Annotated in this window: 61 protein-coding genes (2 of these 61 only partly in view); 31 read left to right on the top strand and 30 right to left on the bottom strand. The window is 62.9% G+C overall.

The features are described 5' to 3' along the window. Positions 1–135 carry the 3' portion of a LysR family transcriptional regulator gene (locus tag KPG71_RS09060; RefSeq protein ID WP_216337767.1) on the top strand. The gene continues 708 nt to the left of window position 1, outside the view, so only the last 135 of its 843 coding nucleotides appear in the window; its start codon lies beyond the left edge, outside the window; the stop codon is at positions 133–135. 44 nt (positions 136–179) lie between these two features. On the opposite strand, the gene KPG71_RS09055 is transcribed toward KPG71_RS09060, so the two are convergent. After that, entirely contained in the window at positions 180–2,321 is a 2,142-nt protein-coding gene (locus KPG71_RS09055) for a transglycosylase domain-containing protein (protein WP_216337766.1), read from the bottom strand. A 254-nt stretch (positions 2,322–2,575) separates the two neighbouring features. Here KPG71_RS09055 and KPG71_RS09050 point away from each other — a divergent pair, with 254 nt between their 5' ends. Further along, positions 2,576–2,914 carry a P-II family nitrogen regulator gene (locus KPG71_RS09050; protein WP_216337765.1) on the top strand — a complete coding sequence of 113 codons (339 nt, stop codon included), beginning with the start codon at positions 2,576–2,578 and terminating at the stop codon, positions 2,912–2,914. Between the two features lie 26 nt (positions 2,915–2,940). Continuing rightward, positions 2,941–4,266 carry an ammonium transporter gene (locus KPG71_RS09045; RefSeq protein ID WP_253196180.1) on the top strand — a complete coding sequence of 442 codons (1,326 nt, stop codon included), beginning with the start codon at positions 2,941–2,943 and terminating at the stop codon, positions 4,264–4,266. Between the two features lie 90 nt (positions 4,267–4,356). On the opposite strand, the gene KPG71_RS09040 is transcribed toward KPG71_RS09045, so the two are convergent. Both KPG71_RS09040 and KPG71_RS09035 read right to left on the bottom strand, forming a co-directional pair. Then, positions 4,357–4,734: a rhodanese-like domain-containing protein gene (locus KPG71_RS09040; protein ID WP_216337763.1), complete on the bottom strand. Its 378-nt coding sequence runs from the start codon at positions 4,732–4,734 to the stop codon at positions 4,357–4,359. A 28-nt stretch (positions 4,735–4,762) separates the two neighbouring features. Then, complete coding sequence (locus tag KPG71_RS09035) at positions 4,763–5,662, bottom strand: MBL fold metallo-hydrolase (protein ID WP_216337762.1); 900 nt, start codon at positions 5,660–5,662, stop codon at positions 4,763–4,765. 147 nt (positions 5,663–5,809) lie between these two features. Between KPG71_RS09035 and mutL the strand changes: the two genes are divergently transcribed. Together mutL and KPG71_RS09025 are read left to right on the top strand one after the other, a co-directional pair. Beyond that, a complete protein-coding gene (mutL, locus tag KPG71_RS09030) occupies positions 5,810–7,660 on the top strand; it encodes a DNA mismatch repair endonuclease MutL (RefSeq protein ID WP_216337761.1) in 1,851 nt (616 codons plus the stop codon). Next, the gene (locus tag KPG71_RS09025) at positions 7,657–8,826 is read left to right on the top strand and encodes a DNA recombination protein RmuC (protein WP_216337760.1); all 1,170 of its coding nucleotides are present in this window, start codon (positions 7,657–7,659) and stop codon (positions 8,824–8,826) included. Before mutL ends, KPG71_RS09025 begins: the two co-directional genes overlap by 4 nt. A gap of 49 nt (positions 8,827–8,875) precedes the next feature. On the opposite strand, the gene KPG71_RS09020 is transcribed toward KPG71_RS09025, so the two are convergent. The 4 genes from KPG71_RS09020 to ilvD are packed head-to-tail and all read right to left on the bottom strand — an operon-like array spanning position 8,876 to position 12,534. Next, on the bottom strand, positions 8,876–9,253 hold the full coding sequence (locus KPG71_RS09020) for a hypothetical protein (protein ID WP_216337759.1): 378 nt from the start codon (positions 9,251–9,253) through the stop codon (positions 8,876–8,878). Between the two features lie 14 nt (positions 9,254–9,267). After that, entirely contained in the window at positions 9,268–10,041 is a 774-nt protein-coding gene (locus KPG71_RS09015; protein WP_216337758.1) for a DUF6478 family protein, read from the bottom strand. A 59-nt stretch (positions 10,042–10,100) separates the two neighbouring features. Beyond that, on the bottom strand, positions 10,101–10,796 hold the full coding sequence (locus KPG71_RS09010) for a hypothetical protein (protein WP_216337757.1): 696 nt from the start codon (positions 10,794–10,796) through the stop codon (positions 10,101–10,103). After that, a complete protein-coding gene (gene ilvD / locus KPG71_RS09005) occupies positions 10,777–12,534 on the bottom strand; it encodes a dihydroxy-acid dehydratase (protein ID WP_216337756.1) in 1,758 nt (585 codons plus the stop codon). Before ilvD ends, KPG71_RS09010 begins: the two co-directional genes overlap by 20 nt. Before the next feature lie 144 nt (positions 12,535–12,678). On the opposite strand from ilvD, the gene KPG71_RS09000 reads away from it, so the two are divergent. The 4 genes from KPG71_RS09000 to KPG71_RS08985 all read left to right on the top strand — a co-directional run bounded on the left by KPG71_RS09000 (position 12,679) and on the right by KPG71_RS08985 (position 16,697). After that, positions 12,679–13,566 carry a CPBP family intramembrane glutamic endopeptidase gene (locus KPG71_RS09000; RefSeq protein WP_216337755.1) on the top strand — a complete coding sequence of 296 codons (888 nt, stop codon included), beginning with the start codon at positions 12,679–12,681 and terminating at the stop codon, positions 13,564–13,566. A gap of 60 nt (positions 13,567–13,626) precedes the next feature. After that, a complete protein-coding gene (gene accD, locus KPG71_RS08995; RefSeq protein ID WP_216337754.1) occupies positions 13,627–14,571 on the top strand; it encodes an acetyl-CoA carboxylase, carboxyltransferase subunit beta in 945 nt (314 codons plus the stop codon). Beyond that, positions 14,568–15,842, top strand: a complete 1,275-nt coding sequence (locus tag KPG71_RS08990; RefSeq protein ID WP_216337753.1) for a folylpolyglutamate synthase/dihydrofolate synthase family protein — start codon at positions 14,568–14,570, stop codon at positions 15,840–15,842. The genes accD and KPG71_RS08990 overlap by 4 nt, the downstream gene beginning before the upstream one ends. A gap of 186 nt (positions 15,843–16,028) precedes the next feature. Beyond that, on the top strand, positions 16,029–16,697 hold the full coding sequence (locus KPG71_RS08985; protein WP_216337752.1) for a LysM peptidoglycan-binding domain-containing protein: 669 nt from the start codon (positions 16,029–16,031) through the stop codon (positions 16,695–16,697). A 133-nt stretch (positions 16,698–16,830) separates the two neighbouring features. Here the strand turns inward: KPG71_RS08985 and KPG71_RS08980 are convergent, their stop codons facing one another. From KPG71_RS08980 to KPG71_RS08960, 5 genes are all read right to left on the bottom strand, one after another. Then, positions 16,831–17,394, bottom strand: a complete 564-nt coding sequence (locus KPG71_RS08980) for a F0F1 ATP synthase subunit B (RefSeq protein ID WP_216337751.1) — start codon at positions 17,392–17,394, stop codon at positions 16,831–16,833. Between the two features lie 5 nt (positions 17,395–17,399). Then, positions 17,400–17,933, bottom strand: a complete 534-nt coding sequence (locus KPG71_RS08975) for a F0F1 ATP synthase subunit B' (protein WP_216337750.1) — start codon at positions 17,931–17,933, stop codon at positions 17,400–17,402. Positions 17,934–18,019: 86 nt separating this feature from the next. After that, positions 18,020–18,256, bottom strand: coding sequence for a F0F1 ATP synthase subunit C (locus tag KPG71_RS08970; RefSeq protein ID WP_038066250.1), 237 nt, complete (start codon positions 18,254–18,256; stop codon positions 18,020–18,022). Between the two features lie 57 nt (positions 18,257–18,313). Beyond that, the gene (locus KPG71_RS08965) at positions 18,314–19,093 is read right to left on the bottom strand and encodes a F0F1 ATP synthase subunit A (RefSeq protein WP_216337749.1); all 780 of its coding nucleotides are present in this window, start codon (positions 19,091–19,093) and stop codon (positions 18,314–18,316) included. Next, positions 19,074–19,448, bottom strand: a complete 375-nt coding sequence (locus KPG71_RS08960; RefSeq protein WP_073034486.1) for an AtpZ/AtpI family protein — start codon at positions 19,446–19,448, stop codon at positions 19,074–19,076. Before KPG71_RS08960 ends, KPG71_RS08965 begins: the two co-directional genes overlap by 20 nt. 230 nt (positions 19,449–19,678) lie before the next feature. Here KPG71_RS08960 and KPG71_RS08955 point away from each other — a divergent pair, with 230 nt between their 5' ends. After that, positions 19,679–20,020 carry a metalloregulator ArsR/SmtB family transcription factor gene (locus KPG71_RS08955; RefSeq protein WP_216337748.1) on the top strand — a complete coding sequence of 114 codons (342 nt, stop codon included), beginning with the start codon at positions 19,679–19,681 and terminating at the stop codon, positions 20,018–20,020. On the opposite strand, the gene KPG71_RS08950 is transcribed toward KPG71_RS08955, so the two are convergent. Beyond that, positions 20,017–20,898, bottom strand: a complete 882-nt coding sequence (locus KPG71_RS08950) for a LysR family transcriptional regulator (RefSeq protein ID WP_216337747.1) — start codon at positions 20,896–20,898, stop codon at positions 20,017–20,019. The genes KPG71_RS08955 and KPG71_RS08950 overlap by 4 nt on opposite strands. A 114-nt stretch (positions 20,899–21,012) precedes the next feature. Here KPG71_RS08950 and KPG71_RS08945 point away from each other — a divergent pair, with 114 nt between their 5' ends. The 10 genes from KPG71_RS08945 (at position 21,013) to rimM (ending at position 27,127) form a co-directional block, all read left to right on the top strand. After that, complete coding sequence (locus tag KPG71_RS08945) at positions 21,013–21,603, top strand: FMN-dependent NADH-azoreductase (protein WP_216337746.1); 591 nt, start codon at positions 21,013–21,015, stop codon at positions 21,601–21,603. A gap of 77 nt (positions 21,604–21,680) precedes the next feature. After that, entirely contained in the window at positions 21,681–22,187 is a 507-nt protein-coding gene (locus KPG71_RS08940) for a hypothetical protein (protein ID WP_216337745.1), read from the top strand. A gap of 208 nt (positions 22,188–22,395) precedes the next feature. Then, a complete protein-coding gene (gene ffh, locus KPG71_RS08935; RefSeq protein WP_216337744.1) occupies positions 22,396–23,901 on the top strand; it encodes a signal recognition particle protein in 1,506 nt (501 codons plus the stop codon). 4 nt (positions 23,902–23,905) lie between these two features. Next, positions 23,906–24,469 (top strand): GNAT family N-acetyltransferase, encoded by a 564-nt coding sequence (locus KPG71_RS08930; RefSeq protein ID WP_216337743.1) that lies wholly within the window; start codon positions 23,906–23,908, stop codon positions 24,467–24,469. Next, positions 24,466–25,071 carry a GNAT family N-acetyltransferase gene (locus KPG71_RS08925; RefSeq protein ID WP_216337742.1) on the top strand — a complete coding sequence of 202 codons (606 nt, stop codon included), beginning with the start codon at positions 24,466–24,468 and terminating at the stop codon, positions 25,069–25,071. The genes KPG71_RS08930 and KPG71_RS08925 overlap by 4 nt, the downstream gene beginning before the upstream one ends. Next, positions 25,064–25,363: a chorismate mutase gene (locus KPG71_RS08920; RefSeq protein WP_216337741.1), complete on the top strand. Its 300-nt coding sequence runs from the start codon at positions 25,064–25,066 to the stop codon at positions 25,361–25,363. Before KPG71_RS08925 ends, KPG71_RS08920 begins: the two co-directional genes overlap by 8 nt. 47 nt (positions 25,364–25,410) lie before the next feature. After that, positions 25,411–25,815, top strand: coding sequence for a 30S ribosomal protein S16 (gene rpsP, locus KPG71_RS08915; protein ID WP_216337740.1), 405 nt, complete (start codon positions 25,411–25,413; stop codon positions 25,813–25,815). Between the two features lie 19 nt (positions 25,816–25,834). Further along, complete coding sequence (bluB, locus tag KPG71_RS08910; protein WP_216337739.1) at positions 25,835–26,467, top strand: 5,6-dimethylbenzimidazole synthase; 633 nt, start codon at positions 25,835–25,837, stop codon at positions 26,465–26,467. A 7-nt stretch (positions 26,468–26,474) separates the two neighbouring features. Continuing rightward, positions 26,475–26,612, top strand: a complete 138-nt coding sequence (locus KPG71_RS08905; RefSeq protein ID WP_216337738.1) for a hypothetical protein — start codon at positions 26,475–26,477, stop codon at positions 26,610–26,612. Positions 26,613–26,614: 2 nt separating this feature from the next. Next, positions 26,615–27,127, top strand: a complete 513-nt coding sequence (rimM, locus tag KPG71_RS08900) for a ribosome maturation factor RimM (protein ID WP_216337737.1) — start codon at positions 26,615–26,617, stop codon at positions 27,125–27,127. Positions 27,128–27,178: 51 nt separating this feature from the next. Here rimM and dapD read toward each other — a convergent pair whose 3' ends face one another. Next, the gene (dapD, locus tag KPG71_RS08895) at positions 27,179–28,006 is read right to left on the bottom strand and encodes a 2,3,4,5-tetrahydropyridine-2,6-dicarboxylate N-succinyltransferase (protein ID WP_216337736.1); all 828 of its coding nucleotides are present in this window, start codon (positions 28,004–28,006) and stop codon (positions 27,179–27,181) included. 149 nt (positions 28,007–28,155) lie between these two features. On the opposite strand from dapD, the gene trmD reads away from it, so the two are divergent. The 4 genes from trmD (at position 28,156) to KPG71_RS08875 (ending at position 30,636) form a co-directional block, all read left to right on the top strand. Continuing rightward, positions 28,156–28,977: a tRNA (guanosine(37)-N1)-methyltransferase TrmD gene (gene trmD, locus KPG71_RS08890; protein ID WP_216337735.1), complete on the top strand. Its 822-nt coding sequence runs from the start codon at positions 28,156–28,158 to the stop codon at positions 28,975–28,977. A gap of 50 nt (positions 28,978–29,027) precedes the next feature. Beyond that, on the top strand, positions 29,028–29,414 hold the full coding sequence (rplS, locus tag KPG71_RS08885; RefSeq protein ID WP_073034475.1) for a 50S ribosomal protein L19: 387 nt from the start codon (positions 29,028–29,030) through the stop codon (positions 29,412–29,414). Between the two features lie 11 nt (positions 29,415–29,425). Then, a complete protein-coding gene (gene rpmE, locus KPG71_RS08880) occupies positions 29,426–29,647 on the top strand; it encodes a 50S ribosomal protein L31 (RefSeq protein WP_216337734.1) in 222 nt (73 codons plus the stop codon). Positions 29,648–29,826: 179 nt separating this feature from the next. Next, entirely contained in the window at positions 29,827–30,636 is an 810-nt protein-coding gene (locus tag KPG71_RS08875) for a division plane positioning ATPase MipZ (protein WP_216337733.1), read from the top strand. A 38-nt stretch (positions 30,637–30,674) separates the two neighbouring features. Here the strand turns inward: KPG71_RS08875 and KPG71_RS08870 are convergent, their stop codons facing one another. Both KPG71_RS08870 and KPG71_RS08865 read right to left on the bottom strand, forming a co-directional pair. After that, positions 30,675–31,085: a L,D-transpeptidase gene (locus KPG71_RS08870; RefSeq protein ID WP_216337732.1), complete on the bottom strand. Its 411-nt coding sequence runs from the start codon at positions 31,083–31,085 to the stop codon at positions 30,675–30,677. Beyond that, positions 31,085–31,510, bottom strand: a complete 426-nt coding sequence (locus KPG71_RS08865) for a tellurite resistance TerB family protein (RefSeq protein ID WP_216337731.1) — start codon at positions 31,508–31,510, stop codon at positions 31,085–31,087. Before KPG71_RS08865 ends, KPG71_RS08870 begins: the two co-directional genes overlap by 1 nt. Before the next feature lie 117 nt (positions 31,511–31,627). Between KPG71_RS08865 and KPG71_RS08860 the strand changes: the two genes are divergently transcribed. Beyond that, positions 31,628–33,202 (top strand): lysine--tRNA ligase, encoded by a 1,575-nt coding sequence (locus KPG71_RS08860; RefSeq protein ID WP_216337730.1) that lies wholly within the window; start codon positions 31,628–31,630, stop codon positions 33,200–33,202. 62 nt (positions 33,203–33,264) lie between these two features. Further along, a complete protein-coding gene (locus KPG71_RS08855) occupies positions 33,265–33,669 on the top strand; it encodes a cytochrome c (RefSeq protein WP_216337729.1) in 405 nt (134 codons plus the stop codon). Between the two features lie 7 nt (positions 33,670–33,676). Here the strand turns inward: KPG71_RS08855 and KPG71_RS08850 are convergent, their stop codons facing one another. The 3 genes from KPG71_RS08850 to parE form a co-directional block, all read right to left on the bottom strand. Further along, entirely contained in the window at positions 33,677–34,354 is a 678-nt protein-coding gene (locus KPG71_RS08850) for a hypothetical protein (RefSeq protein WP_216337728.1), read from the bottom strand. Positions 34,355–34,649: 295 nt separating this feature from the next. Continuing rightward, a complete protein-coding gene (locus KPG71_RS08845; protein WP_216337727.1) occupies positions 34,650–35,483 on the bottom strand; it encodes a hypothetical protein in 834 nt (277 codons plus the stop codon). Next, the gene (gene parE, locus KPG71_RS08840; protein WP_216337726.1) at positions 35,480–37,438 is read right to left on the bottom strand and encodes a DNA topoisomerase IV subunit B; all 1,959 of its coding nucleotides are present in this window, start codon (positions 37,436–37,438) and stop codon (positions 35,480–35,482) included. Before parE ends, KPG71_RS08845 begins: the two co-directional genes overlap by 4 nt. 245 nt (positions 37,439–37,683) lie before the next feature. On the opposite strand from parE, the gene KPG71_RS08835 reads away from it, so the two are divergent. Continuing rightward, entirely contained in the window at positions 37,684–38,409 is a 726-nt protein-coding gene (locus KPG71_RS08835; protein ID WP_216337725.1) for a redoxin domain-containing protein, read from the top strand. A gap of 72 nt (positions 38,410–38,481) precedes the next feature. On the opposite strand, the gene KPG71_RS08830 is transcribed toward KPG71_RS08835, so the two are convergent. Then, entirely contained in the window at positions 38,482–39,426 is a 945-nt protein-coding gene (locus KPG71_RS08830; protein ID WP_216337724.1) for a glucokinase, read from the bottom strand. Further along, positions 39,419–40,189, bottom strand: a complete 771-nt coding sequence (locus tag KPG71_RS08825) for an HpcH/HpaI aldolase/citrate lyase family protein (RefSeq protein WP_216337723.1) — start codon at positions 40,187–40,189, stop codon at positions 39,419–39,421. Before KPG71_RS08825 ends, KPG71_RS08830 begins: the two co-directional genes overlap by 8 nt. 112 nt (positions 40,190–40,301) lie before the next feature. Between KPG71_RS08825 and KPG71_RS08820 the strand changes: the two genes are divergently transcribed. Together KPG71_RS08820 and KPG71_RS08815 are read left to right on the top strand one after the other, a co-directional pair. Beyond that, a complete protein-coding gene (locus KPG71_RS08820) occupies positions 40,302–40,862 on the top strand; it encodes a DUF2585 family protein (RefSeq protein WP_216337722.1) in 561 nt (186 codons plus the stop codon). Between the two features lie 40 nt (positions 40,863–40,902). Continuing rightward, positions 40,903–41,808 (top strand): DMT family transporter, encoded by a 906-nt coding sequence (locus KPG71_RS08815; RefSeq protein WP_216337721.1) that lies wholly within the window; start codon positions 40,903–40,905, stop codon positions 41,806–41,808. 53 nt (positions 41,809–41,861) lie between these two features. On the opposite strand, the gene KPG71_RS08810 is transcribed toward KPG71_RS08815, so the two are convergent. The 8 genes from KPG71_RS08810 to KPG71_RS08775 all read right to left on the bottom strand — a co-directional run bounded on the left by KPG71_RS08810 (position 41,862) and on the right by KPG71_RS08775 (position 50,664). Then, entirely contained in the window at positions 41,862–43,082 is a 1,221-nt protein-coding gene (locus KPG71_RS08810; RefSeq protein WP_216337720.1) for a phenylacetate--CoA ligase family protein, read from the bottom strand. A 58-nt stretch (positions 43,083–43,140) separates the two neighbouring features. After that, positions 43,141–43,965, bottom strand: coding sequence for an ABC transporter ATP-binding protein (locus tag KPG71_RS08805; RefSeq protein ID WP_216337719.1), 825 nt, complete (start codon positions 43,963–43,965; stop codon positions 43,141–43,143). Between the two features lie 98 nt (positions 43,966–44,063). Continuing rightward, positions 44,064–45,347 carry an ABC transporter substrate-binding protein gene (locus KPG71_RS08800; protein ID WP_216337718.1) on the bottom strand — a complete coding sequence of 428 codons (1,284 nt, stop codon included), beginning with the start codon at positions 45,345–45,347 and terminating at the stop codon, positions 44,064–44,066. Between the two features lie 86 nt (positions 45,348–45,433). Then, positions 45,434–46,510, bottom strand: a complete 1,077-nt coding sequence (locus tag KPG71_RS08795) for a branched-chain amino acid ABC transporter permease (protein WP_216337717.1) — start codon at positions 46,508–46,510, stop codon at positions 45,434–45,436. Between the two features lies 1 nt (position 46,511). Further along, positions 46,512–46,766 carry a hypothetical protein gene (locus KPG71_RS08790; RefSeq protein ID WP_216337716.1) on the bottom strand — a complete coding sequence of 85 codons (255 nt, stop codon included), beginning with the start codon at positions 46,764–46,766 and terminating at the stop codon, positions 46,512–46,514. A gap of 2 nt (positions 46,767–46,768) precedes the next feature. After that, positions 46,769–47,755: a branched-chain amino acid ABC transporter permease gene (locus tag KPG71_RS08785; protein ID WP_216337715.1), complete on the bottom strand. Its 987-nt coding sequence runs from the start codon at positions 47,753–47,755 to the stop codon at positions 46,769–46,771. Between the two features lie 38 nt (positions 47,756–47,793). After that, positions 47,794–48,612 (bottom strand): ABC transporter ATP-binding protein, encoded by an 819-nt coding sequence (locus KPG71_RS08780; RefSeq protein ID WP_216337714.1) that lies wholly within the window; start codon positions 48,610–48,612, stop codon positions 47,794–47,796. A gap of 75 nt (positions 48,613–48,687) precedes the next feature. Then, positions 48,688–50,664 carry an AMP-binding protein gene (locus KPG71_RS08775; RefSeq protein WP_216337713.1) on the bottom strand — a complete coding sequence of 659 codons (1,977 nt, stop codon included), beginning with the start codon at positions 50,662–50,664 and terminating at the stop codon, positions 48,688–48,690. Positions 50,665–50,865: 201 nt separating this feature from the next. On the opposite strand from KPG71_RS08775, the gene KPG71_RS08770 reads away from it, so the two are divergent. Together KPG71_RS08770 and KPG71_RS08765 are read left to right on the top strand one after the other, a co-directional pair. After that, positions 50,866–52,770, top strand: coding sequence for a PAS-domain containing protein (locus tag KPG71_RS08770; protein WP_216337712.1), 1,905 nt, complete (start codon positions 50,866–50,868; stop codon positions 52,768–52,770). Next, on the top strand, positions 52,767–53,468 hold the full coding sequence (locus KPG71_RS08765; protein ID WP_216337711.1) for a response regulator transcription factor: 702 nt from the start codon (positions 52,767–52,769) through the stop codon (positions 53,466–53,468). Before KPG71_RS08770 ends, KPG71_RS08765 begins: the two co-directional genes overlap by 4 nt. A gap of 27 nt (positions 53,469–53,495) precedes the next feature. Here the strand turns inward: KPG71_RS08765 and fdhF are convergent, their stop codons facing one another. Continuing rightward, a protein-coding gene (gene fdhF / locus KPG71_RS08760; RefSeq protein WP_216337710.1) for a formate dehydrogenase subunit alpha crosses the window boundary here: on the bottom strand, positions 53,496–54,744 show its 3' end. The gene runs 1,532 nt beyond the window's last position; 1,249 of the gene's 2,781 nt are visible here — the last part of the coding sequence; its start codon lies off the right edge, out of view; it ends in the stop codon at positions 53,496–53,498.

Raw genomic sequence — 54,744 nt, 5'->3', positions numbered from 1 at the left:
CCGGAGGCCTTTCGCCCGCTTGAGGGGCTCAACACACGCCATCCGACATATCTGGTACTGCAGAAGGCACGCGACGCGAGCGGGCCTGTCTGCGAGGCGATGTGCGAGGCGATCCGGGACGCGTTCGCCTCGTGACCCGAGCGCTGTTCCCGGCTGATGGCCGATAAAGCGACGGCGTGTCAGTTCCCCATGCCGAGGATGCCGCGCAGGATGTTTTCGATCGGGTTGCCCTGATTGCGTTGCTGGCGCGGTTGATCGCGGCGCGGTGCGGGCGCGGGTTCGGGGCGCAGCATGGGCAGGGGGTGCGGTTCGATCCCTTCATGCACCCGCATCATGGTTTCATGCCAGATCTCGGCGGGCAATCCGCCCCCGGTGACGCCGGTCAGCGGCGTGTTGTCGTCATAGCCCATCCACACACCGGCCACGTAATCGGCGGTGAAGCCCAGGAACCACGCATCGCGCGCGGCCTGCGTGGTGCCGGTTTTACCGGCGGCATCGCGATCCGGCAGTTTGGCGCGGCTGCCGGTGCCGCCATGCACCACCTGATACATCATCCAGGTCAGTTCGCGGGCGGCCTTTTCCTGAATCACCCGCTCGCCGATACCGCCGCCGGTGCCCATCAGCGGCTGTTCATCGCCCAGAAGGCGCAGTTCCTTCAGCCCGTAGGGCGTGACCGAAGACCCGCCATTGAGGATACCCGCATAGGCGCCGGTCATCTCGATCAGGGTCGATTCCGACGCGCCGAGCGCCAGTGCCGGACCGGCGGCCAGATCGCTTTCGATGCCGAAATCGCCGGCCACCTTGCGCACCAGTTCGCGCCCCACGCTTTCCGATACCTTGACGGCGGGAACGTTGAGCGAATTCCTGAGCGCCTCGGTCAGGGTGACGCGGCCATAATGTTTGCGCGTGTAGTTTTCAGGGCACCAGCGGCCCGAGCCGGGCACGTCGAGACAGAACGGTTCGTCTACCACGGTGGAGTTGGGCGTATAGCCCAGTTCCAGCGCCGTGGCGTAGACGAAGGGCTTGAAGGCCGAGCCGGTCTGGCGCTTGGCCTGCGTGGCGCGGTTGAAGGCACCGCTTACCTTGGTTTTACGCCCGCCCACCATGGCGCGCACCGCCCCGTCGGCGGACATGACGACAATCGCCGCCTGCGCCTTGGAGCCTTCGCGGACCTTGTTCTCGAAGATGTATTTCAGCGCGTCCTCGGCGGCCTTCTGCATGCGCTGATCGAGCGTTGTCTTGATGATCACGTCTTCGGTGGTGTCGCGGGTGAAGAATTCGGGCCCCGAGGACATGACCCAATCGGCAAAATAGCCGCCCGCCTGTTTCTCGGCGGCTTCGGACAGTACGGCGGGGTTGGCCAGGGCGGTGGCGGCATCGGTCGGGGAAATATAGCCCTGTTCCTTCATCAGGCGCACCACGACGCTGGCGCGGTTCTGCGAGCGTTCGAGATTGGCGGTGGGGGCGAGCGTGGAGGGGGCGGTCAGCAGGCCGGCCAGCATCGCGCCTTCGGCCACGTTCAGCTTGCCCGCGCCCTTGCCGAAATAGCGTTGCGCGGCGGCCTCGGCCCCGTAGGCGCCGCCGCCCAGATAGGCGCGGTTGAGGTAGACCGACAGGATTTCGTCCTTGGAATACTTGGCTTCCATCGCCAGGGCGAACACGGCCTCCTTGGCCTTGCGCGCCAGCGAGGTGCGGCGGCAGTCGGCCACGTAGTCGGCCTCGGAGTCCCACTGGGTCTTGTCGTATGCCACGCCGAGGCACAGCAGTTTCGCCGTCTGTTGCGTGATGGTCGAGCCGCCATGCCCCTGCAACGGGCCGCGCCCTTCGCGCAGGTTGATGCGGATGGCGCTGGCGATCCCGATGGGATCGACGCCGGGGTGATAGTAGAATCGCTTGTCCTCGGTCGCGACGACGGCGTTTTTCAGGGCCGGGCTGATGGTCTCGGTGGTGACGACGCCGCCGAACTGATCGCCGCGCCAGGCGAACACGTCGCCGTTGCGATCCAGAAGCGTGACCGACCCGCGCGAGCGGCCGTCCAGAAGCTCGTCGACCGATGGCAGGGTGGCATAGGTATAGGCCACGGCCACAGCCACGATCAGGGCCATCACCGCGCCAACGCGCCAGCCAATTCCCCAAACCAGCCGGAGCCCCCAGCCGATCAACCGCATCGGCAGCGACAACAGGCCCCTGCGCGCGGGCGCCTTGCGCGCAGCCGGTTTGCGCCGGGCCGGTTTGCCGGTTTTCCGTGCAGGTTTCTTTTTCGGCGCGGAATAGCGCTTGTCCGCCACGAGGCGGGGTTTCTTGCGGCCTGAATTGCTCATGTTTGTCCTGCCCGGGACCCTTTGGTTTTCGCCAGTCTATAATGCCGCGTGGCAAAAGTTGACCCCTGCAATGCCTGTCTGCCCGCTTATTTGATTGATTATTTTTTATGCAATTACAAATTTACGCACATTTATTAATCATTGCATCCCTCAAATCCACCCCTTTCCGGGCCTGTCACCTTCCAGACTCGGCATCCAACGCCTTTGCTGCAGGTGCAAACCGCACAGGGTGACAGAAACCGAAAGGGACACCAGTGAAACTCATCATTGCGACAATCAAACCGTTCAAACTGGAGGAGGTCCGCGAAGCGCTGACCGAAATCGGTGTGCGCGGAATGATGGTGACGGAAATCAAGGGCTTCGGCTCGCAGTCGGGGCATACGGAAATCTATCGCGGCGCGGAATACGCCGTGAACTTCGTGCCCAAGATCAAACTCGAAATCGCGGTATCGACCTCGATGGCCGATCAGGTGGTCGACACGATCACCAACACCGCCCGCACCGGCAAGATCGGCGACGGCAAGATTTTCGTTCTCGACATCCAACAGGCCATGCGCGTGCGCACCGGCGAAACAAACGAAGACGCGCTTTGAGACGCGAGGGGGAAAGGATTATGGACATGAAACGCTTTATGAAAACCGGTCTGGCCGCCGGGGCGCTGATCGCCCTGCCGTCGCTGGCGCTGGCGCAGGACGCGGCAGAGGCCGCACCGGGGTTCGACGAGATCGGCCCCTACATCATGACGACCCTGCTGTTCTGCATGGCGGGTTTCCTCGTCTTCTTCATGGCGGCGGGCTTTGCGATGCTGGAAGGCGGGCTTGTGCGTTCCAAGAACGTCACCATGCAGATGACCAAGAACATCGCGCTCTATTCGATTGCGGCGATCATGTACTGGCTGGTCGGCTTCAACACCATGTATCCCGGTGATTTCAACGGTTTCTTCGCCATAGGCGGCCAGACCGTTCTTGATCCGGTGGGTGTTGCGGCGGCTGACGCGGCGCTTGATTACGCCTCGGTCGGGTCGGATTTCTTCTTCCAGTTGGTGTTCGTTGCGGCGACCGCCTCGATCGTGTCGGGTGCGCTGGCCGAGCGGATCAAACTGTGGCCGTTCCTGATCTTCGTGGTCGTGCTGACGGGCTTCATGTACCCGATCTCGGGCTCCTGGCAGTGGGGCGGTGGCTGGCTGTCCGAGGCCGGTTTCTCGGACTTCGCCGGGTCGACCGTCGTTCACTCGGTGGGTGGCTGGGCCGCTCTGGCTGGCGCCATCGTGCTGGGCCCGCGCCTTGGCAAGTATGGCAAGGACGGCAAGGTGCATCCGATTCCGGGTTCGAACCTGGCACTGGCCACGCTCGGCACGTTCATCCTGTGGCTGGGCTGGTTCGGCTTCAATGGCGGCTCACAGCTTGCGATGGGCACCGTGGGTGACGTTTCCGACGTGTCGCGCATCTTTGCAAACACCAATATGGCCGCAGCCTCCGGTTCCGTCGTGGCCCTGATCCTGACACAGGTCCTGTATAAAAAGCCCGACCTGACGATGGTTCTGAACGGCGCACTGGCCGGTCTGGTCTCGATCACCGCCGAACCGCTGGCACCCACCCTGTTCGGTGCGCTGTGGATCGGTGCCGTCGGTGGCGTGATCGTGGTCTTCACCGTGCCGATGCTGGACAAGTTCAAGATCGACGACGTTGTCGGCGCCATTCCGGTTCACCTGGTTGCCGGTATCTGGGGCACCATCGCCGTTGTCTTCTACAACAGCGACGCCAGCCTCGGCACGCAGCTTATGGGCATCATCGCCTATGGTGCGTTCACCTTCGTGGCCAGCCTGGTGCTGTGGTTCATCATCAAGGCCGTCATGGGCCTGCGGGTGGACGAAGAGACCGAAATCAACGGTCTGGACATGGCGGAACTGGGCATGGAAGCCTACCCCGAGTTCTCCAAGACCTGATCCTTGGACGCTCGGCACGAGCAGCCCAAAAAGAGAAAGCCCGGACATCGCGTCCGGGCTTTTTCATGTTCCGCAGGCGGACAAACGGGGTCAGTCGTTCACGCGCGCCGGTGCGCCGGTGGCCATGTTGGTGCCGATATAGGGCTTCTGGGCCTGCTTCCACGCGCCAAAGCCCCCCTCCATATGGGCGATCTTGTCGATCCCGGCCTCGATCGCCGCGCGCGCCACCTTTTCCGACCGCACGCCCGATCCGCAATGGAAGACGATCTGCTTGTCGCTCTGACCCGGCAGTTTATGCGCGTTGAAGAACGGCATCGGCAGCAATAGCGCGCCCTCGATATGCTCGAACATGTATTCCTGCGGTGTCCGCACATCGATCAGCACGATCTCGTTTTTTTCGCAGGCTGCGGCCACATCTTCGACGGTCCATGTCTGAAATTCGGCTGCGCCAATGGTTTCGGTTTTCATCGCGTTTCCTTTTGTCTTTTCGGGGTGTTCAGAATCGGTTTGCGGGGATCTTGAAATAGCTGTTCCCGTCATTCTCGGCCTCGGGCAGACGACCGCCGCGCAGATTCACCTGAAGCGCATACAGCATCCGGTCGGGCAGCCCGAGCGTGGCGTCGCGTGTATCGCGGATTTTCATGAACTCTTCGCGACTGACCCCGCCACCCATATGCGGGTTGTTGGCGCGGTGTTCGGCAACCGTGGCCTCCCAGGCGGGCTCGGTCCGGTCCCCGACGGGCGGGTAATCATGGCCGATGAACAGACGCGTTTCATCGGGCAGGGCAAGGATGGCTTGCAGGCTGTCGTAAAGGTCTGACGACGACCCGCCGGGGAAATCGGCGCGCGACGTGCCCACATCCACATGCATGAACGTGTCATGAACAAACGCGGCATCCTCGCCCACCACATAGGTGATCGACCCTAGCGTATGCCCGGGCGACAGCATCACCCGCACGTCCAGATTGCCCAGCCTGAAGGTTTCCCCGTCTTCGAACAGACGGTCGAAATCGCGGTCGGGATCGAAGGCGCCGGGGGTGTTGTAGATCTTCGTCCACAGCTTACCGATATCGCGCACCTTCGCCCCGATGGCGGCGGGCGCTCCAAGCTGTTCCTTGAGCCAGGCCGAGGCCATCATGTGATCGGCATGGGGGTGGGTGTCGAGAATCCATTCGACGCTCAGCCCTTGCTGGCGGACGAAATCGACGATCTCCTGCGCGCTTTCGGTCGAGGTCCGCCCCGAGGCCGGATCGAAATCCAGCACCACGTCGATCAGCGCGGCCTTTTTCGTGGCCTCATCGACCGCGACATACTGGATCGAGCCGGTGGCCGGGTCGTGAAACCCGGTGACGGTGGGTGAGGTCGGCCCGGTTGACGGGCTTGTGCGTGTAAACATTGCGTCCCCTTTCGAAATCCGTTTGCATTCAGATAATGGAATGTAAATTCATGCCAACCCTTACAGGCATAATTCTTTCAATGCAGCCCGTCTCATACGAAATCGTGATCTGGCAGAATCGGCTTGGCCCATGCTAGGTATTGGGGAATGAACACACCAAGCCCCAATATAAGCCAGACTAGGCCCGTTATCCGACAGCTTGACGATGCCGCGATCAATCGTATCGCGGCAGGCGAAGTTGTGGAGCGTCCGGCCTCGGCGGTCAAGGAACTGGTGGAAAACGCGCTGGATGCGGGCGCGCGGCGCATCGAGGTGGCCCATGCCGACGGGGGTAAGACCCTGATCCGGGTCAGCGACGATGGCTGCGGCATTGCACCCGGCGATCTGCCGCTGGCGCTGTCGCGTCATGCGACCTCGAAGATCGACGGCTCGGACCTGCTCAACATCCACACCTTCGGCTTCCGGGGCGAGGCCCTGCCCAGCCTTGGCGCGGTGGGGCGGCTGACGATCATTTCGCGTGCCGGGGGCGAAGAGGCCGCCGAGATCGGCGTCAGCGGCGGGCAGATGGGCAAGGTGAAACCCGCAGCGCTGAACGGCGGCACCACCGTCACCCTGCGCGATCTGTTTTACGCCACGCCCGCGCGGCTGAAATTCATGCGCACCGACCGCGCCGAGGCGCAGGCGATCAGCGATATCGTCAAGCGGCTGGCCATGGCCGAACCCTTCGTCGCCTTCACGCTGCGCGACGTGTCGGGCGGGGGCGAGGGGCGCGTGACCTTCCGCGCGGATGCCGAAACCGGCGATCTGTTCGATGCGCTGCACGGGCGGTTGGCGCGCATCCTGGGTGCGGAATTCGCCGATAACGCGCTGAAAATCGACGCCGAACGTGACGGGCTGCGCATGACGGGCTATGCCGCCCTGCCCACCTATTCGCGCGGCTCTGCCGTGGCGCAATACCTGTTCGTCAATGGCCGCCCGGTGCGCGACAAGATGATGATCGGCGCGTTGCGCGCCGCCTATATGGACGTTCTCAGCCGCGACAGGCATCCGGCGGCGGCCCTGTTCATCGACTGCGATCCGACGCTGGTCGATGTGAACGTGCATCCGGCGAAATCCGAGGTGCGTTTCCGCGATCCGGGCGTGGCGCGCGGGCTGATCGTGTCGGGGCTGCGTCATGCGCTGGCTGAGGCGGGGCACCGGGCCTCGACCACCGTGGCGGGGGCGACACTGGGCGCGATGCGGCCCGAACCGGCGGGACCGGCGCGGGTTTACCAGATGGACCGCCCTTCGGCGCAGGCGCGGGCGGCGGCCTATCGGGCGCAGGCGCCGGGCTTTGCCGAGATGGCGGGCGATTACAGCGCCCGTGTGGAGCCGGTTGTCGCACCGCAGCCGCAGCCCGAGGAAACCGCCCCGCAAGACCTGCCTTTGGGCGCGGCGCGGGCGCATCTGCACGAAAACTACATCGTGGCGCAAACCCGCGATGGCATGGTGATCGTCGATGCCCATGCCGCGCATGAACGGCTGGTTTACGAAAAGCTGAAACGGCAGATGGCGGAAAACGGCGTCGCATCGCAGGCGTTGCTGATCCCCGAAATCGTTGACCTGTCCGAAGCCGACGCCGCGCGCCTGCTGGACCTGGCCGACGATCTGGCCCGCCTTGGGCTGGTGATCGAACCCTTCGGCGGTGGGGCCGTGGCGGTACGCGAAACCCCGGCGATCCTGGGCCAGTGCGATGCCCGCGCGATGGTGCTGGACATCCTGGACGAACTTGCCGATCAGGGCGACAGCACCACCGTCAAGGCGCGGATCGAGGCGATCCTCAGCCGCGTGGCCTGTCATGGCTCGGTGCGCACCGGGCGGCGCTTGCAGGCCGACGAGATGAACGCGCTTCTGCGCGAGATGGAGGCGACCCCGCTTTCGGGCCAGTGCAATCATGGACGGCCCACCTATGTTGAACTCAAACTGGCCGACATCGAACGGCTGTTCGGACGCACATGATCCAGATCGGCGAGAATAGCTATGCCTTCGATGATCCCGTCGTGATTGCCGCGCTCGTGGGGGCGGGGCTTTTACTGCTGGTGCTGGTGCTGCTGATCATGGCGGTTCGCGCGGCGGGCCGGTCGGCCCGGCTGGCCGCGCCGCTGGCGCAGCAGGTCAGCCAGTTGGGCCAGAGCGTGCAAACCCTGAGCGACGGGCAACACCAGTTGGCGGGCGGGCTGAATCACGTGTCCGAGGCACAGGCGGCGGCGCAGGCCAACATGCTGCAACTGATGGAAAAACGGCTGGCGCAGGTGTCGGGCCAGATGACCGAAAACCTGCAAGGCTCGGCCCGGCGCACGGCGCAATCCCTGGGCGAATTACAGCAACGGCTGACCGCCATCGACAAGGCGCAGGAGAACATCACCAAGCTGTCGGGCGATGTGCTGTCCTTGCAGGATATCCTCAGCAACAAGCAGACGCGCGGGGCGTTCGGGGAAATCCAGCTGACCGATATCGTGTCCAAGGCGTTGCCCTCGGACAGCTACAGTTTGCAGGCGACCCTGTCGAACGGGCGGCGTGCCGATTGCCTGATCCACCTGCCCAACCCGCCGGGGCCGATCTGCATCGACAGCAAGTTCCCGCTGGAAGCCTACGAGGCGCTGCGCAATGCCGCGACCGACTGGGAACTGAACGAGGCGGCCAAGTTCCTGCGGACCTCCGTGCGCAAGCATATCAGGGATATCGGCGAGAAATATATTCTGGACGGGGAAACCGCCGATGGTGCGCTGATGTTCCTGCCGTCCGAGGCCGTCTATGCCGAGTTGCACGCCAATTTCCCCGAACTGGTGCGCGAGGGGTTCGAGAAACGGGTCTGGATCGTGTCGCCCACCACCTGCATGGCCACGCTGAACACGATGCGCGCGATCCTGAAAGATGCGCGGATGCGCGAACAGGCGGGGGCGATCCGGCGTGAACTGGGCCTGCTGTTTGCCGATGTGGATCGCCTGGGAACGCGTGTGGAGAACCTCGACCGGCATTTCAACCAAGCGGCCAAGGATATCAGCGATATCAAGATTTCCGCCGACAAGGCGGGCAAACGCGCTCGGCGGCTGGACAATTTCGATTTCGAGGAACTGGCGCCCGACAGCGACCCGGCCATCGTGAAGCTGCCCAAGGGAGGGTGACGGGCCGGGTCTGTCAGCTGCCTGCCCCGCCGTCCTTTCGAGCGTATTGCTACATCGTCTCCAGACAATGCCGGCGGAAGGCGCGTTTGAGCATGTCGAGCTCTTCGCGCAGGAGGGTCATTTCGGCCCGGATATCGTAGCTGAGCGCGTCGCCCGACAGCAAGGCGAAGCTGTTGAGCGCCTCGCCGGTCTTCCTGTCGCTGATCAGGAATGTCTGCACCCCGTCGGCGATCAGGTCCACCGGAATGGGCACGCGGATCACCCATCCGTCCTGGTCGGGTTTCTCCGTCACCTCGACGCCGGGGATGGATTGTTGCAGGTGGGTCACCTCGATCTCGGGCTGGTAATTGCCGTTGCTTTCGCAGGTCAGCAGGCCCTCCCACACCCCTTCGAACAGGCGGGTCTTGGTCAGTGTCAGGTCACTCATACTGTCGTGCTCCGTCAGAGGTCGGCGCGCGGGTGGCGGCAGAAGGTCACGTCGCGCAGGATCAACTGGCTCATTTCCGGGTTTTCAAAGATCAGGTCGATCCACGCCCGTTCGATCCGTTTTTCGTTGAGGTTGGAATAGGCGAGATCAAATTCGACCATGATGTCGTCTTCGTGCAGGGGCAGTTCACGCACGATCTGTTCGGTGTTCGGGCCGTGCTTGATGTTCAGGCGCACGAAGATTTCCAGCGGTTTTTCCATTTCGATGATCGTGTTCATGCGGATCAGGTGACGCCGTTGCAGCCCCTGCACCGCCTCATCGGGCAGGTTGAGCACCAGCGACAGGAACGAGCCGTCGAAACTGAATACGTCCATGCGCAGGCCGTATGGGGCGAGATCGGCCTCGCGATTGTTGCGAAGCTGGCGCAGGGTCAGCTCGGAGTGCTGGCAATCGTGGAACAGCGTGATCTCGTTGCCCAGCATGGATTTGCTTTGCACCGAGGACCTGCCGGGCCGGGCCAGCGGTTCGCGCCAGAGCGCCGGGCGCCATGACCAGTCGGTGCCGTGCGGTTTGGCAAAGGCGTTGGAGCCGATCATCGGCAGCGCAAGGCGATTGTCGGCCACCGAGATCAGATCGTTCAGCGAATGGCGCAACTGGCGCGCGCGGGCGCGTTCGGTGCGCAATGTCGAGAGCGGCATGGTGGCTGCCCCGCGGGCGGCCCGCCGCCACCGGCGCAGCCCGCGCCGATGCACGATCCAGTCCAGTAGTGAACTGCGCAATTCGATCATGTCCGCTCCATCCTGCCTGGGGTCTGGGCCAGTCTGCCTGATTGACCCCTTCCATAGCATTAACCCGGATTTGGAAACAATCCACCCGGAAGCCATCCGGCCATGCCGCGCCGCACCGCGGCAGCCCCGCCACGTGAGGACGTCACCGCCCGCATTTGCGGGCTTCGGTTGCGCAGGCCCTCGGCCAAATCAGAAATCAGGCGCTTGCCCTGCCCGCCGGCCAGCGGGCTGTCCTTGGGCGCATAGACAGCGAGGCCCAGAAGATGCCCGTTGACGATCATGCCCGCGCGCCAATACCGCGGATCGCCGCCGGGCAAGGCCCTTTCCCCGCCGGTCGCGAAATGCACGATGGACACGCCGTCGCCGTCGATCATCTCCAACGGCTTGTCCGCAGCCATGGATGCGGCGATCTCTGCGGCGTCCGGCATGGCGCGGCTGTCCTGACGCGGCAGGACCGAGACGGTCATGAGCACCGGCTCGACCCCGATCCCGGCCTGACCGCTGAGGCTTTCGCAACTGGCGATGGGGACGAAGGCCCCGAACGGGCCGCGCCTGAGCTGTGCGCCATCGACGCAATAGCCGCGCGGACCCGCGACCACGACCTCGCCCTTGAAAAGCGAGACCTGCTGCAGCGCGTCGTCGCTTGCGCCGCTTTCGACGCCGACACAGCCGGACAAGGCCAGAACACACCATATGGAAAGACCCCGGCGCAGGGCGCGCCGGGGCGTCATGAGGTCAAAGGTCCATATAGACATGGCGCTCGGCCTTGCCACCGGGGTGGGTGACCGCGCCCTTGTAGGTTTCGCCCACCAGTTGCGCGTATTTCCAGAGCGCGCCGCTGGCATAGATGGTTTCACGCGGGCCTTTCCAGCCGTCCTTGCGCTTGGCGAGGTCTTCGTCGGAAAGAGCGACGCTGAGTTCGCCATTGACGGCGTCGATGGTGATCATGTCGCCGGTTTCGATCAGCGCGATGGGCCCGCCATGCGCCGCCTCGGGGCCGACATGGCCCACGCAGAAGCCACGGGTCGCGCCCGAGAAACGGCCATCGGTGATCAGGGCCACCTTTTTGCCCATGCCCTGACCGGACAGTGCGGCGGTGGTGGCCAGCATTTCACGCATGCCGGGGCCGCCTGCGGGGCCTTCGTTGCGGATGACGATCACCTCGCCTTCCTCGTATTTGCGGGCCTTGACGGCCTCGAAGGCGTCTTCTTCGCATTCGAACACGCGGGCCGGGCCGGTGAAGCGCTGATTTTCCTCGGGAATACCGGCCACTTTCACGATAGCGCCCGCCGGGGCAAGGTTGCCCTTGAGGCCGACAACGCCACCGGTTTTGGTGATCGGGGTGTCGATGGAATAGATCACCTTGCCGTCCGCTTCGCGCTCGATCCGGTCGAGTTCCTCGCCGATGGAGCGGCCCGTGGCGGTCATGCAATCCTCGTGGATGAGACCCGCCTTGCGCAACTCCTTCATCACCACGGGAATGCCGCCCGCGTCGTAGAGATCCTTGGCCACATACTGACCGCCCGGTTTCAGGTCGACGAAATAGGGGGTGTCGCGGAAGATGTCGCACACGTCTTCGAGATAGAATTCGATTCCGGCCTCGTGCGCGATGGCAGGCAGGTGCAGACCGGCATTGGTGGAGCCGCCGGTGCAGGCCACGACGCGCGCGGCGTTTTCAAGGCTTTGGCGCGTCACCACATCGCGGGCGCGGATGTTCCTTTCGAGAAGCTGCATCACCGCGCGGCCCGACGCCTCGGCGTACTGGTCGCGGGATTCATAGGGCGCGGGCATGCCCGAGCTGTTCATCAGGGCAAGGCCGATCGCCTCGGACACGCAGGCCATGGTGTTGGCGGTGAACTGGCCGCCGCAGGCCCCGGCCGAGGGGCAGGCCACGCGTTCGAGCACATCGAGCGCCTTGTCGGACATGGTGCCGTTCTGGTGGCGGCCGACGGCTTCGAACATGTCCTGCACGGTCAGGTCGCGGGTGCGGAAATCTTCGGGGACCTCTTCGATCTGGGGGGCTTTGCCCGGCAGGATCGAGCCGCCGTAGATGAACACCGAGGGCACGTTGAGGCGCACCATGGCCATCATCATGCCCGGCAGCGATTTATCGCAGCCCGCAAGGCCCACGATGGCGTCATAGCAATGGCCGCGCATGGTGAGTTCCACGGTGTCGGCAATCGCCTCGCGACTGGCCAGCGAGCTGCGCATGCCCTCGTGACCCATGGCGATGCCGTCGGTCACGGTGATGGTGGTGAATTCGCGGGGGGTGCCGTGGGCCTCTTTCACGCCGCCCTTGACGGCCTGCGCCTGACGATTCAGCGCGATGTTGCACGGCGCGGCCTCGTTCCAGCAGGTCGCGACACCGACCAGAGGCTGGTGAATCTCGTCCTCGGTCATGCCCATGGCATAATAGTACGAACGATGCGGCGCGCGCGCCGGACCTTCGGTCACGTAGCGGCTGGGCAGTTTGGATTTGTCGAATTTGGTCATGAGGGCCTCCCCGTGTGTGTTGCATCCGGGTTTAAGTGACCGCGCGGCAAGGAACAAGAGCCTGATAGGAGCCCGATTGCCGCGCCACCCCTCGCGCGGACAATGGGTATTCCGCCCTGCCCCGCGATCCTCTAGCCTGCGCCCATGCGATACGATCCCCACGAGACCCTTGTCGCCCCGGCCCGACCGAGCGCACAACCGCTGCGCCTGCTGGCGGGGATTGTCCTGACCGTGATTCTGTTTCTGGTCCTGAGTTCCGGTGTCTCGGCCCTTCATCGCGCCTTCCTGTCGCCGCAGGCCTGGGAGGCTCTGGCGCAAAACCTGCAAACCGGCAGCAGCCCTGCGGCGGTTCTGATCAACCTGTTCGTTTTCGGATTGCTGATCGTGGCGCTGGCGGTTTCGATGACGGTTGTCCATCAGCGGCGCATCGGGGGGCTGATCGGCCCGCTGGCGCCCGCGCTGCGCCAGTTCCGGCAGGTCTCGCTGGTGCTGTTCGCGCTGTTGATCGTGATCAATATCCTGCCCGGCGACGATTCTCTGGCCGCTGAGCCAAACATGCCTTTCGGACTGTGGCTGTTGTTTCTGCCTGTCGGGTTGCTGGCCCTGCTGGTTCAGACCGCCGCCGAGGAGATGGCCTTTCGCGGCTATCTGCAAAGCCAGCTGGCCGCACGGTTCGCGCATCCGATAGTCTGGATGGGCCTGCCGTCGATCCTGTTCGCGCTGTTGCATCTGGACCCGGCGCTACATGGGGAAAACACATGGTTCGTGATCGCATGGGCGGGCTGTTTCGGACTGGCGGCGGCGGATCTGACCGCGCGCAGCGGCACGCTTGGGCCGGCGATCGCCTTGCATTTCGTCAATAACATGAATGCCATCCTGTTCGCCGCGCCGAAGGGGAATTTCGACGGTCTGGCGCTTTATGTCTATCCGTTTTCGCTGGACGAACTGGGCGGGGTCTGGGCGTGGTTTCCCACCGACCTGATGTTGCTGGGATGCAGTTGGCTGGCGGCGCGCGTGGCCCTGCGGCGCTGATTGCAATTCCTGCCGCAGGCCCTTATTTGAAACCGAAACCGCAACGAAGGGTCACGCGCCATGAACTGGATCACCAACTATGTGCGCCCGCGCATAAACTCGATTTTCTCGCGCCGCGAGATGCCCGAGAACCTGTGGTCCAAGTGTGACGAATGCGGCACGATGCTGTTTCACCGCGAGTTGAGCGATAACCTGAATGTCTGCACCAATTGCGGGCATCACATGGCGATCACCCCACGGGCGCGGTTCAAGGCGCTGTTCGATGGCGGTATTTTCACCGAGGTTGACGTGCCGACCCCCACGGCGGACCCCCTGCATTTCCGCGATCAGAAAAAATATCCCGACAGGATGCGCGCCGCGCAGAAATCCACCGGCGAGAAAGAGGCGATGCTGGTCGCCACCGGCGAGATGGGGCGCACGCCCATCGTGGCCGCCGCGCAGGATTTCAGCTTCATGGGCGGGTCCATGGGCATGTATGTGGGCAACGCCATCATTGCCGCCGCCGAACAGGCGGTAAAGCTGAAGCGCCCTTTGATCCTGTTTTCCGCCGCCGGGGGCGCGCGCATGCAGGAGGGCATCCTGAGCCTGATGCAAATGCCGCGCACCACCGTGGCGGTGCAGATGCTGAAAGAGGCCGGGCTGCCCTATATCGTCGTGCTGACCCATCCCACGACCGGCGGTGTCACGGCGTCCTATGCGATGCTGGGCGATGTGCATGTCGCGGAGCCCAATGCGCTGATCTGTTTTGCCGGGCCGCGGGTGATCGAACAGACGATCCGCGAGAAACTGCCCGAAGGGTTCCAGCGGGCCGAATACCTGCTGGATCACGGGATGCTGGACCGTGTGACGCCACGCACCGAAATGCGCGACGAATTGATCACCATCACCCGTATGCTGATGGGTGAGCCCCCTGCGGTGCGCGGCGATCTGCCCGCGCCCGACCCCGAGGAGGCGCAGCCCGACGCGTCGGATGAACCGACCAGCGAGAAGACCGGCAAGGAATGAGCGGCGCGACATCGGACATCATCCTTGAGCGGATGATGTCGCTTCATCCCAAGATCATCGACCTGACGCTGGATCGTGTCTGGCGGCTGCTCTCGGCTTTGGGCAATCCGCAGGACAAGCTGCCGCCAGTGATCCATATCGCCGGGACGAACGGCAAGGGATCGACGCAGGCGATGATCCGTGCGGGGCTGGAGGGGGCCGGGCTGCGCTGCCATGCCTATACCTCGCCGCATCTGGCGCGGTTTCACGAGCGTATCCGGCTGGCGGGCGAGTTGATTTCCGAGGCGGACCTGAGTGCCGTTCTGGATGAATGCTATGCCGCCAATGGCGGTGAGACCATCACCTATTTCGAGATCACGACCTGCGCGGCGTTGCTGGCCATGTCACGGGTCCAGGCGGAGTATACGCTGCTCGAGGTGGGGCTTGGCGGGCGGCTGGACGCGACCAACGTGATCGACAGGCCGGCCCTGACGATCATCACGCCAATTTCCATCGACCACGAACAATTCCTTGGCGATACGCTGGCAAAGATCGCGGGCGAAAAGGCCGGGATCATCAAGCGCGGCGTGCCGTGCATCGTCGGCCCGCAACCGGACGCGGCGATGGAGGTGATCGAGGCGCGCGCCGAACGTCTGGGCGCACCGCTGATCGCGCAGGGGCAGCACTGGCATGTCTTCGAGGAACGCGGGCGGCTGGTGTTTCAGGACGAAACCGGCCTGCTGGACCTGCCGCTGCCCAACCTGCCCGGCGCGCATCAGATCGAGAATGCCGGTGCGGCGCTGGCCGCGTTGCGCGCGCTTGGGGTGGATGAGGCCGCATTCGAGGCTGCCGTCACCCGCGCCGAGTGGCCCGCCCGCATGCAGCGCCTGAAAACCGGACCATTGGTGGAGGCCGCGGGCGAGGCCGAACTGTGGCTGGACGGTGGGCATAATGCCGCCGCCGGTCAGGCGCTGGCCCGGCATCTGGGCAGCCTGCCCAAACGCCCCACGCATCTGGTGTGCGGGATGCTGAACACCAAGGACATCTCGGGCTACCTGACCCCGCTGGCGGCCCATGTGCGCAGCCTGATCGCCGTGTCGATCCCCGGTGAGGCCAATACCCTGCCCGCCGAGGAGACCGCGCGGCAGGCCGAAAGGGCCGGATTGTCGGCCAGCACCGCCGACAATGTGCTGGACGCCGTGCGCAGGATTGCGAGCGCCGCGCCGCAGGCGCGCATCCTGATTTGTGGCTCGCTGTATCTGGCCGGGTCCGTTTTGCGCGAAAACGGCTAGGCTTCCCCTGAAAGTCGCAAAACGAATCACCGGATATTGACCGATTCGCAATGATTCGCCTATATCTGGGAAAAGCAGTGTTCGCGCGGGCAGACTGCCGTCAAACAATCCCGCGCTGGCATGGGGTAGAGGGCAGATGACAGCCTTGAGCGGGAAAGCGGCGCCAACGTGCCGCAGCAGCATCAGATGATCAGGGTCGCAGTGATAGCGGGCGGGTTTCTGACCGTCACGATCACATTGATCCTGTTGCAGAAAGACAGCCAACCGCACCCAGTTGCCCTTGAGCGCGCCTCGGTCCCGACGAGTGCCAAGGCTGACGCCCCGGTTACAACCGCCGAAAACATGCCCCCCGCGCCAGACAACGGCGTTTCCCGCGATCGAGGTGGGCCAGCCTTTCTGGACAGCCCGAAACATCGCCCGCAGGCCGTATCGCCCGAAACGCCGCCCCCGGTCGTGACAGCAACCGCGTTGGATATCGTGATGCACCGCGACAGCGATCTGGAGACATTGATCACCGAGGCCATGGCGCAGGGGCAATCCCCGGCCTATATCGCCGCGCTGATCCAAAGCGGTGGCCGGACCGGGGGCGAGGCAAACGCGCCGCAACTGGTGCAGGACGGAAGGCTGAATACGGCCGCGCTGATCGGTGCTTTATCGGGAAATATGGCACAGGGCCCCGGCACGGCAGAGCCTGTGACCTATGCCGTTCAGGCCGGCGATACGCTGGCGGCGATTGCCTATCGGTTTTACGGGGACACGGCGCAAAGCACGCAGATCGTGCATGCCAATTCCGATATTCTGGGCGGTGGGGCGGCTTTGGCCATCGGCCAAAGGCTGGTGATCCCGACGCTCTAGAGTTTCAAAGTCACGTGGCAGGTGGGAAATGAGGGGCCGGTTCAACGGCCCCCTTTTCTTTTACACCCCGGCACAAGAAAAGCCGGGCCACTGGCCCGGCTTTCGATGTGTTGGCTGACTGTGCCGAGTGGCGTCAGTGCAGTTTCGCGTCGACCTCGGAAATGGCCGCGTCGATCAGCTTGTTGCCTTCGGCTGCGGTCATGCTCTTGGCGACCACGTCCCGCGCGGCGCCGATGGCGATGCGGATGGCCTCGTCACGCACTTCGCGGACGGCGCTGGATTCGGCCGAGGCGATCTGATCTTCGGCGGCCTTCAGGCGGCGTGCGATCGAGCCCTTGAGGTCTTCCTTGGCCTGTTCGGCGGCTTCGGCGGCTTCGGTCTTGGCGTGGGCGACGATGCGCTCGGCCTGTTCCTGAACCTCTTTCTGCTTGCGCTCGTAGCTGGCCAGCAGGGTCTGGGCCTCTTCGCGCAGGGCGCGGGCCTCGTCGAGTTCCGACTTGATACCGTCGGCGCGCTTGTCCAGCATACCTGCGATCAGCGTCGGCACCTTGAAATACATCAGGATGGCGATGAACAGGATAAAGGCCAGCAGAACGACGAAGTTGGTGTTGTGCAGCGAGAAGAACGGGCCGGACGCGGCCAGCGCCGGGCCTGCCGTCATCTGAGCGACGAGCGTTGCCGTTGCAAATGTCCGCATGTCCCTTACCCCTTCATCCGTGCGTTGACAGCCGCGGTGACGGTGCGGGCATCCGCCTTGCCACCCATGGCCGCGACGATTTCCTTGGCGGTGTCCTTGGCCACGTCCTTGACGCTTTGCATGGCACCTTCGCGGATTTCGGCGATCTTCTTTTCGCTTTCGACCAGCTTGGCGGCGATCTCGGCGTCGGCCTTGGCGGTCGCGTTGTCCAGATCGGCCTGAATCTCTGCCTTGGCCTGGGCGATGATGGTCTGCGCCTCGGCGCGGGCATCGGCCAGAGCCTTGTTATAGGCTTCCTCGGCTTCGGTTGCCTTGACCTTAAGATCTTCGGCGGCGGCGAGGTCGTTGGTGATTGTCCCCTGGCGCTCGGCCAGCACGGCCGCGATGCGCGGAAGCGCAATGCGCGACAGGACGAAGTAGATCACGACGAGCGTGACCATGAGCCAGAAAATCTGGTTCCCGAAGGTCGAGAAATCCAGCTGCGGCATGCCGGGCGCGGATGCGGCGGCGTCAGCGGCGTTATGCGTTTCGCTTGCCATGTCGTCCTCCTTGGGAACGTCCGGTTACACCGGACGGGGTGGCATCGGGCCGCCCCGTCCGGCCGTAAGGATCGGGTTCCGCAGGCTTAGACGGCGAACATCAGCAGCAGAGCGACCAGGAACGAGAAGATGCCCAGTGCTTCTGCGAACGCGATGCCGATGAACAGGGTCGCGGTCTGACCGGCAGCAGCCGACGGGTTGCGCAGTGCGCCCGACAGGAAGTTGCCTGCCACGTTGCCCACACCGATCGCCGAGCCGCCCATGCCCATGCATGCCAGACCTGCGCCGATGTATGCGCCCATTTGTACGATATCGCCTTCCATTTCGATGTCTCCTTACGTTGGAATTGGCTAAAGATGTCTATTCGAACCGGACCCGGATCAGTGTGCCGGGTGCAGCGCGTCCTTGAGGTACACGCAGGTCAGAATGGTGAACACGTAGGCCTGGATGAAGGCCACGAGAATTTCCAGCCCGTAGATTGCAGCGATGGCAATGACGGACAGCGGGGTGACCAGCAGGCCAAGGCCCGTGGACAGCAGGATCATGGGGGCGAAGGCCGCGAACACCTTCATCACGGCGTGACCGGCCATCATGTTGCCCATAAGACGAATGGAATGGCTGACCGGGCGCACGAAGTAGGAAATCACCTCGATCAGGGCCAGAACCGGGCGCAGCGGCAGCGGCGCGCTGCTGACCCAGAACAGGCCGAGGAAGCCCATGCCGTGCTTGACGAAGCCCACCACGGTGACCGTGACGAACACCAGCAGGGCCAGAACCGCGGTGACGGCGATGTGGCTGGTGGTGGTGAAGGCCGTCGGCAGAAGCCCGAGGAAGTTGGCGAAGACGATGAACAGGAACAGCGTCATGATGTAGGGGAAGAACCCGACGGCATCCTTGCCGGCGACGTCTTCGACCATCTTGTAGATGAAGCCATAGGCCAGTTCGCCGATCGACTGGACGCGGCCCGGAATGGTCGAGCGCCCGGAGGTGCCCATAACCATCAGCGCGATGATTGCGATCACGCTCAGCGCCATCCACAGGGTGACATTGGTGATCGTGAACATGCCCACCGGGCCGTCGCCAAACAACGGCTTGACGATGAACTGATCCATCGGGTGGAAAACCAGACCGCCCTCGTCGCTATGCGCTTCCGTCGCCATCTTTCGTCCTCTTCTCGCCGCCCGCAGTATCGGGCGCTGTCCTCTCGGCCTGTTCGGCCAGTTTTTCGCGCTGGATTTCCTGTGCGCTGCGCATCATCGTTTTGACGCCCGCCGCAAGGCCCAGCAATGTGAACAGCACAAGGAAGATCGGGATCGTCCCGAACAGGCGGTCCAGCCCGTACCCTATGCCGAAACCGATCAGAAGACCGGCCACAAGTTCGATCACCATACGCCAGGCCAGTTGCGCCTGACTGTAGTGTTCTTCCATATGGGGCCTGGGCTCGTCCTTCTTTTTGAAGGCCGCGATCCTTTCCTCAAGCCGCGCCATGCGCTCGCGTTGGTCGGGATCGGTCACCGGTTTGCCCCCTTGGAACAGTTGCACACTTGCTATGCGCGGGGGGCATCCGAGTCAAGCGCGGCAGAGGCTGGGGCGGACATCATTCAAACTATTGGATTTAATGAGTTTTTTCGAACGCTCGGCACGCCCGGAGATTCTGACGCAGCACTCTGAGCGGCAAAACCGGCGCATGGGCGATATTCAACCAAATGGTTGACGAAAGATTGCACTCCCGCTTAATGGCGGCCATGTCAGATCCTCTCGATACAGTGTTCCACGCGCTTGCCGATCCCACCCGGCGGCGGATTCTGTCGATGCTGCTGGAGGACGACATGGCGGTGACGGACGTGGCCCATCCGTTCGAGATGTCGCTGGCCGCGATTTCCAAACATCTGGGCATCCTCACCCGCGCGGGCCTGATCAGCCAGGAACGACGGGGCCGGGTCAAGTGGTGCAAGCTCGAGCCCGACGCCCTGCGCGACGCCAGTATCTGGATGCAAAGCTTCGGTCAGTTCGAGGCGGTCAATCTGGACGCGTTCGAGAAATTCCTAGAAACCGAATTGCGCACGATGCCGGAAGAGGACGGCTAGGCATCGTCCCATGTCTTGGCGCGCTCCTTGAGGAAGCTCAGAAAGGCCTGAACCTTGGTCGTGCGGTGCAAATCCATGTGGGTCACCAGCCAAAGGGGGGCGGACCAGTCTTCGCGCGGGGGAAGGATTTCGGTCAGCCCGCCCAATTCCCGCGCCTGAAGCCGCGACATGAAACCGATCCCCGCCCCCTCAAAGATCGCCCGGCGCTGCGCATGCACATCGCCGCTGCGAAAGATGATCTGTTCGGTCGGGATGATCTGTTGCAACCAGCGATCGAACGGTGCGCGCGATTCCGGGTCGTCCGGTCCGACAAAGAAATGCCCGGTCAGGTCGCCCTCGCCATCCGGCAACCCGTGGCGTTCGATATAGCGGTCGCTCGCGAACAGGGTGAACTTCTGTCTGTAGAACGGCTGCACCACGTTGTCGGGCTGATCGGGCACCGCGCCTGCGCGGATCGCCACATGGGCCTCGCCATATTCCAGGCGAAACAGGCGGGTGCCCGTAAGATAGCGCACGATCAGGTCGGGATAGCCCGCCTGAAACGCCGCGACGACGGGAACCAGAAAATGGCTGAGTCCGCCAAGGGATGTCACCACCAGTTCGCCGGTCACGTCATTGCCGCGCCCCTTGATCCGGCCCGCAAGCTGGGAAAACTGATCGTCGGTGGTTTGCGCGACGCGCAAGAGGTCCTGACCGGCCTCGGTCGGGGTGTAGCCGCGCGCGTGGCGCTGAAACAGCTTGACGCCAAGCCGGTCCTCGAGCGCGTCGATATGGCGAATGACCGTGGCGTGATGCACGCCCAGAACCTCGGCCGCGCCACTGACCGTACCGACCCGCGCAACATTATAGGCAGTACGAATTTCGTCCCAATTATCCATCTGGGGGATTCCCCGTTATGTGCAAAACTAAACAGGACATGTTTCCCACGTCAGATTGCGTTTGAAAAGGTACGAAGCATTTTAAGGGAAACATCTGTCATCACGGAGTATCCCATGACCCATACCGTTCTTCGCCTCGATGCCTCTGCCCGCCTGCAGGATTCGGTGACGCGCGACCTGACAGGGCGCATCACCGCCCGCTGGCCCGAGGCCCGTATCATTCATCGCGATCTGGCCGAAACCCCGGTGCCGCAACTGACCGAAACCTGGCTGAACGCCAATTTCACCCCCGCCGATCAGCGCAGTCCGGCGCAGGCCGAAACGCTGACCTTTTCTGATGAGTTGGTGAACGAACTACAACAGGCCGACACCATCGTCATCGCCCTGCCAGTCTACAATTTTGCCCCGCCCGCCGCGCTGAAAGCGTGGATCGACCATGTCGCCCGTGTCGGCGTGACTTTCCGCTATACGGAAAACGGCCCCGAGGGCCTGTTGAACGGCAAGCGCGTGATTCTGGCGATGGCTTCGGGTGGCACGGGCGCGGGCTCGGAGATCGACTTTGCCAGCACCTATATGCGCCATATCCTTGGCTTCATCGGGTTGAGCGACGTGACGCTGGTGGCCGCAGACCAGTTGGCGCTGGACGCCGAAAGCAGTCTGGCCAAAGCCTCGGGGCAGATCGAAAGCCTGCCTGCGGTCGCATGACGCAGGGGGCGTCTTGACTTTGCTCAATGCTATTGCGGGCCTCGGCTGATACATTGCGATCAACCGAGGCCCGCAAAATGACACGTCATATTCTTTTCAGCGCTCTTCTGACCGTTCTGGCTGCCCTGCCCCAACTGGCGGCAGCGCAGTCTGCCGAAGCACTGGATTTCCATGCGCGGTTCGAAGAGCGGTGTTTTTCCTGCCACGGCCATTCCGGCCCGTTCATTCGCGACCACCTGCAAATTGACGACACAGGTGCGATCATCACCGAAAACGGCCGATCGGTGGACGCCTTGCTGGATCGTCACGCAGGCGGGTTGGACGCGACCGAAAAGCCCCTGTTCCTGTCGGTCTTTCGCAAACAGATCGAAACCGGCGGGCTGTTCCGGGACAAATGCATCATCTGCCATGACCGGGCCTATGAACTGGCGCGGCTGAAACTGATCCTGCGCGACGGGCAGGTCATGGGCCGCTACAGCGACCGGGATATCGGCACGTTCCTTCTGAACCATGGCCGCCTGACGCCCGAAGAGGCCGAATTGATGACCGACGTGTTTTTTGCACTGCTGCAAGGGCGGCGTTGATCGCGCGGTTCGTCAGCGATGTTGACTCTGGCACGCGCGCGCAGTAACAGCAGCCCAAATTTCCGGGAGTCCGTCAAGCTTCCGGTCCCTTGGCCACAGGCCGGGATCGCCCCCCGTCAGCGAGTTTCGCCCACGGGGGAGATTGGCATTTGGGCCGGTCCTGCATATCTGGGCCACAACGCAACGGGCGAGCAAAGGAGCGCTTGAGATGTTTGAAAATCTGTCAGACCGCCTCTCTGGCGTCCTGGATCGCCTGACGAAACAGGGTGCGCTGTCCGAGGACGACGTCAAGACCGCCCTGCGCGAGGTGCGCGTCGCGCTGCTGGAGGCCGACGTGTCGCTGCCCGTGGCGCGGGCGTTCATCAAGAAAGTGCAGGATCAGGCCACCGGCCAGGCGGTGACGAAATCGGTCACTCCGGGTCAGCAGGTGGTCAAGATCGTGCATGACGCACTGGTCGAAACCCTGAGCGGCGAGGGCGACCCCGGCGCGCTGAAGATCGACAACCCGCCCGCCCCCATCCTGATGGTGGGCCTTCAGGGATCGGGCAAGACGACGACCACCGCCAAGCTGGCCAAGCGCCTGAAGGAAAAAGAGGGCAAGCGCGTGCTGATGGCGTCTTTGGACGTCAACCGCCCGGCGGCCATGGAACAGCTTGAAATCCTCGGCAAGCAGATCGGGGTCGATACCCTGCCCATCGTCAAGGGCGAGGATCCGGTGGCCATCGCCAAACGCGCCAAGACGCAGGCCAGCCTTGGCGGGTATGACGTTTACATGCTGGACACCGCGGGCCGGTTGCATATCGACCAGGAACTGATCCAGCAGGCGGCGGATGTGCGCGATGTCGCCAACCCGCGCGAAACGCTGCTGGTGGTCGATGGCCTGACGGGGCAGGACGCCGTCAACGTGGCCGAGGAATTCGACGACAAGATCGGCGTGACCGGCGTGGTCCTGACCCGGATGGACGGTGACGGGCGCGGCGGTGCGGCCTTGTCGATGCGCGCGGTGACCGGCAAGCCCATCCGCTTTGTCGGCCTTGGCGAAAAAATGGACGCCATCGAGACCTTCGAGCCCGATCGGATCGCGGGCCGAATCCTGGGCATGGGCGACATCGTCAGCCTTGTGGAAAAGGCGCAGGAAACGCTGGAGGCCGAGCAGGCCGAGCGCATGATGCGGCGCTTCCAGAAGGGTCAGTTCAACATGAACGACCTGAAGATGCAGCTTGAGCAGATGCAGAAGATGGGCGGCATGGAAGGCGTGATGGGTATGATGCCCGGCATGGGCAAGATGGCCAAGCAGATGGAAAGTGCCGGGATCGACGACAAGATCATCACCCGTCAGATCGCGCTGATCCAGTCGATGACCAAGAAGGAACGCGCCAATCCCAAGCTGCTGCAGGCCAGCCGCAAGAAGCGGATCGCCAAGGGCGCCGGGTTGGAAGTGTCCGAGCTGAACAAACTGCTCAAGATGCAGCGCCAGATGGGCGACATGATGAAGAAGATGGGCAAGATGGGCAAAGGCGGCATGCTGAAACAGGCCATGAAGGGCATGTTCGGCAAGGGCGGCCCCAGCCCCGAGGATTTGCAGGGCATGGACCCCAAGGCACTGGAAGAGGCGGCCAGAAAGATGGGTGGCGGCATGCCCGGTGGCGGGTTGCCCGGCCTTGGCGGCGGGGCGCTGCCCCCCGGCCTGAGCGGGTTCGGCAAGAAGAAGTGACGCCATGCCCCTGACCGACGCCCCCACCCTTGAAACGGATCGCCTGATCCTGCGCAGCCCCGAAGCGCGCGACATCGAACCGATGATCGCCTTCCTGCTGGATCAGGAGCGCGCGGCAGGTTTCGGTGCGGCCCCCAACCGGGGCGAGGCGTGGCGCTGGTTTGCGCTGAATGTCGGGCATTGGCATATCCACGGCTACGGCTATTTCGCGATCGAGATGAAAGACAGCGGCGAAACCGCCGGTATCTGCGGCATCTGGAATCCCGAAGGCTGGCCCGAACCGGAAATCGGCTGGGTTGCCTTCGCGCCGTTCGAAGGCAGGGGCATCGTCCACGAGGCCGCGCAGCGCGTGCGCCGGTATGCCTATGACGATCTGGGGTTCACGACGCTGACCTCGAATATCGTGCCCGGAAACGTGCGGTCGATTGCGCTGGCCGAACGGCTGGGCGCGTGGTTCGAGCGCGAATACGACAACGTGCATATGGGCAAGGAGCGGCTTTACCGGCACCCCGGCCCCGACATGGCCGAGGGGCGGGACGATGACGGCTCGGTGGAGGCCTACGCATGACCACCGCCAACATCCCCACGCTTGAGACCCGCCGCCTTGTGCTGCGCGGCCCGGAGCCGGGCGATTACCCGAACTTCAAGGCGACCTTCGCCTCGTACCGGTCGCGGTTCATGGGCGGGCCGCTCAACCCGTATGAGACATGGATGCTGTATGCCGCCGAGATCGGGCACTGGAACATCCGCGGCTATGGCATGTGGATGATCCACGACAAGGCCACCGACGAAACCTATGGCATGGCCGGCGGCTGGTTTCCCGCCGCATGGCCCGAGCGCGAGATCGCCTGGATCATCTGGCCCGAAAAGGCCGGGCACGGCTATGCCCTGGAAGCCACGCACGCGGCGCGGCGGTATTTCTATGACGAACTCGGCTGGGACGGGGCGGTCAGCTATATCGACCCGAAGAACCTGGATTCAATCCGTCTGGCCGAACGGCTGGGCGCATCCAAGGACCACGACGCCGCCACCATCGACGGGAACGATGCGGTTTATCGCCATCCCTCGCCCAAGACTCTGAAATCCGGGCAGCTGATTGACGGAATCGAGTTGGAAATCAGCCATTACTGCGATCCTCTGTTCAAGCCGAAAGGGTTTGCCATTGACTGATCAAGCCACCCTGCGCGCCGCCGAACTGCTGAAAGAGCATCGTGAAAGCATCGACCGGCTGGATGCGATCCTCGTCTACACCCTGGGCGAGCGTTTCAAACACACTCAGGCCGTGGGGAAACTCAAGGCCGAACACGACCTTCCCCCGTCCGATCCGGCGCGCGAAAAGGCGCAGATCGCACGGCTCGAAGAATTGGCGAACGCGGCCGATCTGGACCCGGAATTCGCCAAGAAGTTCCTGAACTTCATCATCGCTGAAGTCATTCAGCACCACAGAAAGCACCAATCGTAGGGTGGGCCCGGCCCACCGAACCCACGCCATTCAAAGGAGATACCCCCATGGCCATGAAAATTCGTCTCGCCCGCGGCGGCAGCAAGAAACGCCCTTTTTACCGCATCGTCGCGGCTGACTCGCGCATGCCGCGCGACGGCCGCTTCATCGAGAAGCTGGGCACCTACAACCCGCTGCTGCCCAAAGACAGCGAAGAGCGCGTCAAGATGAACATGGAGCGCGTGCAGTACTGGCTGGATCAGGGCGCGCAGCCGTCCGACCGTATCTCGCGCATGCTGGAAGCAGCCGGTGTTGTCGCCAAGAAAGAGCGCAACAACCCGCAAAAAGGCGAGCCCGGTGCCAAGGCCAAAGAGCGCGCGGAAGAGAAAGCCGCCAAGGCTGCTGAAGCCGCCGAAGCCGCTGCCGCCCCTGCCGAGGAAGCCCCGGCAGAAGAGGCTGCCAGCGAGGAATAAGCTGGCGATCGGGGTCGGCATGTCGCGGTTTTCAACAGATTTCCAGACCGGCCTCATCGAATTGATGCGGTGGCGGCGCGATGTGCGCCGCTTCCGCCCCGATCCGGTGGACGAGGCGGTGCTGCGCACCTGCCTCGACACCTTTTTGCTGGCCCCGTCGGTGGGGCTGAGCGAACCGTGGCGCATCATCCGGGTGGACAGCCCCGAGGCGAGGGCCGCCGCACTTGAGAATTTCACCAAAGCCAACGAACAGGCGCTGAGCGGCTATGCCAGTGAGCGCGCGCAGTTGTACAGCCGCCTCAAGCTGTCGGGGATGGAAGTTGCCCCCGTACAACTGGCCATTTTCTGCGATGACGCCACCGGCAAGGGCGCCGGGCTGGGCGCGCGCACGATGCCCGAGATGCGCCGCTATTCCGTGGTGGGCGGGATCACGCAGTTCTGGCTGATGGCCCGCGCGCTCGGGCTGGGCGTAGGCTGGGTGTCGATCCTCGATCCCGAGCGGCTGGCGCGGGATCTGGATGTGCCGGACAACTGGTCGCTGGTCAGCTATCTGTGTGTCGGCTGGCCCGAGGGAGCGGACAGCGACTCGCCGGAACTGGAACGCGAAGGCTGGGAAGACCGGCGCGGGCGCCTGCCCATCGAGACAAGGTAGCCGCATCATGTTCCGCCCTATCCGCACCCTGATCCTGCTGGTCGTCGTGTTCCTGGCCGGTATATTCTTTGAACGCTATCAGCATATGGAGCGCTGCACGGTAGCGGGCGGAACGGTAAGCAACGGGCTGTGCCAGGGAGAATGAGCATGAGCGAGGACACACGCATCTGTCTTGGGGCGATTTCCGGGGCGTTCGGCGTGAAGGGCGAGGTGCGGCTGAAAAGTTTCACCACCATGCCCGAGGACATCGCCGCCTATGGCCCGCTGGAAAGCGAGGATCGCGCACTGAGCTTCGAGGTGACGCTGAGCGGACAGACGGCCAAGGGCGCGCTGATCGCGCGGCTGTCCGGGGTGGCGACCAAGGAACAGGCCGATGCGTTGCGCGGGGTGCGTCTTTATGCCGAGCGCGACCGCCTGCCCGCCCTGCCCGATGACGAATTCTATCACGCCGACCTGATCGGGCTGGAGGTGTTCGATACCGGCGGCGCACCTCTGGGCCGCGTCAAGGCGGTGCTGAACCACGGGGCGGGCGATCTGCTGGAAATTCATGGGCCGGGTTTGAAATCGACGGTCCTGCTGCCGTTCACGCGTGAGGCGGTGCCGACGGTCGATCTGGCCTCGGGGCGGATCGTGGCCGACCCGCCCGAAGGGGTGTTCTGAGGGAAAGATTGGCCAGGGCCGTTCGGGCGGCCCTGACACGCGGAGCGCCGCTTAGTCGCGCAGCAGCTCGTTGATGCCGGTTTTCGAGCGGGTTTTCTCGTCCACCCGTTTGACGATCACGGCGCAGTAAAGGCTAAGGTTGTTCTTGGTCGGCATGGAGCCCGACACCACCACCGAATAGGGCGGCACTTCGCCATAGGTGACCTCGCCGGTTTCGCGATCGACGATCTTGGTGGATTTGCCGATATAGACGCCCATCCCCAGAACCGAGCCCTCGCGGATGATGCAGCCCTCGACCACCTCGGAGCGCGCACCGATAAAGCAGTTGTCTTCGATGATGGTGGGGCCCGCCTGCATGGGTTCGAGCACGCCGCCGATACCGACACCACCCGACAAGTGGACGTTCTTGCCGATCTGCGCGCAGCTGCCCACGGTGGCCCATGTATCGACCATCGTGCCCTCATCCACATAGGCGCCGAGGTTGACGAAGCTGGGCATCAGCACCACGCCGGGGGCGATATAAGCCGATTTGCGCACGACGCAGTTGGGCACCGCACGGAAACCGGCGGCCTTCCACTGGTTGTCGCCCCAGCCCTTGAACTTGCTGTCGACCTTGTCCCACCAGCCGCCACCTTGCGGGCCGTTGTCCTGGATCTCCATGTCCTTGATGCGGAAGCCGAGCAGAACCGCCTTCTTGGCCCATTGGTTGACATGCCACTCACCGTTTTCACGGCGCTCGGCCACACGCAGCGTACCGCTGTCCAGCGCGTTGAGCGTATCCACGATTGCTTCGCGGGTTTCCCCGCCGGTATTGGGGGTGATCTGATCGCGGGTTTCCCACGCGGCCTCGATGGCCTGTTCAAGCTGGGCGTTCGACATGCGGGCCTCCGTTTGCATTCCTGTTGTCTGACCCCCGGCTTTAGGCCGTGACGGGGCCAAAGGCAATCGGGCAAGCGACCGCAGGGCACGCGGGAGCGACGCTTGCGCGGGCTTGCCACATGGCCGATGCGGGGCTATGGCCCCTGTCCATGACCGATACAGCCCGATCCCACGGCCGCAAATCCATCAAGGCCAGTCTGAAACCGCAGGAGTTGATGACCGACAGTCCCCGGCTGGCGCGGGCCTGGCGCGCGCAGGTGATCACGCTGCTGCCACAGGCCTTTCCCGGCGTTCTGGGCGAAAGCCTGACCGGGAGGGCGTTGAAGGACGGGTTGTGGCAACTGGACACGGTCGACCTGCGCCGGTTCGGCGAAGGCAAGCATCGCAATGTCGACGACACCCCCGCAGGTGGCGGGGCCGGCATGGTGCTGCGCGCGGATGTGATGGGGCAGGCGCTTGACCATGCCCTGCAAAACGCCCCCAGGGGCGCACCGCTGATCTACCTGAGCCCGCGAGGACGCCGTTTCGATCAGGCCTTGGCGCGGCAGTTGTCGCAAGCCCCCGGCGTGACGCTGATCTGCGGCCGTTTCGAGGGGCTGGACGAGCGGGCGATCGAGCATTACGGCATTCAGGAGGTCTCGTTAGGCGATTTCGTCCTAACCGGGGGCGAGATTGCCGCTCAGGCCTTGATTGATGCGACAGTCCGCCTTATACCGCGCGTGCTTGGGAATCAGGAGTCCACGGAGGAAGAATCTTTCTCCGACGGGTTGCTCGAACATCCCCAGTATACGCGACCAGCCATCTGGAAGGGCCTGCCGATCCCTGAAATTCTTCTTTCGGGGCATCATGGGAACATTACCGACTGGCGGCGGACGCAAGCCGAAAGGCTGACAAAGGAACGACGACCTGACCTCTGGCGGGCTTACTGTGCGGCGCATGGTAGGGACCCGGACGAAGACCAAGAGCTCTGAGGCGGCAGCAAACTTTGCGGATCAAACCGCAAGCAGATAGGAGAAAAGCGATGGATCTGATCGCTCAACTGGAAGCCGAGCAAATCTCGGAACTCGGCAAGACCATCCCGGATTTCAAGGCCGGTGACACGATTCGTGTCGGTTACAAGGTGACGGAAGGCACCCGTTCGCGCGTACAGAACTTCGAAGGCGTCTGCATCAGCCGCAAGAACGGCGAAGGCATTGCCGGCAGCTTTACCGTCCGCAAGATTTCCTTCGGTGAAGGCGTGGAACGTGTGTTCCCGCTGTATTCGACCAACATCGACAGCATCACCGTTGTGCGCCGTGGCCGCGTCCGCCGCGCCAAGCTGTATTACCTGCGCTCGCGCCGGGGCAAATCGGCCCGGATCGCCGAGGACAGCACCTACAAGCCCAAGAAGACCGACAAGTCGGCATAAGGAGCGGCACGATGAAAAAAGACACACACCCCGATTATCACGTCATCGACGTCAAGCTGACCGATGGCACCATCGTGCAGATGCGTTCGACCTATGGCGCCGAAGGCGACACGCTGTCGCTCGACATCGACCCGTCGGCGCACCCGGCATGGACCGGTGGCAGCTCGCGCCTGATGGACACCGGCGGCCGCGTTTCGAAGTTCAAGAACAAATACGCCGGTCTGGGCTTCTGAAGCCACGCGACCGATGCAGGATTGCAGCGCCGCCCCAAGGGGCGGCGTTTTGCGTTTCCGGCCCGCCTGCAACCGGGCTGGAAAGCGATTTCGCGGTGCAACAGTCTCTTTCCAATCCAGCCCCCCGCAGATAATGTGCCGCAAACAATGCAGCCCGGATAAGGGACAGGGGAACGGACATGGCGCATATCATCGTCGTCGGCAATGAAAAGGGCGGCGCAGGCAAATCCACGGTGTCGATGCATGTGGCGACGGCGCTGGCACGGCTGGGGCACAAGGTCAGCGCGCTGGATCTGGATCTGCGCCAGAAAACCTTTGGCCGCTATGCCGCGAACCGCGCGGCGTTTCTGAAGAAATCGGGCCTCGACCTGCCAAGCCCCTATTATCACGACCTGCCCGAAGTGGATCAGGCCAGCCTGAAACCCGGTGAAAACATGTATGACCGTCGCCTTTCGGCGGCGGTGGCCGAACTGGAACCCGACAGCGATTTCATCGTGATCGACTGCCCCGGTTCGCATACCCGCCTGAGCCAGGTGGCCCATTCCCTGGCCGATACGCTGATCACTCCACTGAACGACAGCTTTGTCGATTTCGACCTGCTGGCGCATGTGGACAGTGACGGCAAGAAGATCGTCGGCCCATCCGTCTATTCCGAGATGGTCTGGAGCGCGCGTCAGTTGCGGGCGCAGGCGGGCCTCAAACCCATCGACTGGGTGGTGGTGCGCAACCGCCTTGGCGCGCAGCAAATGGTCAACAAGAAGAAGATGGGCGAAGCGCTGGACAATCTGGCCAAACGCATCGGTTTCCGTGTGGCCCCCGGATTTAACGAGCGGGTGATCTTCCGGGAGTTGTTTCCGCGGGGGCTGACCCTGCTGGATCTCAAGGATATCGGGGTCAAGCAGCTCAATATCTCGAATATCGCGGCGCGGCAGGAGCTACGCGACCTGGTCAAGGCCCTGAACCTGCCCGGCGTCGACGCGGATTTCTGAGGTTTCAACACCGCAGGCGAACCCGGTCATCGCGTATGTCACTCGACAATCTCGATCAGGGTATGGGCGCGACCGTTTTCGCGCACCAGATCGAACAGGATGCGGGCATTGTCGGGGTGCAGCCGCACACACCCTGCCGACGCCGGCGATCCCAACCGATCTGTTTGTGTCGTGCCATGAATGGCGAAATTGCCCGAGAAGAAGATCGACCACGGCATCGGCGCATTGTCATATAGCGTGGAATAGTGCATCGGCTTCAGCGCCTGCGCGGCATAAAGGCCCGTCGGGGTGAACTTCCCCGCCCGCGCCGTGGAGACGGGCCAGCGATAGGTTTCGGTCCGGTCGATGAAAACCGTCATTTCCTGATCGGACAGGTCGATACGCGCTTCGACCTCGGCCGCCAGCGAAGGCAGCGCCATCGCCAGCCAGACCAATACCCACCAGCGCATCAGGCCGTCATGTGCCGTGCGCGTGCGCCCCGCTCGATCGCCGCCGCATGCAGGCGGTCGATATTCAACTCGTACCGGATTTCTTCCAGCAGGCGCAGTTCGGTGTGCTGGATCGTCCCATCGGCGGCGGCCACGTCGCAGGCCAGCGCATAGGCTGTTTCAAACAGGTGTTCGGGCAGGTTGTCCCGCACCAGTCCGAACAACGCGTCCAGCCCGTCCTCGACGCTGAAAAGGTCGAAAACCGTTTGCGCCATCACGTTCATCCGGTCCAAATCGTAGCTGCCGAAGATCGGGAGATTGTTCACCGCCGATTCGATCTTGACCAGTTCGGCTGTACGGATTTGCTCGTCCGAGGCCGAGACCGCGATCATCACGGCCACAAGACAATCCTGGGGTGTCAGCGGGTGTGGAACTTGATCGTTCATCGGAGATCCTTTCGGGGGTATGTTGCAGCGCAGAATATTGACTGTGCCGCCCCTCGGCAATAGGAAGCGAGCGACCTTGGCGCGCCTTTGCGCACAGGAAAACACGGGAAGAAAATCATGTCCGAGATACGCGATGCCGCGATGAGTTCGAAAGCCTGGCCTTTTGAAGAAGCGCGCCGCGTGCTCAAACGGTATGAGAAGGCACCGCCCGAAAAGGGTTATGTGCTGTTCGAAACCGGCTATGGGCCATCGGGCCTGCCGCATATCGGGACATTCGGCGAGGTGCTGCGCACCACCATGATCCGCCGCGCCTTCGAGGTGATCAGCGACATCCCGACCAGGCTGATCTGTTTTTCCGACGATCTGGACGGTATGCGCAAGGTGCCGGGCAATGTGCCCAATCAGGACATGTTGCACGAACACCTGCAGAAGCCGCTGACCAGTGTGCCCGACCCGTTCGGCACGCATGACAGCTTTGGCCACCACAACAACGCCATGCTGCGCCGGTTCCTGGACACGTTCGGGTTCGACTATGAATTCATCTCGGCCACCGAGTTCTACCGCTCGGGCCGGTTCGACGAGGTGCTGTTGCGCGCGGTCGAACGCTATGACGACCTGATGGCCGTCATGCTGAAATCCCTGCGCGAGGAACGCCGGCAGACCTATTCGATCTTCCTGCCGCTGCATCCCGAAACGGGCCGGGTTCTTTATGTGCCGATGAAAGAGGTGAACGCCAAGGATGGCACGATCACCTTTGACGACGAAGAGGGCCGTGAATGGACCCTGCCCGTCACCGGCGGCAACGTGAAGCTGCAATGGAAGCCCGATTTCGGCGCCCGTTGGGCCGCGCTTGGCGTGGATTTCGAGATGTATGGCAAGGACCATTCCACCAACACGCCGATCTATGACCGCATCTGCCAGATCCTTGGCTGGAAAGCGCCCGAACATTTCACCTATGAACTGTTCCTCGACGACACCGGCCAGAAGATTTCCAAATCCTCGGGCAACGGGATCAGCATAGATGAATGGCTCAGCTATGCCTCGACGGAAAGCCTGAGCTATTTCATGTATCAGAAGCCGAAAACGGCCAAGCGCTTGTATTTCGACGTGATTCCCAAGGCGGTGGACGAATATCACCAGCAGTTGCGCGCCTATCCCGATCAGGACATCAAGGCGCAGTTGAACAACCCGGTTTACCATATTCACAACGGCGACGTGCTCGAAAGCCGCATGGTGGTGCCGTTCTCGATGCTGCTGAACCTCGCCTCGGTCGCGGGGGCCGAGGACAAGGAAACGCTGTGGGGCTTCATCCGGCGGTATGCGCCCGAGGCCAGCCCGGAAACCCATGCCGATCTGGACGCTGCGGCCGGGTTTGCCGTGCGCTATTACAACGACTTCGTGAAGCCCGGCAAAACCTACCGCGCGCCCACCGATCTGGAGCGCGAGGCGCTGGAGGAGTTGCGCGACAAGCTGCAGGCCTGGGACGGCACGGCGGATGCAGAAGAGCTGCAAGGCCTTGTTTTTGCTTGCGGGCGCGAGCGGTTCGACCCGATGCGCGACTGGTTCAAGGCGCTGTACGAGGTTCTGCTGGGCGCGTCGCAAGGGCCGCGGTTCGGCGGGTTCATCGCGCTCTATGGCGTGGACGAAACCGTGCGGCTGATCGACGATGCGCTGGCCGGCAAGCTGGCCTGATCTGCGCCATTGCGGGGAGCGGGGCGGCTTGCTAGGCTGACCTGCAAAAGGAGAGCCGGGGCATGAAACGTATCGCATTGATTTCACTTGGAATTACCGGGCTGGCCGTGGCCTGCGCCAAGGCCCCGTCAATGCCCGAACCGCCCGAGGGGCAGGCATTGTTCAACGCCAATTGCGCGCAGTGCCACGGGGTTTCGGGCACGGGCGATGGCGAATGGGCCGATGCGATGGACCCGCGCCCGGCTGACCTGACCCGGTTGAGCGAGAACGGCCAGTTCCCCCGCGCCCGTGTTCTGAGCGTGATCGACGGGTATGACCGCACCGGATTGCCGGGCAAGGATATGCCGGAATTCGGCCTGCTGCTGGAAGGCGATACCGTGCCCGTGGATGTGGGCGACGGGGTGCTGACCCCCACGCCGCGCCCCTTGGCGGCGCTGCTGGTTTATCTGGAAAGTATCCAGCAGTAACAAGAGCTTAGATGCGGCATATGCCTTTCAACTGAACGCCCTTCCAAGGCAGGAGAACGGTGTTCGGCTCCGGCAGATCCCCGAGCGGGAAGGCGTCGGACAGCATGGCGCGCAGGCGTTCGGTGCGCGGCGCGTCAGGGTCGAGCGTGGCGCAGCACACGTATTCCTCGACGATGCTGGCTTGCTGTTCGTAACCATAGTCCAGAAGGTCGGATCTGGTCGAGATATCGAACAGGTAGGGATCGTCGCTGACGCGGTGTTCGCGCATGGCCTGCAGGGGCGAATAGCCCGTCTGGCGGCGGTTCTGCCATTGCCAGACATGGGTCATTTCATGGGCAAAGATCATGGCATGCACGAGGCTCATGAACGCAGGATATTGTGGCATGTAGTCGGGCTCATACCAGTCCTTGGAGAAAAACACCTTGTTATGCACCACCACGGCCGCCGGGGCGACGGTGACGGTGGGGGTTGTCGGCTCGGGCAGGATGCGTTCCCGGCAGGTCAGGCGCGGGCGTTTCTGGCGGGGGTAGGTGACCTTGCCGATCAATGCGCCGTCGACCACGCGGATGCGGTCGGTGTTCAGGCTGTCGCCATGTATGCGGGTGGCGAAGGCGGCCTCGGTCGGTGTCAGGGGACGACCGCAGGAAATCAGAAAGAAGGGAACGAGAATCCAGAACCAGCGCATGGACAAAGGTTAGCAAGAGATGACCGGAGCGGACAGCGCAAATCGTCCGGGGCGGTGAATCGGGCATAAGGCGTTGGTTAATCGGCCAAAACCCGGTTCGGCATCGCATCGGCATCACGTCGGTATCGCGTCGGTGCGGGGGGCGGTATCCGGCGGGGTTAACGGGACGTGCGGTGGGGTTTTGTACGAAACGGGGGTGGGTTTTGTACGGAACGGATTTCGGGAGGGTGGCGGGTGGTGGGTCAGACCGCAAAGATATGAGGTGGTTAGCTATCAGTATATAAAGGGAAAGTAATTAGCGAGATGTTTGATCTAGCTTAGGGCTTGGCGTCGCCTCATTCAGTAATTGAAATGCTTGCCAGCCTTGAAGTGCCGTTGATGCGGCAATGACCAGTGTAAGTACAGCAATCAGCCAATTTAGTCTTATGTTGTCTTTATGGCGCCTTTCAGCTTGTTCGTACTCAGCAATAGTAGCAAGTGCTTTGGGTGATAATTCAAACTCATGACGATTTTTCTTATTCAGGTCACCTGTTTCAGCAAGAGACTCTATTATTAGGCGAAAATGGGCACTTTCTGCACTGTACGCTGAATGAGCGAACACACGCGCGCCATAGCAATCCGAGAACATTTGAATAATACTTTTCTGATTAGCTTCAAATAACAGCCCGTTCTGTCGCACTGCTGTATCAAGATGCTTTTCAACCAACTTCTTTAGGACATCCATGCGGCTGTGGCGGAATCTTGTAGTCGCTTCAAAGAACTTTTGTTTTACTGTCGATGCTAGCCAATGTAGAAACGGCAACTGAAATATTTCACCACACCAAAAATCCCAAAGCCCTGAGTAGCGAATTTGTTCAAATCCGTAAAATCTCGTTACTTCCAAAATTGGTTTTTGCAAACGGTCAAAGCTAATTGAGGCTGGGATTTGGTACCTGCTTCCTGTCCAAAGCCTGCCCTTGATCGTAGTAGGGTTCATCGAGTCGACTAATATGCCGTATTCATCACCCTGTTTTTTTATAACAATGCTGTAAAAATCATTCTCTACGCTGTAGCGGAATCTAGAAGGCGCTTTTTTATTCAGGCTACGAATTAGCGCTTTTTTGAATAACAGCGTGATAAGCTTATTCAAACATCCAACTCCTCCACGAACCTCGCGTTCTCGGAAATATACTGGAACCGCAGTTCCGGCTTTTTGCCCATCAGGCGTTCGACCAGGTCGCCAGTCTCTCCCGGTTCGTCCTCGTCTATGGTGACGCGGATCAGTTTGCGGGTTTTCGGGTCCATCGTGGTTTCTTTCAGGTCCTTGGCGTCCATCTCGCCAAGGCCCTTGAAGCGTGACACGTCGATCTTGCCCTTGCCGCCAAGGCCCTTTTCCAGCCATGCGTCGCGCTCGGCCTCGTCGATGCAATAGACGCGTTTGGCGCCCTGCGTCAGGCGGTAGAGCGGCGGGCAGGCCAGGTAGAGGTGGCCCGCGTCGATCATCGGGCGCATCTGGGTGAAGAAGAACGTCATCAGGAGCGAGGCGATATGCGCGCCGTCCACGTCGGCGTCGGTCATGATGATGATCTTGTCATAGCGCAGGTCGTCGATGTTGAATTTCGTGCCCAGCCCGACACCGAGCGCCTGCGTCAGGTCGTTGATTTCCTGATTGCTGCCCAGTTTGGAACTGGCCGCGCCCAGCACGTTCAGAATCTTGCCGCGCAGCGGCAGCAGCGCCTGTGTTTTCCGGTCGCGGCCCATCTTGGCCGAGCCGCCCGCGCTGTCACCCTCGACGATGAACAGTTCCGTGCCCTCGCGGGTGTTGGACGAGCAATCGACCAGCTTGCCGGGCAGGCGCAGTTTCTTGGTGGCGGATTTGCGTTGCGTTTCCTTTTCCTGACGGCGGCGCAGGCGTTCTTCGGCGCGCAGGACGAGGAAATCGAGGATCGCCCCGGCGGATTTGGTATCGGACGCCAGCCAGTTGTCGAAATGGTCGCGCACGGCGTTTTCGACAAGGCGCTGTGCCTCGGTCGTGGCGAGGCGGTCCTTGGTCTGGCCGACGAATTCGGGCTCGCGGATGAAACAGGACACCAGCGCGCAGCCGCCTGCCATCAGGTCGTCGCGGGTGATGTTGCCCGCCTTCTTGTTGTTCACCAATTCGCCATAGGCCTTGATCCCCTTGAGGATCGCGGCCCAGAACCCGGCGACATGGGTGCCACCCTCGGGGGTGGGGACGGTGTTACAGTAGCTCTGGATGAACCCGTCGCGCGAGGGCGTCCAGTTGACCGCCCATTCCACCTTGCCCGGCGTGCCGAAGCGTTCCTGAAAATCGACGGTTCCGGCAAAGGGCTGATCGGAATAGGTGGCCGCCTGCCCCAGCGTTTCCTTGAGAAAATCCGACAGGCCGCCGGGGAAATGGAACGTCGCCTCTTGCGGGGTGTCGCCCTCGGCAATGGCGGATTTCCAGCGGATTTCAACGCCCGAGAACAGGTAGGCCTTGGAGCGGATGGATTTGAACAGGCGCGAGGGTTTGAAGCGGTGCGAGCCGAAGATTTCCTCGTCGGCATGGAAGGTGATCGTGGTGCCGCGCCGGTTGGGGGCCTGTCCGACCTTTTCGACCGGCCCCAGCGGGGTGCCGCGCGAAAAGCGCTGTTCGTAGACTTCCTTGTTGCGCGCGACCTGCACGACCATCGAATCCGACAGCGCGTTGACCACCGAGGCACCCACCCCGTGCAACCCGCCCGAAGTCTGGTAGGCCTTGCCGCTGAATTTCCCGCCCGCGTGCAGGGTGCAAAGGATCACCTCGAGCGCGGATTTGTCGGGGAATTTGGGGTGTGGGTCGATGGGAATGCCGCGCCCGTTGTCGCGCACGGTGAGCGAGTAATCCTCGTGCAGTTCCACCTCGATCCGGTTGGCGTGGCCTGCCACGGCCTCGTCCATGGAGTTGTCGAGGATTTCGGCAACCATGTGGTGCAGCGCCCGTTCGTCGGTGCCGCCGATATACATGCCGGGGCGTTTGCGGACGGGTTCCAGCCCTTCGAGCACCTCGATGGAGGAGGCGTCGTAATCGGTGGACTCGGCAGGTGTCAGAAGATCGTCGGCCATGTGCGCTGCTCTTGGTTTTATGGGTTGGCGGGCATTATGGCAGAGGGCGCGAGGCGGGGAAAGTGGGGCTGCGCGTCTTTCCTGCCAGACGGGGGCATGTCGCGGTAAATCGAGCGCGTCAAAAATATAAATCTCAAATTAATATTTTGCCCCAATTTCGCCACGATCGGCATTCAAAATACAACCTAAGGTTTGGTTTCCACAGTGCAGCTTGGTTTTGACGCGAAAAACTAGTGGGCCGCAAAATGAAAGACTTCCTCCAGGTGGTCAATCCCGACGACGAATGGATCGAGATTCCGCGCGGGTACAAGACCACCAAAATCTGGACCCCCCAAATTGGCGACATCTTCCCCAATTTCAAGGCTTGGGGCACGCAGGGCGACTTCTACTTTCACAACTGGGCCGAGGGCCGTTGGGTTTATTTCTTCAGCCACAGGTCGGCCTTTGCGCCGCTGTGTTCTACCGAACTGGCATCGCTCGCGGTGTATCAGGACGAGTTCGAAAAGGCGGGGATCGCCGTGGCCGCGATCTCGATAGGATCGCTCGAAGACACGATGGAATGGGTCGAGGGGGTGGAAGAAACCTTTGACCTGTCGATCGAGTTCCCGGTTCTTTCGGACCCTCACGGCAAGCTGTCGCGGGGAATGGGGCTGATCCATCCCAAGAACGATCCGAACCACAGTATCCGGAAGAGTTTCATCATCGACCCGGCCCTGCAGGTGCGGATGATGTTCGATTATCCGGCATATGTGGGCCGCTCGAGCGAAGAGGTGTTGCGCGCGGCTCAGGCGTTGCAGATTGCGGAACGGACCAAGCTGGCCGTGCCGGCCGACTGGCAGCCGGGCGACGATCTGCTGGCGCGGCCGGGGCAGGATGAAGATACCCGCCTGACCAGCCTTTACGGCAAGGACTGGACCCGCGTGAAGAGTTACCTCAAGGTCGTCCACCCCAATGGGTTTGCCCGGTCCTGAGCGACCGGCGAACCTGACGCGCACCACCACCACTCACGAACTTGCCCGGACGGCCCATTGGGCTGCCGGGCGTCACTCCGGGCGCAGTTGGGCGAGATAGCGGGCGCACCCCCTGAGGGCGGCGGTATCGTCGGCGATCAGGGTCACCGGGATATCCCGCAGGATGGCGGAATAAGGCCCCTTGGCCGCGAAGGAGTCGGCGAAGTCCGATGCGGCAAGATATGGGGCGATGGCCCGTGCCGTGCCGCCGATCAGGTAAAGCCCGCCCGTGGCCATGTGATGCAGGCACAGATCGCCGGCCACGGTTCCCAGCAAATGCGTGAACATGCGCAGCGTTTCGCTGGCCGCTGCACCCGTTCCGTCGGCATGGTTGTGGATGATCTGGCGGGTGTCCGATGCCCTCCCTCCCAGCCAGCGATGAAGGCGCAAAAGGCCGGGACCGGACAGCGCGGCCTCGATCGGTTTGTGGGGATGGGTCTGCGCCAGATGTTCTGTCAGCGCGTTGAGCCGCGCATCGCCGTGGGGCAGCCCGGTATGGCCGGACTCCGCCGCGGGAACGAACAGCCTGCCGCTCACACGATGCGCCACGGCCACGTTGCACCCTGTCCCCAGCCCAAGCACGAGCCGTGCGCCGTCTGGCTGCGGTTGCCCCGGCAGGATCGGGACAAACGCGCTGTCGGGCAGGTCATCCAGTGCACAGGCCTGCGCCTGCAAATCGTTGATCAGGTGCACCTGCCCCGCGCCGGTGGCGGTGCGCAGATCGTCGGGCGCGATGAACCAGTCGAGATTGGTCAGTTGCGCCCCGCTGGTTCGCACCGGCCCGGCCACCCCGGCACAAAGCGCGGCAACGGGGCCGGGTTGCACCGCGTCGAGATACGCCGCCAACAGCGGCGCCAGTCCGGCAAAACCGGCGTTCGCGTAACTGCGCGTGCTGTCGGGCAGCAACCCGCGACGAGCGGCCAGCCCGACGCGGGTATTGGTGCCCCCGACATCCGCCAGCAGGCACAGATCAGCCATCGCGCCAGCGGTCCATCGTGGCGCGCGCGGCATGGGCCAGCATCAGAACGTCGATCCCGACCGCAAGGAACTGCGCGCCCCAGTCGCGATAGGTGCGGGCGACCTCGTGATCAATCGCCAGAATGCCCGCCGCCTTGTCGCTGGCGGCGATGCGGCCAAGCGCATCTCGGATCACCTGTTGCACCTCATCGACGCGGGTATCGCCAAGATACCCCATATCGGCGGACAGGTCCGAAGGGCCGATGAACACGCCATCCACCCCATCAACGGCAAGGATGTCGTCCAGCGCCTCGATCCCGGCGCGGCTTTCGACCTGCACCAACAGGCAAATCTGGTCATTCGCCGTGGCGATGTAATCGAGGTCGGTCGAAAATTGCGTGGCCCGCGCCGAGGCCGCGCCCGAGCCGCGAATGCCCTGCGGCGGATAGCGCGTGGCGCGCACCAGATCGCGGGCCTGTTCGGCGCTTTCGACCATCGGGATCAACAGGGATTGCGCACCGATATCCAGAACCTGCTTGATCGCCCATGCCTCGCCCATTGGCAGGCGCACCACCGGCTGGGTTCCCCGGCCATGCATCACCTGCAACTGATGCATCATGCTGCGCAGGTCGTTCGGGGCGTGTTCGCCGTCGATCACCAGCCAGTCGAACCCGGCGGTCGCCATGATTTCGGTGGCGTAGGGATCGGCGAAGGTGGCCCAACAGCCATAGAGCCTCTGCCCACTGGCAAGGGCCTTTTTCAGGTGGTTTTCGGGGGCTGGCATCGTGGGTCTCCTGTCATGATTTGGCGACAGGATAGATCGCGCGAAAGAAAAGCACCACGGCAAGAAGGGCAACACGATGGACAGTATCCGTGCGCTGTGATTTGGTCGCGCCATGTTGCGTTCGACACGGTTTTCCTATCTGGTCACTGGCCTGATCACGCTGGCCACCGCCGCCATACTGCTGGGTATGGGGCGCGGCGCGATCTGCCCCTGCGGTTACGTGGATTTCTGGGGCACCGTGGGCAGTGAAGAGGCCAATCAGCAACTGGCCGACTGGTACACGCCCAGCCACCTGCTGCACGGTTTCCTCTTCTACGCCGCGCTCTGGCTGGTGGCCCGCCCGATGACCCTCGGCTGGCGTCTGGTCATCGCGACGGTGGTGGAATGCGCCTGGGAGATCGTCGAGAACACCGACGCGGTGATCGCGCGCTATCGGGAAACGACGATCTCGATGGATTATATCGGCGACAGCGTTCTGAATTCGGTCTCGGATATCGTGGCGATGTTCGTCGGGTTCTGGCTGGCGCGGGTGATCCCCGTCTGGGCGAGCGTGGCCATCGTGATCGGGTTCGAGCTGTTGACAGCTGTCATCATCCGCGACGGGCTGACCCTGAACGTGGTGATGCTGCTATGGCCGGTAGACGCGATCATGGAGTGGCAGGCCGGGGGCTGAGGGCTTTACTTTTCGCGGCAAACCCCCGACAGATTTCATCATGAACGATCATGTCAAAGGGCTGCTGATCACCGCGATCGGCGTTTTGTTCGTGGTGCCGGATTCCCTTTTTGTCCGGCTGATCGAGGCCTCCGCGCCGACGATCACCTTTTGGCGTGGGGTCACATCCGGCGGGTTCATCCTGATCGGGGTTCTGGCCGTGATGGGGTTTCGCGGGTTCCGGGACGTGGCGCGCACGGGCTGGCCGGGGCTGATCTATACAGCTCTGATCGCCACGACGGCGCCGGGTTTCGTGCTGGCCGTGACATGGACCAGCGTGGCCAATGTGGTTTTCATCATCGCCTCGATGCCCGTATTCGCAGCGATCTTCAGCCGGGTGTTTCTGGGCGAGACGATCAGCCGCCGCATGGTTCTGACCATGATGGGCGTGTTCGCGGGGCTTGGCATCATCGCATGGGGGTCGGGCGAAACCGAAGGCGCATCCTGGCAGGGCGACCTGATGGCGCTTGGTGTATCGGCCAGTTTCGCCGCCGCGATGACGGCGGTGCGCAAGGTGCGCAACACCTCGATGGTGCCCGCCATTCCGGTGGCCTATCTGGGGGCGTCGCTGGTGATCTGGCCGTTTGCCGATCCCGGCGCGGCGATGCCGTCGCAATGGCCGCTGCTGTTGGGGCACGGCGCGTTCATCACCGTGTCCACCACCCTGCTGACCCTTGGCCCCCGCTATATAGCCTCCGCCGAGGTGGCCTTGCTGATCCTGCTGGAATCGGTGCTGGCGCCGCTGCTGGTCTGGGCCGTGATCGGCGAAGACCCCGGCCCTTGGGCGTTGGCGGGGGGCGCGGTGGTGATCGGGGTTCTGTTCGTGTCGAACCTGTGGGTCCTGCGCCATCGGCGGCGGATGCGGAATGTGCCGCAGCCACGGGTCGGGCCGCCGCCCATGCAATAGCGCAAGGCGTGGACCGCCCCTGAACAGGTCAGGAACGGCCCTTGCCAGGCGGCTCAGTCGTAGCTGCGCTGATCCTCGATCACCTTGCCATCATTGGGCAGGCTGCCCCTGGCCACGATCTCGATCCGGCCCTTGAGCTTGAGCGCCTCGGTGACCGATCCGGCATAGGTATCGGCATCGCCGCCATCGGCTTCGATCTGAACGGTCATCACGTCCATCTCGCCCTCGCGGGTGGCGATGACGCGGGCCCTGGAGATTTCGTCATGCCGGGCCACCAGCGCGGCCACCTGTTCGGGGCGTACGAACATGCCCTTGATCTTGGTGGTCTGGTCGGCACGGCCCATCCAGCCCTTGATGCGCATATTGGTGCGGCCGCAGGGGCTGACCCCTTCCATCACCGCGCTCAGATCGCCCGTGGCGAAGCGGATCAGCGGGTAATCGGGGTTGAGCGTGGTCACCACGACCTCGCCCACATCGCCGGGTTTGACCGGATCGCCGGTGCCGGGGGTGACGATTTCGACGATCACGCCCTCGTCCACGATCATGCCCTCCTGGGCATCGGATTCATAGGCGATGTTGCCCAGATCGGCGGTGGCATAGCATTGCAGGCAGGCGATCCCGCGATCCGCGTATTCCTGCCGCAGCGACGGGAACAGCGCCCCGCCGCCCACTGCCGCCTTGGTGATGTTCAGGTCGAGGCCCAGCTCCGCGGCCTTGTCGAGGATGATCTTGAGGTAATCGGGCGTCCCGGCATAGGCGGTGACGCCCACGTCATGGGCCGCGCGCGCCTGAAGCTCGGTCTGGCCCGTCCCGGCGGGCAGCACCGCGGCCCCGACAGCCCGCGCGCCGTTTTCAAAAATCATCCCGGCAGGTGTCAGGTGATAGCCAAAGCAGTTCTGCACGATGTCGCCCTTGCCCACACCGCAGGCCTTCAGGAAACGCCCCATGCGCCACCAATCGTGGCTGTCCCCGCCCGGTTCGTAAATCGGGCCCGGCGACTGGAAAACATGGGCAAAGCCCGACGGGTCGCGCGTGGTCAGACCGCCAAGCGGCGCATGGGCTGCCTGCGCGCGCCCCAGATCGGATTTGCGCAGAACCGGAAGCGTGGCCAGATCGTCCGCGCCGCGAATGGCCGCCGGATCGACAGCGGACAGCGTTGCCGCGTAACCGGGCAGGGCCTGAGCGCGTTCGATCTGCCGGGGCAGCGCCTGCGCAATCGCGGCGGCGCGCTCGTCCGCGCTGCGCGTTTCCAGATCGTCGAAATACTTGGACATATCACTTTCCTCTGAAGGGTGCCGCATGACGGCGGCACCTTACAAATCCAAACCCGGCTTAGCTGAGCCACCGCTTGCGGCGGCGATAACTGCGCACGTCGCGGAAGCTCTTGCGCCCTTCGTCCGACATGCCGAGATAGAATTCCTTGACGTCGGGATTTTCACGCAGCGCGTCGGCGGGGCCGTCCATCACCACCCGGCCACTTTCCAGAATGTAGCCGTAATGGGCGAACCGCAGGGCGACGTTCGTGTTCTGCTCGGCCAGAAGGAAGGTGTAGCCCTCTTTCTCGTTGAGCGATTTCACGATGTTGAAAATCTGTTCCACCAACTGCGGCGCGAGGCCCATGCTGGGCTCGTCCAGCAGGATCGTTTCCGGGCGGCTCATCAGGGCGCGGCCGATGGCGACCATCTGCTGTTCCCCGCCCGAGGTATAGCCCGCCTGACTGCGGCGGCGTTCCTTGAGGCGCGGAAAATAGTCGTAAACCATGTTCAGGTCGGCATCTATGTCCCCCCGCGAGGCGCCGCGCGTATAGGCGCCGGTCAGCAGGTTTTCCTCGACCGTCAGGTGTTCGAAGCAATGCCGTCCTTCCATCACCTGGATGACGCCCCGTTTCACCAGGTCCGACGGCACCAGATCCTGCACGCGATCACCGCGATACCTGATAGATCCCTTGGTGACCTCGCCACGTTCCGAGCGCAGCAGGTTGGAAATGGCCTTGAGCGTCGTCGTCTTGCCCGCGCCGTTGCCCCCCAGAAGGGCGGTGATGCCGCCCTTGGGCACGCTCAGGCTGACGCCTTTCAGCACGAGGATCACGTGGTTGTAGATCACCTCGATATTGTTGACCTCAAGCAGTGTCTCGTCGGTGCGTCCTGCGTCGAGCATGTGTCTCTCCATCATGGGTCGCGCAACCGGCGACCCCTCTTGCGTGGGGTGGGAAGCGGCGGCCAGCCCGCCGCTTCCGTCGTTTTGTCAGGCCGCGATCAGTTGCAGCGCAGTTCGATGCCGTTTTCCTCGGCGAAGGCCATCGAGTCTTCCTCGACCAGCGGCGCAAGCACCTCCTGATCCGACTGGAAGTATTCGGTGATCAGCGTGAACTCGCCCGCTGCGGCATCCCACTGCGACACGGCGCCAAAGCCGTTGCCACCGTGGTTTTCACAGCTTACCTCGAACTCGGGGCCAAAGTTCGGAAGGCCGATCGCTGCCATCTTTTCTTCGGTCATGACGAGGTTTTCCATGCCATCGCGCATCTGTGTGGCGTTGATGGCTGCGGTGCCGTGGATTTCCTGAGCGGTCTTGATCGCTTCGGCGGCCAGCATCGCGGCATACATGCCACGGTTATAGAGCACCGAACCGATCTGATCGCCCGCACCGGCGGCGTTGCCGGTTTCCACGACATGCGTCTGGATGTCGTCGTAAAGCGGGTAATCCGAGCCGATGCCGTGGAAGGTCAGCGCCTTGTAGCCATTGGCGCGCTCACCGGCGGCTTTGACATCGTTTTCAGAGCCCGACCACCAGACGCCGATGAAGTTCTCCATCGGGAAACGGATGTTCACGGCTTCCTGAATGGCGACCTGGTTCATCACGCCCCAGCCCCACATGATCACGTAATCGGGCTTTTCGCGGCGGATTTGCAGCCACTGGGATTTCTGCTCCTGACCGGGGTGATCCACCGGCAGCAGGGTCAGGTTATAGCCATGCTTTTCGGCCAGGCTTTCCAGGGTGCGGATCGGTTCCTTGCCGTAGGCCGAGTTGTGATAGACCAGAGCAATCGACTTGCCGCTGATATCCCCGCCGTTCTGGTCAAGAATGTGGGTGATCGCGTGGCTTGCGCCGTCCCAGTAGTTGGCCGGGTAGTTGAAGACCCATTCGAACACCTTGCCGTTCTTGGCCGAGGTGCGGCCATATCCCAGCGTGTGCAGCGGAATGTTGTCTGCGGTCGCCTTGGGGATCAGCTGATAGGTGATGCCCGTCGAAAGCGGTTCGTAAACCAGCGTGCCTTCGCCCTTGGTGGCCTCGTAGCATTCGACACCTTTCTCGGTGTTGTAGCCGGTTTCGCATTCGATCAGGTTGATCTTTTCACCGCCGATGCCGCCATCGCGTTCATTCAGCAGGGTGAAGTAATCCTGATAGCCGTCCGAGAACGGGATGCCGTTCGCGGCATAGGGCCCGGTGCGATAGCTGGTATCGACAATCGTCAGATCCGCCAGTGCCGGGGCTGCGGCCATCACGGCCGCCACGGCTGCGCTAAACAGTTTCGTTTTCATCGGTTCATATCCTCCCTTGGTGTTGTTCCGATGGTGTCAATTGCCGGGGGTTTTCGGCCCCCGGTCTTTTCTCCTCGGGCCCGTCCCTAGTGCGGGAAGGGCCAAAGCCTCAGTTTTTCCTTGGCGACGCGCCACAATTGCGCCAGCCCGTGCGGTTCGGCGATCAGGAAGACGATGATCAGCCCACCGACGATCATGAATTCCAGATGCGCGGCCAGGTCGGTCGGCCAGCCGAGGCCGCCCACCAGCAGGTTCTTCAACAGCACCGGCAGCAGCACCAGGAACGCCGCCCCGGCGAAACTGCCGAAGATCGAACCGAGGCCGCCGATGATGACCATGAACAGCACGAGGAACGACTTGTTGATGCCGAAGGCCTCGCCCACCTCGACCGCGCCCAGATAGACCGCGAAGAACAGCGCACCGGCGATGCCGACGAAGAACGAACTGACGGCGAAGGCGCTGAGTTTCGCGCGCAACGGGTTCACGCCGATAATCTCGGCGGCGATGTCCATGTCGCGGATCGCCATCCATTTGCGCCCGGCCATGCCCCGCGTCAGGTTGCGCGCGATCAGGGCGCAGACCACGGTAAAGACCAGGCAGAACAGGTAGGCGGCCCAGGGTGCGGTTTCGGCGCCGGTCACCGGCACGCCGAACAGCGTGCGTTCGGGGGCGTTGATCTGCCCCGAGGCCGAGTAGTTGTAGAACCACGGCACCCGGTTGAACAGCCAGACCAGAAAAAACTGCGCGGCCAGCGTGGCCACCGCCAGGTAAAAGCCCTTGATCCGCAGCGACGGCAGACCGAACAACACGCCCACGATGGCCGTCACGCCGCCTGCCAATATGACATGGAACAGGATGTTCACCTCGGGGAAGGCCGTCATCAGCTTGTAGCAGGCATAAGCGCCCACGGCCATGAAGCCGCCGGTGCCGAGGCTGACCTGCCCGCAGTAGCCGACAAGGATGTTCAGGCCGATGGCCGCGATGGAATAGATCAGGAACGGCAGGAAGACCGCATTCACCCAGTAGTCGTTGATGACGAAGGGCACCACGGCGAAGGCAGCGACCAGAACCGCGTAATAGCGGTAGCGGTCGAACCGGATCGGGAATGTCTGGTTGTCCTCGGCATAGGAGGTCTTGAAGTCACCGGCTTCACGATAGAACATTTCAGATTACCTCCCCTTGGATTTGATCGTCCTCGCGCTTGACTGCGCGATTGGCCGGCCTTGCGTATCCTGTCGCTTCGGAATGGCGCACGAGCCAGAAATAGGCCAGCATTCCCAGCCCCCCGCCGATGGCCGCCAGCACGAGGGCGGTGACCATCTGCACGGTGTCGTTGATGTCCGCCGTCAGGGCGAGATAGCCGAAGGCCCAGAAGCCCGACCAGGCGACGACATTTGCAATGGCGATCAGCTTGGTCATCGTCATACCCTCTCGATGATCTTCTCGCCGAACAGGCCCTGTGGCCGGAAGACGAGGAAGAGCAGCGCCAGAACATAGGCGAACCAGTTTTCGGTCGCGCCGCCGATCATCGAGCCGATGGCGAATTCGAACAGTTTCTCGCCCACGCCGATCAGCAGCCCGCCGACAATCGCGCCGGGGATCGAGGTGAAGCCGCCCAGCATCAGAACCGGCAGCGCCTTGAGCGCGATCAGCGAAAGCGAGAACTGAACGCCCGATTTCGTGCCCCACATGATGCCCGCGACCAGCGCCACGAACCCGGCCAGCGACCAGACCATGACCCAGATGAAGTTCAGGCTGATCCCCACCGACAGCGCGGCCTGGTGATCGTCGGCCACGGCGCGCATGGCGCGGCCCTGCTTGGTGTATTGCGCAAAGACGATCAGCGAGAACACCAGCGCGGCGGCAATCGCCGTGGCGACCAGATCGAGATTGTCGATGAAGAAACCGTAATCGAAGATGTTGAACGTGAAATCGTCGATGGCCAGGTTGATGCCCTGCGGCAGGCCCACATCCAGCTTCTTGATGTCGCTGCCCCACATGATGTCCCCAAAGCCTTCGAGGAAATAGGCAAGGCCGATGGTGGCCATGAACAGGATGATCGGTTCCTGGTTGACGAGATGCCGGAAGATCAGCGTATTGACCGCCCAGGCCAGCACGACCATCACCACCATCGTCAGCAGGATCGCCAGCAAGGCCGGAACGTGCCAGCCGAAATGGTGGACTTCGGTGCCGAACACCGCGTTGATCAGGTGGCTGAAGGGCACCTGCCCCTCCATGATCCCCACCAGCGTCAGCGCGGCGAACAGGGCCATGACGCCCTGCGCATAGTTGAAGATGCCCGACGCCTTGTAGATCAGCACGAAGCCCAGTGCGACGAGCGCATAGAGAACCCCGGCCATCAGACCGTTCAGGAAAACCTCGGTTCCCCAGATTAACTGCTCAGGCATGTTGTGATCCTCCCTGAATGTCGTGGTTCCGGCTGATATCAGTCATGGGCCACCCCCAGATAGGCGTCGATCACGTCCTGATTGCTGCGCACCTCGTCGGGTGTGCCGTCACCGATCTTCTTGCCGTAATCCATCACGACCACCCGGTCGCTCAGGTCCATCACCACGCCCATGTCGTGTTCGATCAGGGCGATGGTGGTGCCGAATTCGTCGTTCACGTCGAGGATGAAGCGGCTCATGTCCTCTTTTTCTTCGACGTTCATGCCCGCCATCGGTTCGTCCAGCAGCAGGATCGACGGCTCGGCGGCCAGCGCGCGGGCAAGTTCGACCCGCTTTTTCAGACCGTAAGGCAACCGCCCCACGGGCGTTTTGCGGATGTGCTGGATTTCCAGGAAGTCGATGATCTTTTCTACGGCTTCGCGGTTTTCCACTTCTTCGCGCTCGGCCTTGCCCTTCCAGATCGCCTGCGCCATCAGACCGGCGTCCATCTGGCGGATGCGGCCCGTCATGACGTTGTCCAGCACGGTCATGCCCTCGAAGAGCGCGATGTTCTGGAAGGTCCGGGCAATGCCCTGCCGGGCCACCTGATAGGGCTTCATCGGCGGGCGCAATGCGCCCTTGTACCAGACCTCGCCCTCTTGCGGGTTGTAGAACCCCGAGATGACGTTGAGCATACTGGACTTGCCCGCACCGTTTGGGCCGATGATCGCGCGGATCTCGCCCTCGCGGATATCGAAACTGATGTCCTGAATGGCGACCACACCGCCAAAGCGCAGCGTGATGTGTTTCATTTCCATCACCACACCGCCGATCTTGCGGCCATCTTCGGTGGTATAGCCCTGTGACGTGTCAAGCATGGCTCAACCCTTTCTCATAGGTGGTCTGCGGGGCGATGGCGCCGCTCGCGGCAACCGGCGTCGCGTGCCGGGCCATCATTCCGCAGCGACCTTCGTGTCGCCATTCACCGGCACCACCGCGGCATCGCGGATTTCCAGCGTCGCGCTGATCGACCCCTTGCGCCCGTCTTCGTAGGTAACTTCGGTGGTGGTGAAGATTTCCCCGGACCCGTCGTACAGCGCGCCAAGGAGATCCTCGAACTTCTCGGCGATCACGCCGCGGCGCACCTTGCGCGTGCGGGTCATTTCGCCGTCGTCGGCATCCAGTTCCTTGTGCAGCACGAGGAAGCGATGCACCTGGCAATGCGACAACATCGGATCGTCGGCGAGGGACCGGTTCACCTCTTCCACATGGCCCTGGATCATCTCCAGAACCTTGGGATGGCCCGCCAGTTCCTGATAGGACGCATAGCCGATATTGTTGCGCTCGGCCCAGTTGCCCACCGCCGTCAGGTCGATATTGATGAAGGCCGTACAGGCGTTGCGCTGATTGCCGAACACCACGGCTTCGAGGATGTTGGGATAGAACTTGAGCTTGTTCTCGACGTATTTGGGCGCGAACATCTTGCCGTCGGCCATCTTGCCCACGTCCTTGGCGCGGTCGATGATCCGCAGATGCCCCGAGCCTTCCTCGAAGAAGCCCGCATCGCCGGTGGCGACCCAGCCTTCGGCGTCCTTGGTGCTCTTGGTGCTTTCCTCGTTCTTGTAATAATATTCGAACGTGCCGGGGCTGCGATAGAACACCTCGCCCGACTCGTCGATCCTGATCTCGACACCGGGCGCGGCGATGCCGACCGTATCGTTGCGCACCTCGCCATCGGGTTGCAGGGTGATGAACACCGAGGCCTCGGTCTGACCGTAAAGCTGTTTCAGGTTGATCCCCAAAGAGCGGTAGAACTCGAAGATTTCCGGCCCGATCGCCTCACCCGCCGTATAGCCCACGCGCACCCGGCCGAAACCCAGCGTGTCCTTGAGCGGGCCATAGATGAACAGGTTGCCCAACGCGTATTTCAGACGATCCCAGCCGCCGACCGGCTTGCCGTCCAGAATGGCCGGTCCGACCTTGCGGGCATGCTCCATGAACACGTCGAACAGCCATTTCTTGAAGCGGCCCGCATCCTCCATGCGGATCATCACGTTGGTCAGCTGGGTCTCGAACACGCGCGGTGGGGCGAAATAATAGGTCGGCCCGATCTCGCGCAGGTCGGTCTGCATCGTGTCGGGGGATTCCGGGCAGTTCACGCAGAACCCACACCAATAGGCCTGCCCTATCGAAAAGATGAAATCCCCCACCCATGCCATCGGCAGGTAGGCCAGAACCTCTTCGTTTTTCGTCAGGTTGTCGAACTCGGCGGACGAGCGTGACGCCTCGATGATATTGCGGTTGGACAGCACCACGCCCTTGGGCTTGCCGGTGGTGCCCGAGGTGTAGAGCATCACGCAGATGCTATCGTAATCCAGCTTTTCGCGGCGCGCCTTGAGGTCCTCGATGAACTCCCAATAGGCGGCGCGGCCCTGCTCCTGGATGCTGGCAAAGGTGTGCAGCTTGTGATGATCGTATTTCCGCATGCCGCGCGGATCGACATAGATCATGTGCTCGAACTGTTGGAGCTGATCCTGAATCTCGATCACCTTGTCGACCTGCTCCTGGTCCTCGACCACGGCAAAGCGGGCGCCGCAATGATCCAGCACATAGGCCATCTCGTCGGCGGCGGCGTCCTGATACAGGGGCACCGGAATGGCCCCTACCGATTGCGCGGCCACCATCGACCAATAGAAATAGGGCCGGTTGCGTCCGATGACGGCGATGAAATCGCCCTCGTTCACTCCCAGATTGATCAGGCCAAGCGCCAGAGCTTCGATTTCCTTTTCGGCCTCCGCCCAGGTCCAGCATTGCCAGATGCCGAATTCCTTTTCGCGGTAAGCGGGCCTGCCGGCGAGCTCTTTGGCGTTCCGCTGAAGAAGCGCCGGAACAGAGCATAGCCCCTCCGCCGCCTGTGACGACTGTGCCAAGTTTTATCCTCCCAAATGTTCGCCTTGCGAACAGATCGCCTTGTGACGGCGATTCCTCCTGCCATCAAAGGTGCTGGTTTGAGCCTCACGGTCAACTTTTTCCTGAACATTTCGCAAACCTTACGAATTGTAACAGGCCGCCAAACAGGCTTTGCGCCCGCCCCGTCCGGTGCTAGCCATGGACAAAAGGACACCCCGACGATGCCCACACGCAGCCAAACCAACGCCATGACGATGGCGGGCCTGAACCTGATTCAGCAGGCCCTGTCGATTTACGACGCCGACCTGCAACTGGCCGTGTGCAACCAGCGCTTTCAGGAGATGTTCGATCTGCCGGACTGGCTTGTGACGCCCGGTGCGTCCTTTGCCGACACGATCGGGTTTCTGGCCGAGCGGGGCGACTACGGCGAGGTGGACAACCTGGATGAATTCGTGCGCATCCGTGTCGAACAGGCCCGTGCCTTCGAACCGCACTACATGGAACGCCGCCGCGCCAATGGCCGGACCATCAGCGTCGAGGGCACCCCCCTGCCCGAAGGGGGGTGGGTCACGGTCTATACCGACATCACCCGCACCAAGCGGCAGGAATTGCTGCTGCGCACGCGATCCGAGGAACTGTCGGATCAATTGCTCAGCTACTCCGAGGAACTCGCCGCCACCAACCGCGAGTTGTCGGCCACGATCACCGCCCTGGAAGAGGCCAAGCGCCAGTTGACCGCCTCGGAGGCGCGCACGCGGCTGACGACCGAAATGATGCCCGCCCATATCGCCCATGTCGGGCCTGACGGGTGCTATACCTATTCCAACCGTCGCCTCAGCACGGTGATGCCCGGCTCGCAATCCGAGATCATCGGCCTGCACCTGAGCGAGGCGCTGGCGCCGCAACCCTATGCCGCGATCCGCCCCTATCTCGAACGGGCGTTCCACGGCGAGGCCTCGGTGTTCGAGTTCACGCACGAGCCCAGTTCGCGCCGTATCCGGGTGGCCCTGACCCCCGACGATACGCAGGGCGGCACCTATGTTTTGTCGATGGACATCACCGAAGAGGCGCAGACCCGGTCGGCGCTGCAACAGACCCGCCGGCGCGAGATGGCCGCGCAACTGACCAGCGGGCTGGCGCATGATTTCTCGAACCTGCTGACCATCATCCTCGGGATGCAATCGAAATTGCAGCGGATGGATCTGGGGCCACAGGCGAGCGAGTTGATCACCGCCACCCTGGCGGCGGCCCGGCGCGGCGGCGGGTTGCTGAACCGGATCGCCGACATGACCGGCCCGCGCGAGCACATGCCCGCCCCCACCGACCTGTCGGCCTTTCTGGGCGATCTCGAAACACTGGCCCGCTCGACCCTGCCGGATGGCGTCAGCTTTGCCGTCAACAATCTGGCCGCCGGGCGCGCGTTCCTTCTGGACCCCGGCATGTTGCAGGATTCGCTGCTGAATCTCGTTCTGAACGCCCGCGATGCCTGTGGCGAGACAGGCCGGATCGCCCTGACGGCGGCCTGCGTGCAGGATACGTGGCTGGAATTCGTCGTGACCGATACCGGCCCCGGATTTTCCGAGTATGCACTGGCCCATGCGCTGGACCCGTTCTTTACCACCAAGGGCGGCGAAGGGTCGGGGCTGGGGCTGTCGATGGTCTATGACATGACCAAGCTGGCCGGTGGGCGCGTGCAATTGTCCAACACCGATACCGGCGGGCGGGTTTCGCTGCGCCTGCCGCTGCGGCCCGCCGATGCGGCCGATACGCCCGGCATGATCCTTCTGGTCGAGGACAGCCCCGATTTGCGCGATACGGTGCGCGACATGCTGCGGGATCTGGGCCATACGGTGATCGAAGCCGCCACCGCCGACGAGGCGCTGGCGCTGATCACGGAAGTGCCGCAGATTTCGGCGCTGCTGTCGGACATCTCACTTGAAGGCGGCAAGACCGGCCTGGACCTCATCGAAGCCCTGCCCGAAGATCATTGCCCGGCCTTCCTGATGACGTCTCTGCCGCCCGGCGCGGCGCTGCACCAAGCCGCGAAAGCCTGCGCGCCGGTGCTGCGCAAACCCTTCACCGCCGCGCAGCTCGACGCGTTCCTCAAATCGGATTCCCAACCATGACCGCACCCCTTGTCACCATCCTCGACGACGAGCCAGCCATCCGCACCATGCTGTCGGACGCGCTGGAAGAGGCGGGATTTCGCACCATGGCCTTTGGCCGCGCGACCGAGTTCGAAGCCGCGCTGCGCACCACCCGGCCCGACATCTGCCTTGTCGATCTGTCGCTGCCCGACCGCGACGGGCTGACGCTGGTGCACCGGCTGGCCCTGGAACAGGGCGCGACGGTGATCATCATCTCGGGCCGGGCCGAAGTGCAGGACAAGGTGACCGGGCTGGAACTGGGAGCGGACGATTATATCATCAAACCCTTCGAGCCCGCCGAGGTGGTCGCCCGCGTGCGCGCCCGCCTGCGCCGCGACACGGCAGCGCCGCAGAGTTCGGATACGGCACGGTTCAACGGCTGGATTGCCCATTTCCACCGCTATGTTCTGGAGGACGAGTCAGGGCTGGAAACGCCCTTCTCCCACGCCGAGGGCGAAGTGCTGCGCCTGTTTCTCGAACGCCCCAAGCGGCTGATCTCGCGACAGGCCATGCAAGAAGCCCTTGGCGGGGCGGCGGGCGACAGTTTCGATCGGGCGATGGATGTCCGCATCTCGCGCCTGCGCACCAAACTGCGCGAAGATCCCAAGAACCCGCGCCTGATCAAAACGATCTACGGCGCAGGGTATATATTCCTTGGCGACGTCAGCTGGGGCTGACGGTCCGGGGGCGCTGCCAGCCGCTGATTATTGCGCGGCCAACTGTTCCTCTGCGGCCTCGACCCGCACGGCCGAGTATTTGAACTCGGGAATCTTGCCATAGGGGTCGAGCGCGGGGTTGGTCAGGATGTTGGCTGCCGCTTCGACATAGGCAAAGGGCAGGAACACCATGTCCGGCGCCACGGCGCGGTCGGCGCGCGCCATCACTTCGACCGAGCCGCGCTTGGTGGTCAGGCGCACCATGCCGCCCGGCTCGACGCCCAGTTTGCGCAGGGTCGAGGGGTGAAGCGAACAGTTCGCCTCGGGCTCGACCGCGTCCAGCACGCTGGCGCGCCGCGTCATCGAGCCGGTGTGCCAATGCTCGAGCTGACGCCCCGTGGTCAGGACCATCGGGTAGTCGGCATCGGGCAGGTCGTCGGGCGGGATCACACTGGCCGGAGTGAACCGTGCGCGGCCTTCGGGGCGCGGGAAGCCATCGCCGAACACCACCGCCTCGCCCGGGCCTTGGGGATCGTTGCAGGGATAAGTGACCGCATTCTCGCGTTCCAGCCGCGCCCATGAGATGTTGTTCAGCGACTTCATGTTCTGTTTCATCTCGGCGAACACGTCTGCCGGGCTGTCATAGGACCATTGCAGCCCCAGACGATTGGCCAGTTCGACCGTGATCGCCCAATCCTCGCGCGCCTCGCCCGGAGGGGTGACGGCTGGGCGGCCCATCTGGACCTGACGGTTGGTGTTCGTCACGGTGCCGGATTTCTCGTAGAACGCCGAGGCGGGCAGGATCACGTCGGCATAGTTCGCCGTTTCAGTGATGAAGATGTCCTGCACAACCAGGTGGTCCAGCTTGGCCAGCGCATCGCGGGCGTGTTCGACATCCGGGTCGGACATGGCCGGGTTTTCGCCCAGGATATACATGCCCCTGATCTGATCGGCATGAACGGCATCCATGATCTCGGTCACGGTCAGGCCCTTCTGGTCCGAGAAATCGCCCGATTCCCAGACCTCGGTAAAGGCGCGGCGCACACCGTCGTCGGTCACGCTTTGGTAATCGGGCAGGAACATCGGGATCAGCCCCGCATCCGAGGCCCCCTGCACGTTGTTCTGGCCGCGCAGCGGGTGCAGGCCGGCGCCGGGGCGGCCCACATGGCCGCACATCAGGGCCAGCGAAATCAGGCAGCGCGAATTGTCGGTGCCGTGGATATGCTGGCTGACGCCCATGCCCCAGAAGATCATCCCGGCCTGAGCCGTGGCGAAATCTCGCGCCACCTGCCGCAGG

Origin of the sequence: Roseovarius sp. PS-C2 (assembly GCF_018862045.1) — a bacterium.
In the GTDB taxonomy this organism is placed as follows: Bacteria; Pseudomonadota; Alphaproteobacteria; order Rhodobacterales; family Rhodobacteraceae; genus Roseovarius.
This window is presented reverse-complemented; position numbering and strand designations above follow the sequence as displayed.

Bases quoted from the DNA above. Each gene is read 5' to 3' on its own strand.
- KPG71_RS09055 (WP_216337766.1), bottom strand. From the start codon at position 2,321: ATGAGCAATTCAGGCCGCAAGAAACCCCGCCTCGTGGCGGACAAGCGC.
- KPG71_RS09045 (WP_253196180.1), top strand. From the start codon at position 2,941: ATGAAACGCTTTATGAAAACCGGTCTGGCCGCCGGGGCGCTGATCGCC.
- KPG71_RS09040 (WP_216337763.1), bottom strand. From the start codon at position 4,734: ATGAAAACCGAAACCATTGGCGCAGCCGAATTTCAGACATGGACCGTC.
- KPG71_RS09035 (WP_216337762.1), bottom strand. From the start codon at position 5,662: ATGTTTACACGCACAAGCCCGTCAACCGGGCCGACCTCACCCACCGTC.
- mutL (WP_216337761.1), top strand. From the start codon at position 5,810: ATGAACACACCAAGCCCCAATATAAGCCAGACTAGGCCCGTTATCCGA.
- KPG71_RS09025 (WP_216337760.1), top strand. From the start codon at position 7,657: ATGATCCAGATCGGCGAGAATAGCTATGCCTTCGATGATCCCGTCGTG.
- KPG71_RS09020 (WP_216337759.1), bottom strand. From the start codon at position 9,253: ATGAGTGACCTGACACTGACCAAGACCCGCCTGTTCGAAGGGGTGTGG.
- KPG71_RS09015 (WP_216337758.1), bottom strand. From the start codon at position 10,041: ATGATCGAATTGCGCAGTTCACTACTGGACTGGATCGTGCATCGGCGC.
- KPG71_RS09010 (WP_216337757.1), bottom strand. From the start codon at position 10,796: ATGTCTATATGGACCTTTGACCTCATGACGCCCCGGCGCGCCCTGCGC.
- ilvD (WP_216337756.1), bottom strand. From the start codon at position 12,534: ATGACCAAATTCGACAAATCCAAACTGCCCAGCCGCTACGTGACCGAA.
- KPG71_RS09000 (WP_216337755.1), top strand. From the start codon at position 12,679: ATGCGATACGATCCCCACGAGACCCTTGTCGCCCCGGCCCGACCGAGC.
- accD (WP_216337754.1), top strand. From the start codon at position 13,627: ATGAACTGGATCACCAACTATGTGCGCCCGCGCATAAACTCGATTTTC.
- KPG71_RS08990 (WP_216337753.1), top strand. From the start codon at position 14,568: ATGAGCGGCGCGACATCGGACATCATCCTTGAGCGGATGATGTCGCTT.
- KPG71_RS08985 (WP_216337752.1), top strand. From the start codon at position 16,029: ATGATCAGGGTCGCAGTGATAGCGGGCGGGTTTCTGACCGTCACGATC.
- KPG71_RS08980 (WP_216337751.1), bottom strand. From the start codon at position 17,394: ATGCGGACATTTGCAACGGCAACGCTCGTCGCTCAGATGACGGCAGGC.
- KPG71_RS08975 (WP_216337750.1), bottom strand. From the start codon at position 17,933: ATGGCAAGCGAAACGCATAACGCCGCTGACGCCGCCGCATCCGCGCCC.
- KPG71_RS08970 (WP_038066250.1), bottom strand. From the start codon at position 18,256: ATGGAAGGCGATATCGTACAAATGGGCGCATACATCGGCGCAGGTCTG.
- KPG71_RS08965 (WP_216337749.1), bottom strand. From the start codon at position 19,093: ATGGCGACGGAAGCGCATAGCGACGAGGGCGGTCTGGTTTTCCACCCG.
- KPG71_RS08955 (WP_216337748.1), top strand. From the start codon at position 19,679: ATGTCAGATCCTCTCGATACAGTGTTCCACGCGCTTGCCGATCCCACC.
- KPG71_RS08950 (WP_216337747.1), bottom strand. From the start codon at position 20,898: ATGGATAATTGGGACGAAATTCGTACTGCCTATAATGTTGCGCGGGTC.
- KPG71_RS08945 (WP_216337746.1), top strand. From the start codon at position 21,013: ATGACCCATACCGTTCTTCGCCTCGATGCCTCTGCCCGCCTGCAGGAT.
- KPG71_RS08940 (WP_216337745.1), top strand. From the start codon at position 21,681: ATGACACGTCATATTCTTTTCAGCGCTCTTCTGACCGTTCTGGCTGCC.
- ffh (WP_216337744.1), top strand. From the start codon at position 22,396: ATGTTTGAAAATCTGTCAGACCGCCTCTCTGGCGTCCTGGATCGCCTG.
- KPG71_RS08930 (WP_216337743.1), top strand. From the start codon at position 23,906: ATGCCCCTGACCGACGCCCCCACCCTTGAAACGGATCGCCTGATCCTG.
- KPG71_RS08925 (WP_216337742.1), top strand. From the start codon at position 24,466: ATGACCACCGCCAACATCCCCACGCTTGAGACCCGCCGCCTTGTGCTG.
- rpsP (WP_216337740.1), top strand. From the start codon at position 25,411: ATGGCCATGAAAATTCGTCTCGCCCGCGGCGGCAGCAAGAAACGCCCT.
- bluB (WP_216337739.1), top strand. From the start codon at position 25,835: ATGTCGCGGTTTTCAACAGATTTCCAGACCGGCCTCATCGAATTGATG.
- KPG71_RS08905 (WP_216337738.1), top strand. From the start codon at position 26,475: ATGTTCCGCCCTATCCGCACCCTGATCCTGCTGGTCGTCGTGTTCCTG.
- rimM (WP_216337737.1), top strand. From the start codon at position 26,615: ATGAGCGAGGACACACGCATCTGTCTTGGGGCGATTTCCGGGGCGTTC.
- dapD (WP_216337736.1), bottom strand. From the start codon at position 28,006: ATGTCGAACGCCCAGCTTGAACAGGCCATCGAGGCCGCGTGGGAAACC.
- trmD (WP_216337735.1), top strand. From the start codon at position 28,156: ATGACCGATACAGCCCGATCCCACGGCCGCAAATCCATCAAGGCCAGT.
- rplS (WP_073034475.1), top strand. From the start codon at position 29,028: ATGGATCTGATCGCTCAACTGGAAGCCGAGCAAATCTCGGAACTCGGC.
- rpmE (WP_216337734.1), top strand. From the start codon at position 29,426: ATGAAAAAAGACACACACCCCGATTATCACGTCATCGACGTCAAGCTG.
- KPG71_RS08875 (WP_216337733.1), top strand. From the start codon at position 29,827: ATGGCGCATATCATCGTCGTCGGCAATGAAAAGGGCGGCGCAGGCAAA.
- KPG71_RS08870 (WP_216337732.1), bottom strand. From the start codon at position 31,085: ATGCGCTGGTGGGTATTGGTCTGGCTGGCGATGGCGCTGCCTTCGCTG.
- KPG71_RS08865 (WP_216337731.1), bottom strand. From the start codon at position 31,510: ATGAACGATCAAGTTCCACACCCGCTGACACCCCAGGATTGTCTTGTG.
- KPG71_RS08860 (WP_216337730.1), top strand. From the start codon at position 31,628: ATGTCCGAGATACGCGATGCCGCGATGAGTTCGAAAGCCTGGCCTTTT.
- KPG71_RS08855 (WP_216337729.1), top strand. From the start codon at position 33,265: ATGAAACGTATCGCATTGATTTCACTTGGAATTACCGGGCTGGCCGTG.
- KPG71_RS08850 (WP_216337728.1), bottom strand. From the start codon at position 34,354: ATGCGCTGGTTCTGGATTCTCGTTCCCTTCTTTCTGATTTCCTGCGGT.
- parE (WP_216337726.1), bottom strand. From the start codon at position 37,438: ATGGCCGACGATCTTCTGACACCTGCCGAGTCCACCGATTACGACGCC.
- KPG71_RS08835 (WP_216337725.1), top strand. From the start codon at position 37,684: ATGAAAGACTTCCTCCAGGTGGTCAATCCCGACGACGAATGGATCGAG.
- KPG71_RS08830 (WP_216337724.1), bottom strand. From the start codon at position 39,426: ATGGCTGATCTGTGCCTGCTGGCGGATGTCGGGGGCACCAATACCCGC.
- KPG71_RS08825 (WP_216337723.1), bottom strand. From the start codon at position 40,189: ATGCCAGCCCCCGAAAACCACCTGAAAAAGGCCCTTGCCAGTGGGCAG.
- KPG71_RS08820 (WP_216337722.1), top strand. From the start codon at position 40,302: ATGTTGCGTTCGACACGGTTTTCCTATCTGGTCACTGGCCTGATCACG.
- KPG71_RS08815 (WP_216337721.1), top strand. From the start codon at position 40,903: ATGAACGATCATGTCAAAGGGCTGCTGATCACCGCGATCGGCGTTTTG.
- KPG71_RS08810 (WP_216337720.1), bottom strand. From the start codon at position 43,082: ATGTCCAAGTATTTCGACGATCTGGAAACGCGCAGCGCGGACGAGCGC.
- KPG71_RS08805 (WP_216337719.1), bottom strand. From the start codon at position 43,965: ATGCTCGACGCAGGACGCACCGACGAGACACTGCTTGAGGTCAACAAT.
- KPG71_RS08800 (WP_216337718.1), bottom strand. From the start codon at position 45,347: ATGAAAACGAAACTGTTTAGCGCAGCCGTGGCGGCCGTGATGGCCGCA.
- KPG71_RS08795 (WP_216337717.1), bottom strand. From the start codon at position 46,510: ATGTTCTATCGTGAAGCCGGTGACTTCAAGACCTCCTATGCCGAGGAC.
- KPG71_RS08790 (WP_216337716.1), bottom strand. From the start codon at position 46,766: ATGACCAAGCTGATCGCCATTGCAAATGTCGTCGCCTGGTCGGGCTTC.
- KPG71_RS08785 (WP_216337715.1), bottom strand. From the start codon at position 47,755: ATGCCTGAGCAGTTAATCTGGGGAACCGAGGTTTTCCTGAACGGTCTG.
- KPG71_RS08780 (WP_216337714.1), bottom strand. From the start codon at position 48,612: ATGCTTGACACGTCACAGGGCTATACCACCGAAGATGGCCGCAAGATC.
- KPG71_RS08770 (WP_216337712.1), top strand. From the start codon at position 50,866: ATGCCCACACGCAGCCAAACCAACGCCATGACGATGGCGGGCCTGAAC.
- KPG71_RS08765 (WP_216337711.1), top strand. From the start codon at position 52,767: ATGACCGCACCCCTTGTCACCATCCTCGACGACGAGCCAGCCATCCGC.